A 43,420-nucleotide genomic window follows, 5' to 3' on the forward strand; every position below is an offset into this window, starting at 1 on the left:
GTTTCCAGCAGAGGTAAAAACTATTTTTACACCACTGCTCACAATAATTTCCATCAACTCATCAATATTGGGATACAACATTGGAACGTTTACCCCAAAAGGCTTGTCGGTAGCTTTTTGACATTTATCAATATGTTCTTTTAACACATCTGGGTACATGCTTCCGGCACCAAGTAATCCAAGGCCTCCTGAATTGGATACTGCGGATGCCAATCGCCAGCCACTAGCCCAAATCATTCCTCCTTGAACAATTGGATACTTAATTCCGAAAAGCTGCGTGATTCTATTTTGGTCCATACTTATGAAATGACTCCTGAGCCGATAAGTTCATCAGCAATATACCAAGCCACAAACTGACCTTCTGTAATAGCGGATTGTTTTTCTTTAAAATCTACATAAAGTCCACCATCTGTTTTGTACAGCGTAGCTTGTTGCAAGGGTTGTCTATATCGGATTCTTGCCATAACCTCCATGGTTTCATCAACACTTAAAGCTAGATTCTTTCTAACCCAATGTAATTCGTTATCATGTACAAAAAGTGTATGTCTTAATAAGCCGGGGTGTGATTTACCTTGACCGGTGTAGATAATGTTTTTATCAACATCGGTATCAATCACAAACAGGGGTTCTTTGGTTCCCCCAACATTCAACCCTTTACGTTGTCCAATAGTAAAATAATGAGCTCCTTGATGCTCCCCCACTACTTTTCCATCAGCTTCTGAATAAGATGGCTTTTCAGCATGAAAGGCAAGTTCCGCAGTTTTAGAATCGAACTTTGGGACACTCATATTAAACTGCTGGGCATCGTAAGGAACCTCAACAATTACACCTTTTTGGGGCTTTAATTTTTGTTGCAAGAATTCGGGCAAATGTACTTTTCCGATAAAGCATAGTCCTTGTGAATCTTTTTTATCCGCCGTTATCAAATCATTTTCTGTTGCAATCCTTCTTACCTCAGGTTTTGTGAGTTCACCAATTGGAAACAGCGTTTTTGAAAGCTGTTCTTGGGACAACTGGCACAGAAAATAAGATTGGTCTTTCTTACCATCTACTCCTGCTAAGAGTTGATATGTTTCAATACCATATTCATTTTGTATAATGCCCTTTCTGCAGTAGTGTCCGGTGGCAACATAATCTGCCCCCAACTGCAATGCAATTTTCATGAACACATCAAACTTTATCTCGCGATTGCAAAGTACATCTGGATTAGGTGTTCTTCCCCTTTCATACTCATTGAACATATAGTCTACTATACGTTCTTTATATTCAACGCTTAAATCTACCGTCTGAAATGGAATTCCCAATTTATCAGCAACGATCAGTGCATCATTACTATCTTCTACCCACGGGCATTCTTCTGAAATAATCACAGAATCATCATGCCAATTTTTCATAAACAACCCAATGACCTCGTACCCCTGCTCTTTTAATAGATAAGCAGAAACACTTGAATCCACACCCCCAGAAAGTCCAATGACAACTTTTTTCATCATGCTCATTTAGCCCTGCAAAAGTACAAAAAGGTCACGATTTATACTACCTGAGTCATAACCATATTATTTAGAATCACGCCGGTAAAATTCCAAGAAAAGATTAGCTCTAATCAATCTGAAAAAGCGACATAAGGCAGAAAAATACTTATTCATTTTGATTAAATAATTACGTGAAATATTAGACAAAGTAAAAAAGTTGTGAAAATTTACAAAAACGAATTCAAACTATAGATTGCTTTAAATCCAAAACTGTTTTAAAAGAAAATATGTATTGTGCAAAGCATATTTAAAGACTTTTTATGATTGATATTCATAAATAACATGTATTATCATCGATGATGAATGCTAAAATTGTTAAACTTTTTATAAAAAAAGTTAAACAGAAAGCAACCTATTTTGTTTAATAACATCTTTACAACATTAAACAACATAAAATCATTTATACCCATGAAAGCACTAATGAAATTATCCCGATTAACCTTATTGGTTTTCACCCTGATTCTTACATCCTGTTCGGATGATGACGACAATTCAACACCAGTTGTACCCTCAAGTAACATCGTAGAAGCTGCCATTGCTACTGCAGACTTAAGCAGCTTGGTAAGTGCCCTTCAAAAAGCTGATGAAAGCGCCGACAACGATTTAGTTAGTGCTTTAAGTGGTGATGGCCCTTTCACGGTCTTTGCACCTACCAACGCTGCATTTGCAGGTTTGTTTGCACAATTGGACGGATTTGATTCTTTGGATGATTTTAGCACCCAAGAACTTCAAAACCTATTGGCTACCATTCTAACATACCACGTTATTTCTGGTACAGGTGCGCTTTCTTCTGATTTAAGTGATGGTCAAACTTTGACAACACTTCAAGGAGGTACTCTAGATGTTTCCACGCAAGGTGGTGTCTTTATTGGTGATGCTACAGACGTAGATGCCGAAGTGACCACTGCAAATGTTGAAACCACAAACGGTGTGGTACACATTATTAACAAAGTACTGTTGCCACAGCCTATTTTGGATGAATTGGCCGACATCATTTTGATTCCTATAACAGATTTAGCCCTTGGAAATGAAAATCTTCAAAGTTTAGTAGCAGCTTTGACCGCAGCTAACGGAGACTTACCAACAGTACTAAGAGGTGATGGTCCTTTTACGGTATTGGCACCTTCAGATGATGCTTTTACAACTTTCTTGGATGGAGCTGAACTAGGCGATATTCCAGTTGATGTTTTAACCAATGTTTTACTAAATCACGTTATTAGTGGTGAGTTGATGGCTGCAGATTTAATTGCTTTAGGCTCTGGATATACCAATACGCTTGCAACAGGTGCAGGTGATGAAAACATTAGTATTTTCTTTGATACTGCTGATGGCGTTGTGTTCAATGCAGCATCAACGGTTGAAACTCCAAATGTAAAAGCATTAAATGGTGTAGTGCATGTAGTAGACGCAGTTATAGATATACCAAATATTGTGGATCATGCATTGGCCAATCCAGCCCTTACTTCTTTAGTAGCTGCACTTACTGATGGTGGAAATACTACTTTCACAGATCTATTATCCAATGATGAAGAGGTATTTACTGTCTTTGCGCCAGTAAATGATGCATTTGGTGCATTTACAAATCCAAATTCCAATGATATTAATGATATCCTTTCCAATCATGTAATTGTTGGCGCGGCGGCATTTTCATCAGGATTGACAAATTCTTATGTAAACACTGCTGCTGAATTTGCTACTGATGAAAATTTAAGTCTTTACATTAATACAGATGATGGCGTTACTTTAAATGGCATAAGTAACGTTGCCATTGCAGATATTGTAGCTTCCAACGGAGTTATTCATGCTGTAGATGTTGTAATCGATTTGCCAACAGTAGTTACTTTCGCAACAGCGAATCCAAACTTTGATTCTTTAGTAGCTGCTTTGACCACTGAAGGTCAACCCGATTTTGTTACAACATTGCAAGGTAATGGTCCATTTACTGTTTTCGCTCCAACTAATGATGCGTTCCAAGCACTTTTGGATAGCAATGATATGTGGAACGGATTACCCGATATCGACTCTGGTTTATTGACCAGTGTTTTACAACACCACGTGATTTCCGGAGCCAATATACGCTCGGGAGACTTAACTCCTAATGGCGATACTGTCACTCCTGCAACCTTGGAAGGAGATAGTTTTACCATAACATTACCTGGCACCGATGGCAATATTGCTAACGTTACCGATGGTGCTGGCAATATGGGTATTGGTATTGATGCCGTGGATGTTCAAGCCGTAAATGGTGTTATTCATGTATTGGATGCTGTATTACTTCCAGATACTACAAATTAATTATAAAAAGAGGGCCATTTTGAGAACAATGGCCCTCTTTTTTCACTTCAACAATTAACCCTTAACCCTTTTTGAAAATGAAAAAGACACTACAACTAAAGAGCTATTTTTTATTGATGGTTCTAACGATATTTACATTCTCATCATGCGATGACGAAGAAGACCAAACCGCATTCAACACACGCAACGATGTTCAAAGTAATATTGTACAAACTGCACAAGCTACTGATGCATTAAGTTCCCTTGTAGCTGCATTGACAAAAGCAGATGAAAATGAAGGATCAGATTTAATTGGAGCCTTAAGCGGCAATGGCCCTTTTACCGTATTTGCCCCTACAAATGATGCCTTTACAGCCTTATTATCTGGTTTAGATGGTTTTGAATCCTTAGAGGATTTTGACACTCCTGAAGAAAAAGCATTATTGGCTACGATCCTAAAATATCATGTTGTTTCTGGGGTTGCAGCGGCCTCAACCGACCTTAGCGATGGTCAAACCATTACTACTTTACAAGGAGAAAATGTTACTATAAGCCTAGATGGAGGAGTTTTTGTTTCGGATGTTACAGATACAGATGCTGAGGTAGTAATCCCCAATGTAAATGCTTCCAACGGAATAGTACATGTAATTAACAAAGTGCTATTGCCACAAGAAATTATTGATGCACTTAGTGGTGGTGGAGAAGAAGAAGAAGGGAAGACTTTGGTTGAAATTGTGGTTGAAACAGAAGCCTTATCACTTTTAGAAGTGGCTGTCATTAAAGCTGGCTTGGTTGATACACTAAACAGCGAAGGCCCCTTTACTGTATTTGCTCCAACAGATGATGCTTTTGTAGCGTTATTGGATATTTTAGGTGATGATTATACTTCATTAGAGGATTTTGATACCGATGAGGAGCTAGCGCTTCTTACAAATATATTACTGTATCATGTGGTTCCTGCCAAAGTTTTAGAAGCTGATTTGGCAGTTGGTGAAGTGCCCACTGCTTTTACGGGCAATTCAATAGCTGTTATTGAAAAAGATGGAGGTTTTGTTATCGGTGATGCTTCAGAAGTGGATGCTACCATTACAGGAACGGATATTATGGCCTCCAACGGAGTAGCGCATACCATAAACAAGGTATTACTTCCTCAAGCCGCTTTGGATTTTGTTGCACAACTACAATTAAAGAACATAGTAGAAATTGCAATAGAGACCAACGACCTAAGCCTATTGGTAAAGGCATTGCAAACAGCCAACGCTGGACTGGTAGAAACCTTGAGCGGAGTTGGGCCATTTACTGTTTTTGCCCCAACAAATGTAGCTTTTGAAGAGCTTTTGGATATTCTGGGAGATGACTTTCATAGCTTAGAAGATTTTGATACCCCTGAAGAGATTGATATTTTAGTAAAAGTGCTAACCTATCATGTAGTGGCAGGGACCGCGGCTTTCTCAACAGATTTGTCCAACGGGCAACAAATTGAAACTTTCCAAGGCGAAAATGTTGGAATCAATATAAAAAATGGAACTGTACATATTGAAGATGCCACAGATACTAATGCGACAGTTGTTTTGCCAGACGTAGAAGCAAGTAATGGTGTGGTACATATAATTAACAAAGTATTATTACCACAAGAAGTTTTGGATATCTTATTTCCTCCTACCCCTAATATTGTACAATTAGCACAATCTGTAGATGATCTTAGTTTATTGGTAGAGGCTTTAATCCAAGCCGATGCTGATCTTGTAGGAGTATTGAGTGGTGATGGTCCTTTTACCGTATTTGCTCCTACAAATAAAGCTTTTCAAAATTTATTGCATGCCTTAGGAAATCAATACAACAGTCTTGAAGACTTTGATACTGCACAGGAAAAAGCTTTATTGGCTAAAATATTGACCTATCATGTGGTGGCTGGAAGCGCAGTGGCTTCTTCTGATTTGTATAATCATCAAAGATTAAGAACTGTACAAGGTGAATCTTTATTTGCAATTATTAACCATGGAGTCTTTATAAGAGACAAAACCCATGTAGATGCCAAAGTAGTTGGCGCAGATAATGTTGCAAGCAATGGTATTGTACATATTGTAGATAAAGTTCTTTTACCTCAAGAAGTTTTGGATGCACTGCACTAATCTTAACAAATTAAATTTATAATTTTGTAGGCTTTTTATTACTAAAAACTCCTTTGATTTTAATCAAGGGAGTTTCTTTTTTTTATAGGGGTTTACCGTTCGTCGATGACACATCAAAAGAGGTCTCTTTACCATACAAAAACACCCCCTTTGACAACTATTAATTTTTTAGGCAAGTATTATGTCACATCTTTGAAGTCCCAAATCTTTCCAAACTATACCTAATCAGTGGTGAAAGCTCCCCCAAATTCTGGGGGAGTTTTTATTTTGTAGAAATGGATTTTAGCGTTTTCCTGTTTTCTTTTGTGCTTCGGCCTGCTCCATCATTTCACGCATCTTTTTCTGGAACTTGTTTTCCTTTTTAGGCTTTTTCTTGTTCTCCTGAATCTGGGCATGGATTTTATCCTCGTTCAAGATGTATTTTTTGATAGCTAACATAATAAAGATGGTAATCAAATTGGAGACGAAATAATACAAGCTCAAACCACTGGCGTAGTTGTTAAAGAAAAACAACATCATTACAGGAGAAAGGTACATGATAAACTTCATGTTAGGCATACCTGGTTGTTGTTGCATTTGCATACTCTGCCCTGTGGTCATCGTCATATAGAAGAAGATAGCTACCGATGCCAAAATTGGAAATAGACTTACGTGATCTCCATAAAACGGAATGGCAAACGGTAAATTGAAGATGGTATCATAAGAAGATAAATCTTCCGCCCACAAAAATGACTTTTGTCTTAACGCAAAGGACGTTGGAAAAAACATGAACAACGAGTAAAAAATGGGCAACTGTAATAATGCCGGTATACAACCACTCATAGGACTTACCCCTGCCTTATTGTACAGCTTCATGGTTTCTTGCTGCTTTTTCATGGCATTATCCTTCAATCGCTCATTAATCTCAGTAATCTCAGGCTTCAATACTTTCATCTTGGCTTGTGACAGATACGATTTATAAGTAACCGGAGATAAAGCCAAACGAACAATAATCGTCATTATAACAATGGCTATTCCATAAGGAAGAAATGAACTTAAAAAAGTATAGAAGGGTGTAAAAATGTATCGGTTAATCCAACCAAAAATTCCCCACCCAAAAGGAATGGATTCTACCAATCCCAAATCTTTGTACTCATCCAATACTTTTACATCTGTTGGCCCGTAGTACCAGTGCATATTTTGAGAAAGCTCTCCACCCTGCAATTCTAAAGCAGTTTTAGTAGTATATGCCTTTGTAAACAGTGTTTCTTTGCTCTCTTCCTCCACTAAGTTTGTAGAACTCAGTGCCGCACTCTTAAAGTGGGTGTCCGTTGCTAAAATAGAACTGAAAAAATGCTGGCGATAAGACAACCATTTTATATCCGTTTCCGTTTCTTCATCTAAATCACTGCTTTCCGAAAGTTTGCTGATTTTACCCCCATCATGATTATAGGTCAAACGCGTATAACGGTTTTCATAGAGAATACTTTTGTCATGTCTGATTCCTTTAAGATTCCATTCCAAATCAATAGGACGGGTTGAATTAAGAACTCCATTTAGCCCTTGCGATCTAATCGTAAAATCCACCAAATAATCATTAGGTTTCATCTCATACCTATACTCTAAAAATTGATTTTGCGAAATCTTGGCTTTCATGGAAAGCACTTGATTATCTCCGTTATTTGAAAATGAGGGTTCAAAAAACAAGTCCAAAGTGTTCAATACTCTATTATCAGATGTGGAAAAGTTTATTCCGAATTTGGCATTCCCATCTTTCACTAAATATATTGGAACAGAATCATGGTCAACAAAATTCTTCATTCTGGCCTCTATAATCTGGCCCCCTTTATTATCAATCTCTAAATAAAGTATCTCATTCTCCAATTTTGTAGTACCCGTTGAGGCATTAGTAAAACCAAAAGCCCCTACTGAAGTTTTATAACTTGCTACTGCAGTAGAATCTTGCAAGTTAATTGGAGTAGGGTCATTATCTACAACTGGTTCCGCGACAGCTTCCGTTTCCTTTGCTGCTGCTTCAACCTTTTCCTGTTCTGCTTTTTGGGCTTCTAATTCTTCTGGGGTGGGCTGATTTTGGTAAAACATAAAAATGAGTATCCCAAAAATCAATACAAAACCAATAATGGATTTGACGTCCAGTTTCTTTTCTTCCATGAAAGTTATTTAGTGAAAATCTTTATTTCAGGTGGCAAATATATGTCCAAAACTGGAGTTTATGCCAAACTGGCATTAGTTTGTTGCTGCTTTTGCACCAAAACTGCCTTTACAAAACCCACAAACAACGGATGGGGGTTTGCAACCGTACTCCTATATTCTGGATGATACTGTACTCCTACAAACCACGGATGCGACGGAATCTCAATCACCTCAACCAAGCCAGTTTTTGGATTTAGACCCGTGGCCAATAATCCAGCTTCTTCCATTTGAGCTTTATAGTCGTTATTGTATTCAAAACGATGTCTATGACGTTCGGTTATATCCGTTTTGGAATAGACTTTATTTACCAGACTACCTTCTTTGAGTTGGCAATCCCATGCTCCTAAACGCATTGTGCCGCCCATATCTGTAACCAATTTTTGCTCTTCCATTAGGCTAATAACAGGTTCTGGGGTATTCTCATCCATCTCTGTGGAATTAGCGTTTTCCAGACCTAAAACATTCCGTGCAAATTCAATTACTGCCATTTGCATACCTAAACATATCCCTAAAAATGGAACATCATTTTCACGAGCATATTTTACCGCTAAGATTTTGCCCTCAATACCTCTTTCTCCAAAACCAGGGGCTACCAAAATCCCATCCAATCCTTTTAATTTTTCATCAACTTCTGATGCTGTAATATGCTCAGAATGTATAGATCGTATGTCTACCTTTACTTCATTAGCTGCACCTGCATGAATGAAAGATTCTAAAATAGATTTGTAGGAATCTTGAAGTTCAACATATTTGCCAATGAGGCCAATAGTTACTTTATTCTTTGGGTTCTTATGCTTTTTTAAGAACTGCTTCCATTGCTCAAGGTTTGGTTCTGTTTCCTGAGGAAGTGCTAATTTTTCAAGTGTCACTTTGTCCAATCCCTCTTCTTGCATCAATACTGGAACATCATAAATGGTGGATGCATCTATAGATTGAATCACGGCTTCTTTCCTTACATTACAGAAAAGTGCCAGTTTTTCCTTGATGTCATCAGATATTTCGTGCTCAGTTCTACAAACCAGAATATCAGCTTTTATTCCACTCTCCATCAAGGTTTTTACGGAGTGTTGTGTGGGTTTGGTTTTCAGTTCACCTGCTGCAGAAAGAAATGGCACCAAAGTTAGATGTATTACCATCCCATTATTATCTCCCAATTCCCATAAAAGTTGTCTAACGGCTTCTATATATGGTAAAGATTCAATATCACCTACAGTACCTCCAATTTCTGTAATTACAATGTCATAATCCCCACTATTCCCTAAAATCTGAATGCGTTCTTTTATCTCATTGGTAATATGTGGAACAACTTGTACCGTTTTGCCCAAGAATTCACCCCTACGTTCCTTTTCAATAACGCTTTGGTAAATCCTGCCAGTGGTAACATTGTTAGCCTGTGAAGTGCGAACGTTTAGAAAGCGCTCATAATGCCCCAAATCCAGATCCGTCTCGGCCCCATCATCGGTAACATAGCATTCTCCATGCTCATAAGGATTTAATGTTCCTGGATCAACATTGATATAAGGATCTAGTTTTTGTATGGTAGTTCGGTAACCTCTAGCCTGTAGTAACTTGGCTAAAGATGCGGCGATAATTCCTTTACCTAAGGAAGAAGTAACGCCACCCGTAACGAAAATGTACTTGGTTTGTGACATATTGGGAACTCTATTACGGGGCGTAAAGTTACAAATTGCCAGCGAAAAATAAGATCATTACTTAGGAAATTCTTTTCTAATTTTCCTAATCATTGGTTCCAGACCATTGTCCTTTACATCTAACATGGTAATTAAATGTTCTCCAAGCTTTCCTCTTGGAAACCCTTTCTGTCTGAACCACACCAAATAAGCCAAGGGCAAATCTACCAAATAGCAATCTTTGTACTTACCAAAGGGCATTTTATAGTGGGCAAGTTCCAGTAACTTTTCTTTGTCAGGTTGAATTTCCATTTATACTTCTAAAATACTATCTTTCTTGGTATAAACGCCTAATCATGAAGAGAAGAAATTTCATAGCGGCAGCAGCAGTTGGGTCGGCGGGTATTGCAACCACCACATCCTTAGCTCAAAGCCAAAAAAAAAGTAAGGATTTTGATCTAAAAAACAACATTAATCATAGTGTATGTCAATGGTGTTTTGGCCATTTGCCTTTAGAAGAATTTCTTCAAATATTGAATGGGTTAGGGATAAAGGCGATTGATCTTATCGGTCCAAAAGATTGGCCACTTTTGAAAAAGTATGATATTCATTGTTCTATGTGCAATGGTGCAGAAATTAGCTTGACAGAAGGGTGGAACGACCCAAAATACCATGAAGAACTCATAAAGAACTATACAGAGATAATCCCTCAGGTAGCTGAAGCCGGATATACCAATCTCATCTGTTTTAGTGGCAACCGAAGGGGGATTAACGATTATGTAGGGCTACAAAATTGCGTGGACGGACTTTCCAAGATCATGCCTTTGGCAGAAAAACATGGTGTTGTAATTCAAATGGAATTGTTCAATCAGGTCAACCATCCAGATTATATGTGCGATAGCTCCATATGGGGCGTGGAACTCTGCAAACATCTGGGCAGTGACAACTTTAAACTCCTTTTTGATATCTACCATATGCAAATACAAGAAGGCGACATCATCAGAAGTATTCAAAATTATCATCCCTACTTTGGGCACTACCATACCGCGGGTGTACCAGGGCGGCATGAGATTGATGAAACCCAAGAATTGTATTACCCTGCCATCATAAAAGCAATTTTAGATACAGGTTTTACTGGCCACGTGGCACAAGAGTTTATCACAACTTGGGATGACAAGATTGAAGCTCTTAAAGATGCTTTTTTACGGTGCGATGTCTAATTAAATAAGGCTGGTACTATATAATTATTCATTAACTCGTTCGTATAACCATGGGCTTTTCTGTTTCCGTAGTTAGTGGTTGTAATTACAACTACAGCTTCCAATTCTGGAATTGCCAGAACTTTTTGCCCACCATTTCCGGACATATAATATGATCTGTACTTTTTATCACTTCCAAAAGACTTCAACCATAACAAATATCCGTAATCAGTTCCTTCTCTTGCATTTGCCTTAGGTGAAGTTGCTTTTTGAATCCATTCTTTTGAAAGAATTTGTTTTCCGTCCCATTCGCCATTTTGAAGAAACATTTGGATGATCTTTAAAAAATCACGGCTTCTGTATTCACTTCCGCCAGCTGTGTTTAAAACACTGGAAGGCGTATAGTGCAATTTATAATCCTTAATATTTAATGGGTCAAATAAGTTTTGTGCTACAAAACTGTCCAAAGGCATCTCTACAGCATTTTCAACAACTACAGCCATTGTCGCAGCTCCGGCAGAGCAATAGCTCATAGCCCTACCATAAGGGGAGTCTTTCGGTTTAGGCCCAAATGGAAACGAACGTATTGGAAGGTCTACAAAAAACTGAAGCCAATCTTCAACAATATACATGCGCTCTTCATTGCCTCTCGAAAACATATTATCATCATCACATTCAAGCATAGAGCTCATGGTCAACAAATCTTCAATAGTAATCTCTTGTTTTCTAGGATCTTGATTTTTTATGGGCAATTCTGGTTTCAAGTATTTAAAAATTTTTTCCTTTTCTGATTTTATATACCCTTTATCTATAGCAATTCCTGTGAGGATGGTAGCCATAGTTTTAGTTACAGATCGGGTGTTTCTTTTCGTGTTTATATCTGTTCCATTATAGTATTTTTCAAAAACCAGTTTTCCCTGCCTGGCGACCAAAACACTTGTAATCCTCTCATAATCTCCATTATCAATCTTTTTATCCATTTCTTTAAAGAGTGCATGGTCTATTCTGTTTTTCTCTGAAAAGTCCAATTGAGCGCTTAGAGAAGTTGGAATCACAATCATTAATACATACCAGATGAATTTGTTCATTTCTATTGTTTTTTGATTATTTCAACAAAGTAAATCAAGCATTTATGATAAAAATAGAATGATATTAACATGAAACAGGATTAGAGAAACTTTTGCCTAAAGGTTTTTGGGGTTTCTTGGAAACAATTTTTGAATGTTCGTGTAAAATGACTTTGATCAGAAAATCCGCAAGAGTGCGCTATCTCAGTAAGAGAGTAATTCTGATTTCCCAATAGATGAATAGCTTTTTTAATTTTATGGCTTCTAATGTAATCTCCCAATGTGGTATTGAGATATTTTGGGATACTTCGAGACAAGTGCACCGGGTGCACACCCAAAGTTTTGGAAAGTGAGGATAATGTTAAATCATTAGGGTCATCATATATCAATTGTCTTAATTTCTCTATCCATTCCGGTTCTGTTTTTATTGGAGTCAAATCCTCTCCCCATACTTCCTCACAAAGTTGCAAAACCAATACATCTAAAGATACAGTGGAATACTTATCGTTACATTTAAACTCATAGTAGATTTTTGCCAAGGTTTGGTGTAATCTTGGATCTTTCATAAGTCCGCTACCTTCCCAAAGGTTTTCGTTTAGGTTTTTCTTTCCGAAACAATTTCGATCTAATTCAATATGAAAACCTTTTGCTAAACGAGTTTCTTTAGTATTCATGTGCATTTCTTGCCAATTATGAAACAAAAAGCTGCCAGGAGGACACAGTGTAGTACCTCCCCTATTGATATCTTTAAGGTTTCCGTCCAAGACATACATGAAGTAGGGGTTTTCATGATAATGCCAATCTGTTTGCGGTAAATTATAATCATATTCGGAAAAAGAAACACCTACATTCTCTAATTCCAATTTACGGATGCCGTAATAGTTGCCCTTTTCTAGAATTTTCATACACTATAAAGAATACGAAATATGCCAAACGTTACAACCGACAATAAAATTTAGTTTTTATCCAAAGCCTTAGCTATCCTCTTGTTCCACTCCAATTGCTTTTCAGCGTTTCTGGAAAAGCTGGTTTCCCAGTCGTATAAATCTTGAAAATCTTCTAATTCCTTTAAAATTTCCTTGTAGATTTTCCGTATCTCGGCCTTTACGTTATCTGAAAAAGAAGTACGTTTCAGCTTATCCCTCATCTTACGAGCAAAGAGTTCAGAAATATCAAAATGGAGTTGCTCATGACTTAAGATTAGGTCATCGCAGATTTCTGGCTTGTACCAAGATTCATTTGGATAGAAAAAAGCATTTACTTCAAAATCCAGTTCTACCTCATGATGAATTAGATTTGCAGAGTATTTATAACTTATTCCACTTGCTGTAGTGGCTGCAGGTACGGCAGCTGGTGGGATTTTACCTCTAAAATCTGACCAAGTAAGTCGTTTACCGGAATCCCATAAAATGCCCTCTTCAATTTCTTGGGCGTATCCTAAGAAACAAAGAAATAAAAGGCATCCTATAGAAATTACTTTACCCAATGAAATTCAATTATTTTTTCAATATCAGGATGTAAGCTATAATGCACGGGACAGGTATTTGCAGTATTCTTTAAAATTTTCCTATGCTTTTCAGAAATATTGGCAGGGAGTTCCATTTTCACTTCAATTTTAGAAATGCGCCTAGGATTTGCAGCCATGTGTTTGGTAATTTCGGCAGTAGAACCAGATAGGTCTACTTCTAAGTCCCTAGCTTTAATACCCATCATTGTCAGCATGCAACTTCCTAGACCAGTAGCTACCGTATCTGTTGGTGAGAATGCTTGTCCCAATCCGTTGTTATCAACTGGAGCATCTGTAATAAATTCATTGTTAGACCTTAGATGCAAACATGTGGTCCGTAATTCTCCTGTATAAGTAACTTTAGAGGTCATCTAACTTTATTTCTTTAATTCGTAAACTATCATACTCCATTAAATAGCAGGCCGTGTTATAATATCCAGAAGACCTATTATTCAAATAGTTGAAACTGTTCCCTGTATATTCTGTAAGCCCAATAATTTTGGAGGTTTCAAAAAGGTTGTTTTTATGGGCCAGTTTCAGTAAAACATCAAAGGTCACATCAAAACCCCGCACTGCATAACGATCAGGTTTTAAACCTTTGTACCGCTTTCTATATGCTTTAGTAAAGGCATCAGTTCCCGCTTCTCTATAAAAAGAAGGGTAACTAAATTTTAAATTGGAAAGGTGGGTGCTGGATACTGCATCGCTTTCAAAGGCGCTATTAAAATTTGTAGTGAACATTCTTACGGGAGCCTCTTCAGAAATTGCTGAATTTAGAATAGAACTAACGCTAGAAACCATATTGGGTTGATCTGTTTCCACAAATACCCAGTTCTCCTTAGTTTCAGAAAGCATAATCAAAAACTCGTCTAAGTGCAATGACTTATTATCAATGATTTTTGCAATTTGAGCAGTAGGAAACTTGGATATAATAGAGTCATAGGCCACTTGATGAGTAGAATCGGCAATAATAACTACATTTTGATCTGTGTAGTTTTTTTCCATGTAGGAAAGCATTTTTTGTCGAAGAATATCATCTGTTGGAACTGAGAAATATACATTGCTATGACTCAATTGACTATCTGAAGCTATTGGAGAGATCACAGGAATATTTTTTGAAGCAGCCTGAACCGCCACCTCATTTAAAGCTCCTGAAGATACCGGACCGATAATGGCGTTTACCCCTAAAAGATTTTCCCTAAATAAAATTTCTTTGACCTTTGTTTGACTTAGCTCCGTATCAAAAGTTTTTACATCAACAGAGACACCCATTTTCTTAATAGAGTCCAAGGCGACCAATGCTCCCGAATAGAATCCAACACTTAAACTGATGTCTCTTCTTGTTTCTATTTGACTAATGGTCTTCTTTCTATCCTTAAAATCAACCCTATCCAATCTAAAAGGTAGCATAAAAACCAATTTTGGTCTGTTTAGAACATTGATGCTATCTATCAAACTAATTTTATCTAAGACAAGCGCATTTTTAACTTCTAGACCATTACCACTATCCTTAGGAAGTTTTAAAACCATACCAGCTTTAAGTCCATTTTCCAAATCTGGGTTCAATTGAAACAATTCATCCCTTGTAATCTTTAAGTTTTGGGTAAGTCTAAAGATATTTTGCTTAGGTTTTACTTCATAAAAAATGAAATTTTCTGTATTTACTTCTCCTGAGGTATCCTTTTTCTTGGGAAGACGAATAACCATTCCTTCCTTAAGGCCGCCAAGTTTCATAATTTCTGGATTCAGTTTTACAATGGAATCCGAAGGAATACCATACTCTTTTCCTAAACTGTATAGAGTTTGTTTGGGTGGCACTGTAAAAGAAGTATATAAATCTACTTGTTGATTTTCTAGGCTGTCACCTTTAGGTCTTGGTAAATTTAGTTCTTGGCCCACCGCCAAATAATCTGAGCTTTTACTTAGATCAGGATTTAGTATAACCAAGCTATCAACCGTAATTCCGTACTTATGGGCAATACTCCATCTAGTCTCTTTAGGTTGTACCGTATACGTTTCAAAATCAAGTGCACGTTCATCCTCTGGTGTAGGCTCTGGGAATTTCGGCACTTGTAATATCATACCCTTTTTTAGTGGTTCCGAATACAATTGTCTGTTGTACCGTTTCAACTGCTCTTCTGTGATTTTGTAGCGTTGTGTAAGTCCAAACAAGGTTTCTCTTTTCCTTACCCTATGTCTAGAAAAGCTCAAAGGTTTTTCTTGTTCCTCGGTCTTTTCCACTTTAGGTTTTTCCTCTTGGGTTATTACGGAACCATCTAATGGAATAATTAAGATTGTATTTGCTTTTACATCCGAAGCTGTTTTAATCTCCTTATTGGATTGTAAAATGGTGAAAGGGGTGACCCTATACTTTTGGGAGATACTTTGTAAAGTCTCCCCTTCTTTAACCGCATGAGTTGTATACTTCTGAGCAGAAACTTGAATTGAAGCCAAGAAAAAGACAACAATGCTAAGTCTTAAAATATGTTTTTTCATTCCCATTCTATAGTTGCAGGTGGCTTTGAGCTAATGTCATACACTACTCTATTAACGCCTTTGACCTTATTTATTATATCATTGGATGTCTTTTGTAGGAATTCATAGGGCAAATTGACCCAATCTGCAGTCATACCATCAGTGCTTTCTACAGCTCTTAAAGCTACACATTTTTCATATGTACGTTCGTCTCCCATTACTCCTACACTATTTACGGGTAAAAGCATAGCTCCGGCCTGCCATACCTTATCATATAATCCCCATTTTTTCAATCCATCAATAAAAATAGCATCCACTTCTTGCAAAATGGACACCTTTTCTTCTGTAATGTCACCTAAAATACGGATTCCCAAACCTGGGCCGGGAAAAGGATGGCGACCAAGAATCGTTGGGTCCATATCTAAATTTCTTCCAACCCTTCGTACCTCATCTTTAAATAACAATTGCAGCGGTTCCACAATTTTCAATTTCATATAATCAGGCAATCCGCCTACGTTGTGATGACTTTTAATAACTGCCGAAGGTCCTCCACTTGCTGAAACCGATTCAATCCGGTCAGGGTAAATAGTACCTTGGGCCAGCCATTTTGCGTTTTCTACCTGATGTGCCTCATCATCAAAAACTTCAATAAACACCCTGCCAATGATCTTTCTTTTTCCTTCAGGATCCGATTCTCCTTTCAGAGCATCCAAAAAACGTGCCGAAGCATCAACGCCCTTTACATTTAAGCCCATGTGCTTGTACTGATCCAGTACGCTTTCAAACTCATTTTTTCTAAGCAATCCATTGTTCACAAAGATGCAATGCAAATGTGGCCCAATAGCTTTATGCAATAACATGGCCGCCACACTTGAATCCACTCCTCCAGAAAGGCCTAGGATTACTTTATCATCTCCAATTTTTTCTTTGAGTTCTTCTACGGTGGTTTCCACAAAAGCATCCGGGGTCCAATCCTGTTGTAGACCTGCAATATTTACCAGAAAGTTTTCCAATAGCTTTTTTCCATCTTTAGTATGATATACCTCTGGATGGAACTGAATACCAAACGTTTTTTCATCCTCAATTCGAAAAGCAGCATTTTCTACATCCTGCGTGCTTGCTAAACGTGTTGCGCCGTCAGGCAATTCCTTTATGGTATCACTATGGCTCATCCAAACCTGGCTGTTTTCATCAATACCTTTTAAAAATTCCTCGTTTTCCTTTACATAGGATAGATTTGCCCTTCCATATTCTCGAGTGGCTGATGGTGCCACATTACCTCCGTGAAAGTGCGCCAAATATTGAGCTCCATAGCAAATGCCCAGCAAAGGTTTTTTTCCTTTTATCTCAGATAAATCTGGATGTGGGACATTATCTCCTCTAACAGAATGTGGAGACCCAGAGAGTATTACCGCTTTATAGGCTGATAAATCCTTGGGTGGATTGTTATAAGGTTTTATTTCTGAGTAAATGTTAAGCTCCCTAACGCGTCTTGCGATCAATTGTGTGTACTGGGAACCAAAATCTAGGATAAGTACGTTGTTATGCATGGGCAAAAATAGCAATTTGCTTCAGTAGAAAAAGTATCTTTTCAGGGATATTTATAACAACTTTTTTAAGGGTTTATCAACATAGCTTTATCGTCTCTGTTTTCTTGCTTTTATTGACTCTTTTTAGCCTAAAACGACTAGAATATAACGTTAAGTAGTTTTTTTCTTAACATTATTCATCATTTCTTTGCGTTTCCTAAACACACAAACCATGATTAAAGGATTTATCTTCGATTTAGACGGGGTCATTACCGATACGGCAGAATCTCATTACAAAGCATGGAAAAAACTATCTGATGACATGGGTTGGAATTTTGACCATGAGGTTAATGATAAACTCCGGGGTATTTCCCGCATGGATTCCATCCAAGTCATCTTAGACCATAACAATACTACTCTAGATGAGAAGACTTTAGCGACCCTTGCGACTAAAAAAAATGACATTTACGTTACCAGTCTTGAGACCATGACTCCTGATGATTACCTACCTGGGGCCAAAGAATTGTTGACCCATTTAAGAACAGAAGGATTTAGTGTAGCATTGGGAAGCGCCAGTAAAAATGCGATAAAAGTGCTACAACAGTTAAATGCATCTGGGTACTTTGATGTTATTGGCGACGGTAATAGTGTTTCCAAAAGCAAACCAGAACCAGATATTTTTCTATATGGTGCTGAAAAATTAAATCTACAGCCTGAAGAATGCATTGTTTTTGAAGATGCAGAAAGCGGTATTGATGCAGCTAAAGCTGGAGGCTTCCATAGTGTGGGCATTGGGCCTAAAGACAGAGTAGGTCATGCAGATTTACGTTTTGACACCATGGCCGAAGCTACATTATTCGAAATAAAATCATACTTTAAAGACTTATTTTAAAGGTCTTTAAAAATGAAAAATACATGCTGTGCTTTACTCACCCTTTTCATGGGTGTTTCTATTCTTGCTCAAGAAGATGGGTGGAGCATTTCCTCTAAAAAAGTAGAAAAATATACTGGAATTGTAACCGCAAATGGAAGAATAGGGATTTTACCCGAGGACAAACCTTTCCAAACCAAATCCATAATTCTCAATAATGTATATGACAAAGAATCTCCTTTGGGGGTAAGTCGTATTCTACTGGGAATGAACTTCGCAAATATGGAGATTGAAGTTGATGGCGAAAAAATCACTGAAAAAAATGTATCCAATTGGCAACAGACACTAAATATGAAGACTGCTGGTTTCACCACCAGTTTTATATTTAAAGACAAAGCAAAAGTTTCTTACACCATTTATGCATTACGCAATGTTCAGTATTCGGGTTATATAGATGTTCAAATAGAACCATTAAAAAAAATCGATGTAAAAGCAACTGGAATTATAAGCACTCCGGGCGAATATCATAGTCCTAACAGTACTTTTAGGGTGCTTCAAGATTTGGAAACCACAATGCCCATTCTGCAAACTGTTGCGGAAAGCCGTTTGGGTAAGCATATTGTAGGCACTTCGGCTACATTTATTTGGCATGCCATCAATTCAACACGAGAACATGAACGTCCAGAGCTTATTCATGAGCAAGTTTCCGCTTATGATAACCGTTTGTCATTTAAAAAGACCTTAAAAAAAGGAGATACTTTTCAATTTGCTTGGACCGGTGCAGAATGCTCTACCCAAGATTTTGATGATCCACAAACAGAGTCTGAACGATTTGTAATTTTCAATTTGTTGACTCCAAGGGCTGACTTATTGGGGCAACATAAAAAACTGTGGGAAGAATTGTGGGAGGGAGATATTATTATTGAGGGAAATTTACAAGATCAGTTAGATGTTCGTTTGGCCTTGTATCATTTGTATGCCTTTTCTAGAGGAGATTCTGATTTGAGCATAGCACCCATGGGACTATCCTCACAGAGTTACAACGGACATATTTTTTGGGATTCAGAGCTTTGGATGTTCCCACCCCTTCTCTTATTGAACCAAGACATTGCACGTTCCTTGGTCAATTATCGCTCAGACAGACTAGGCAAAGCCAAAGAAAAAGCAATCAATTTTGGATACAAAGGTGCTATGTTCCCATGGGAAAGTGATGATACGGGTGAGGAGGCTACTCCGGCATGGGCCTTGACAGGAACTTTTGAGCATCATATTACTGCAGATGTCTCCATTGCTTTTTGGAACTACTATCGCGTTTCTCAAAATTTAGAATGGTTAAAATCCAAAGGATATCCATTAATGAAGGAAGTTGCGGATTATTGGGTAAGCCGTGCCATAAAAAATGAAGATGGGACCTACAGCATTAAGAATGTAGTTGGTGCGAATGAATTTGCTCCCAATGTGGATGACAATGCCTTTACCAATGGCTCGGCCATAACAGCATTGCAATATGCCACAGAAGCTGCAAAAACAGTTGGAGAAACAGCGGACCCACTGTGGAATAAGGTTGCTTCCAAAATCAGGATATTAAAATTTGAAGATGGAACAACTAAGGAGCATGCCACTTACAATGGGGAACGCATAAAACAGGCAGATGTCAATCTATTGACCTATCCTTTGGATGTGGTAAACGATGAGGAAACGGTGTTGAAAGATTTGAAATACTACGAACCCAAATTGGCGGAAGAAGGCCCAGCCATGGGTCAATCCGTGTTTGCTGTTATTTATGCACGTTTGGGTAATGCCAAAGAAGCATACCGATTATTTAGGAGAAGTTATGAGCCTAACAAAAGACCTCCTTTTGGTGCTCTGGCTGAAGCCGCAACAAGCGATAATCCTTATTTTGCAACTGGCGCAGGCGGCATGCTACAAGTAGTCTTATTTGGTTTTGGTGGGTTGGACATTACTAATGAAGGAATTGTTCAAAAAAATCCTATTCTACCTAAAGAATGGAAATCATTAATCATAAAAGGAGTAGGGCCAGGTAAAGAAACGTTTAAACTAGAATAATCCGTAATAATCTATTTTCCAAAAAGTTGGGTGTAATTACCTATCTTTAAGGGGTAATCCAACCCTTATGAAAATCAAATCTAAAATTTTAGGATTATTATTTCTTGCTACGTTTTTTGCAGTATCAATTTCGTGTACAAAAGATGATATTGCAGAAGAAGAACTATCTATAGAAAATTTAAAAATTGAAACAGAAAATTCTGCTGAAACATCAGGTAGCAGCACTAGGCCTGAATCAATGCGTTCTTCGGCTAGTGGAGCTAATTGACTTATATCGCTTGACTAGGTTCTCAAAATTTAAATTGAAAAATTTTTAATTTTAAAAAGCTTGGTTTAAAATTCCTTATTTTTAGAAGATAAACCAACCCCTTTGAAAACCTCAATCTCCCTCCTTTTTGTATTTCTTGGTTTTTCCCTATTTATTTTTGGACAGGAAAATCAGAAATTGGATAGCATCTTAAAAGTATACCATTCCCAAGCCGATGGTATTGAAAAGGTAAAGACTTTGGATGAACTTTTTAAAGCTAAATTTGGCCTAGAAACTCCTGAAGAAGCATTGAGCTATGCAAAAGAACAATTAGAGTTATCCAAAAAAATAGATTACACTCAAGGAACAGCCAATGCTTACCTAAATATGGCTAGACACTTTGGAGCCCATAGAAATCTTGACTCTACAATCTATTATTCTAAGCTTGCAAAAGGTATTTACGAAGAACTAAAAGATTTGACAAATCAATATAACATTCTTTTAAACTGGGCTAAATTGGAAAACCTTGAAGGTAGTTTCGAAAAGGCTTTAAACCTCAACGACGAAACCATACTCATAGCAAAAAACCTAGGCGATGGAGAACTGACTTCTGATGCTTTTTCCCAGAAATCGACCACTTATGTTGATAAAGGAAACTATAAGAAAGCAGTCGAAAATTTATTGCTTTCACTGAGGGCATTGGACACTTTAACAATTCCAAAACCTATGAAGGTTGGAATTTTAAAGGCCAAGTATGGTAGAATTGAACTTCTTCGTCGCAACTATGGAGATGTACTTCAACCACTTTCCGAAAGTCTGGAAATTTTTAAAGAGCAAAATGATAAAATATGGCAAGCAAATGTTTATATGGAATTAGGCTCCCTATTTTATCATCTGAAAGAGTATGACAAGTCGTTGGAAAACTACCATAATAGTTTAGAAGTTAGTCATGCAATGAAAAGGGATGATTATGTTGCTGCCAATTTGGGAAACATTGGTGCAGTGTTTATGGAACAAAAAGAATATGACAAAGCATTGGAATATTTTTTCAAATCCATAGCAACCGCAAGCAAACGTGGTTCTGTAAATAATGAGATAATTGGATATAATGACATTACCAATGCCTACAGGGGTAAAAAGAATTATATAAAAGCACTGGAGTACAATTCCAAATCAATAAACCTAGCAGATTCTGTTGGATCACTGGTATATCTCAAAGATGCTTACCGAGATAGATCCATAATCCATGAAAAAATGGGGCTCTATAGCGAAGCTTTAAGCAATCGGAAAAAGTATGAAAGGTTAAATGACTCTATTTTTAATTCGAACAAGTTCAAACAAATTGAAGAATTAAAAACGCAGTATGAAACTGAAAAAAAAGAACAACAAATAGTTCTGCAAGAAAAGGAAATAACGGTTTTAGAACAGCAAGCATCAATCAGCAATCTTCAAAAGCTACTTTTGGGTATTGGTCTTTTACTCTCTTTAATTGGTTTTTACGCCATTCGCCAAAAATTAAAACGCAACAAGCTCGAAAAAGAAAAAGTAGATTCTGAATTGGCCTTTAAAAAGAAAGAACTGACCACCCATGCGTTGCACCTTGCCAAAAAGAACGAAGTTTTGGAAAGCCTAAAACAAAAGGCCCAGGAGCTCAAAGAAAATGAAGAGTCCAAAAAGGGCTATCAGCAATTGATTCGTACCATTAATTTTGACCTTCAGGACGACAATAATTGGGAAAATTTTGCGCGTTATTTTGAAGAAGTACACAAAGATTTCAATAGTAATGTAAAATCCAAATTTCCGGATGTCACCTCAAATGAACTTCGTTTAATGGCGCTTTTAAAAATGAATCTTTCCTCAAAAGAGATTGCCAATATCCTTAATATTTCACCCGAAGGGATAAAAAAAGCACGTTATCGACTACGTAAAAAACTGGATATCACCACAGAAGACTCTTTACAAGATTTAGTGCTAAGCCTTTAAAAATAGGTGCTAACAAAGAAGTCCACTCTTTGTCCTCATGCAAATTTTGGTGTGTCCACCCATTGTCCACCCCTCTTTTTTTATGCCTCAAAAACAGCGCTTTAGGTTTGTGGTGTCATGAGAATTCTATATGAACCCATGACAACAGTTTTGTGGTCTTGCTCGGCTAAGGGCTGCAGACCGTTTCCCGGGCAGGTCACACAAAACAACAAATCCAGTTTAACCCACAAAACAAAAAGTGATGAAAACAACAAATCTAGTATTCAATCGAATTTTTACACTACTCCTGCTTATTACTGTAGTAGCATGCAGCAAAGATGACCCTGGGACAACCATGCCACCTGGACTCAATTCGGAATTGGAAACTACCCAGTCCAATGTTGATACCGATGAATATGAAATAGACGAGGGGCAATTGGGCCTTAGCATTAGTGCAAGAAGTTTAAAACGAAAGGGATACGCTCCAACTAAGGCTATTATTACCCTATCCGAAGGAGAAAAAGCCGGTGATTATGATGTCAACATAGGCCAAGATACCTTTTTAGCCAGCTTTTCATTTGAAAATAAAGACCTATCGGAAACGGAAAGGAATGAGCTTGAAGATGGTGTGGCCATGAGTATCACTGTTGAAAATGCTCTTGGTGAAGTCCTAGCTGTGTTTACCAGCACTAAAAAGTCTTTCACCTCCAGTCCTTCGGAAACTGAGGTAGACGACCCGACCAAAATCGATATAAATCCCATAGTTTTAAACCCCGAAGTGGACTATTACCTACAAATTTTAGATGCCAGCATTACTTCGGTTTTTGGAGCACCCTCAGCAACTTTGCGCACATCCACAACTGATCTTGATACTGAAGTTAGGGTGCGTCGAGCTTCAGATTTGGACTATATAAACGATACACAACAGACTATTCCGTTTACCAAATTTAGATTTGAAACTATAGATGCCGAAAACAATATCTTCAACATTTTTAACCCCAACGGAAGTAAAAAACATTATCTGTACATGGATGCCAACAATAGATTAAACGTGCAATCTGAGGCGAACTATACCACAAATGGCGGCAACACTCCAGATGCTGCTTCACGGACCAACTATCAATTTAAGATACAAAAAATAGACACTGGCAAATTTTTTATCATTCCACAAACAACGAACATCCCCTTAATTGCTTCAGCAAGTTTGGAATCCATTACTTCCCAAACTGTGGAAACTCCCTCACATTTTAGAATTTTAAATTTTGAAATTGACTGGAACTTCGAATCACGTAACACCAGTTTTCTAGCTCCAATACTTCCTCCATCAAAAACTATCGCTGCTTACAATACAGCTCTTAAAAATTGTAGTAGCGGCCCATTGACCGATGAAGTTGGGGTAGTAAAAACTTTGACCAGAACAGACACCTACTCATGGTCTGAATCCATTCAGGTAGCGACTTCCGTGGAAGCGAGTTTGTCCACAACAATTTCTTCTACGGTAGAAACTAGCGTGAACACACAATTTTTTGGAGCCTCCAATTCAACGACGGCCTCTGTAACGGCAGGTTTAAGTGTGGGGCATACCACAACAGAAACTAGAACCGAAACTGCTGAGACCAGCACTTCAGAAACTTTAGAACTTTCATCTAAAAGAACCATTACTGTTCCGGCTGGTAGGGGAACCGCTGCAGCAGACATTTATCAAGAGTACGAAAACATTCGTGTACCCTATGTCCAAGAATATCGTATTCGTGGGGATTATCAAAATGGAAACTTTTTGACTGGACTAGAAATTATGTCTCAATTCAACTTTAATGGGTTTTCAGGTGTAATAAATGAGATTGGTTCTGACTTTATCGATATAACACTGAGAGGCACCACCGTAATAAGTCATTTAATATCAAAAGAAATAGTGACAAGGGATATTCCAGATGCCTGTACCAATTAAACATTCAGAGTTAAGTTAGTTAAAAACAAAAGCCCCGGGAACCACTCCGGGGCTTTTAAATAAAATCAAAACCAACCTAAACATATGAGTTAACCTACTCATATCTTTGAAAATTTCATAGCAATTTTCAGTAGTAAAACAACTACCTCAAAAAAAACCCTACTTTATTTTTAAACTTTTTTTGAAAAAAGTTACTTTCACGTATAATGACTACTCCTTTTTTTAAAGAATTATGCGAAGAACTTAAGTTGGGAGCCATTGAAAAAGGGCATCCTTTCAGGTATTTTGTGTTGGGAACCCTTGGGTTGGACAATTCTATTGGACAACGCATGCTTGTTTTACGACAGGTATCACCCGAATTACGATTAACATTTTATACAGATAATCGTTCCCCTAAAATAGCGCAGTTGCAGAATAACAATACGGTTAGTGGACTTTTTTATAATCCCACCAAAATGACACAGCTAAGAATTGAGGGGAAAGCTATCATTGAAACTAACAAGGAAGTATTAAAAGCGCACTGGGACAATGTTCCTGTAAAAGGACAAAAAGAGTACAACGCAATTAAGTCTCCAGGAGATTCCATAAACAATCATAACGAAATTGAATATCTAAGCAAAAAAAACCATTTTAGCATGGTGCATATTCTTCCAGATAAAATGGATTTTTTAAAACTGGGGAATCACTATCATACCCGCGTTCAATTTTCATTGGTAGATAACGAATGGAAAGGTAAATTTTCTGTTCCATAAACTTCAAAAAAATATAAGTCTTCCTTGTCTGGACCATATTGCAATAAACTATCTGTCGGTTTTAAACTTTCAGAAAGCCTATTCAAAGATGACAAGATTACATGAGGTCTATCATACTTTTTGGATTCTGAAATTGAAAAGTCGTCCAAAGTGAATAGTTCTTTTTCAGAGTTATGCAATTTAATTTGTCCTCCGTAAGTAACATTTGGTAACACCCAAACCGAATTTGAGTATTCTGTCTGCAATTTGTCTGACAAACCAGCATAATCAAAATGGGTATCCGAAGTAATACCAAGAAATCGTTCTGCAGGAGTACGGAATACTTGAAATACCAAAATAAATAGAAATAGTGGCATGCCCCATTTTCTAACTTTTTTATTATCTAAACCTAGGTTTCCTATCAAAAATATAAAGTAAGGTAACAGCAATGGAACCAACCAACGGACTTGCACTTCTTTTACATTCATAAATATAAAAAACAGGACTAGTACCGCTATTTGTATCACTCCCATGTTCCGTAGCCATTTTGGAACGTTTTTAGATTCCCACCTCACTTTTTTCAATACCAAAAACAATCCTACTACCAATAGTAATGGGAGCAATATTTCTAAAAGCGCTTTTATCAATTCCAAAATAGGGGTTAGAACAAAAACTCCAGGCCCTTCAGTCTCCAACTTTGTGCTAATACTTTTACCAATAAAGCTTAAATACTTCCCTTGTATCAACCAGTAAAAATGAGGAGAAAAGAGTAGAAAAGCGATTGTACAGGATAACAGAATCTTAGGGTTCCATACAATCCGTTTTAGCGAAGCATCAAAAAAAGAAGCTCCCAAAACCATCATTAAAAAAATTGAATAGTTGTATTTGCAAAGCATTCCTAAACCAAAACAAATTCCCAGCAAAAGATACTTACGTATAGATTTCCTTTCTATCAATTGCGCTATTACCTGAAGCGTTAATAGAACCATTAAACAAAGCAACAAAGTATGCGATAGCCTTCGGAAAGTAAAGTCAATAAAAACAGGAATTAAAGCTGAACTCAATACTACAATTTCAGCTCTAGCTTTATCATTTAAAACTCTTTTAGCGAGTCCATAAAAAGACAAGATTACAGCTCCAAAAAGTATTCCACGTAAAAAGGATAAGGAGAATTTAGTAACTCCAAAAATGCTATTAATGGCTTTTTGAATCCAAGTGAACAAAGGTGGTTGATCATCATACCCTAACCTCCACCATTGTGAATAATAGGCTTGTTCTGCATCTTCCAACTCCAAGGAAGTTTTTAAAAAACTAATGATGATAATGGAAACGAAAGATACGGATGCCAATAACCAAGCCAACGGTATCTTTTCCCTATTCTTTACCACCTAAGTTGTTTTGAGTAGTGTAAAGCTGTTTGAGAGTGGATCTAAACTATCCATTAACTCCGGGATAAGTTGATTACCTAATTCCAAGTACAATTCTGAAAAATTAAGTTGTCGCTCCTGTAATGATAAGTTTGGAAAAAGTTCGTTCTGCATATCCGTCATTCTAATAACATGGTCCTTCAATTTTCTCTTTTGTGCCTGCAATAATCTCTTTTCCAATGCATCCAGTCCCTTCTTTTGCTTTACCTCTTGGGCCTTTACTGCATTTACAAAAGTTTTATCTGTTTCTTCCGCAAGTTTATATAAGGCTTGGAACTGCTCTTCCAAATGTTTTTGTTGTGGCGAAAAATCGATATCAATATTGGAAATTTCTCTTATCCTCTTGTTGATGAAGCTATTTTGCTTTAAAAAAAGGTCTGAAATCTTCAAACTGAGTTTTTCCACTTTTTTTGCCTGCTTTTCGGTCATCACCAAGGCCGAATTTCGTAATAACAGCATGGGAAAAGTAACATCCATAGCTTCAAAATACGATTTTAGCTCTAGCCAATATGCCAGCTCCCCTCCTCCTCCAATATAACAGAGATTGGGAAGAATAACTTCTTGGTATAACGGACGGGCTATTACATTGGGGGAAAAACGTTCGGGACAATTCTCAAGTTCTGCTGCAAGTTCTTCCTTTGAAAATCTTATCTCTGTATTGTTAACGTGAAAATTTCCTTCCTTTTCCACGATTCGTTCCCTGATGTCATCCAAAAGATAGAAGTAATTTATCTCTCTTGGGTTTACTTGTATATTATAAGCAGGTGATACTTCTGCCAATGTATCAATAGATTCTGAAACCTTTTTAAATGCAAGATTTTCAAAAATATCCCGTTTGGCAAAAGGAATCAATAATTTCTTTAGCGCCACATCATCCCCATCAACAATCACCAAACCATATTCACCGAACAATTTATTTGCAAGAAAACGAGTGGCATCAGACAGGTTATCATGCTCTAAATAAGCACTTTTAAATAATGCTTTTAGCTCATTGGCATTTATAGTATTCCCTAATTCAGAAGAAAATGTATTAAAAACAGTATCTAATCCCTCTGTTTTTAAATTTCCAACTGCTCCAGAAGCTTCTCTGTTCCATTGAACTTTCTGTCCTTTAAAATTGAAATAGTTTATTTCATCAAAGTCATGGTCTTCTGTAGCCATCCAATATATGGGAACAAAGTCATAGTCAGGATATCGTTCCTTTAATTGCCTTGTTAGATTAATGGTGGAAATAATCTTGTATAAAAAATACAGTGGTCCAGTAAAAAGGTTTAGCTGGTGCCCCGTAACTATGGTAAAGGTATTTTCTCCTTTCAATAAAGAAATTTGATCTGCCGTAGCTTCTGAAACCGTAAAGTCTTCATATTGATGCTTAAGCGCATTAGAAAGAACAAGCCTATTTGAAGCAGGATAGTTGGCCTTCTTCTCTTTTAATTGGTCTTCAAAGCTTTCTAATAGGGGAAATCTGTTAAAAAACGGTTGCAAATTCTTGTTCTGGTCAAGATAATCGCAAATAAGTTTAGAAAAATAACCCGTTTCCTTAAAAGGTATACAATCTACTTCCATTAAAGTTTTAATATCATGCTAAAGATAATCCTCTTCTTTTTTTCAGTTCCTAAAAATACGTTAATTACGTTTTTAGTCAATTAACCGAGTACTACATAGGGTAAGAATGGTAATTATGGAATTTATCGTTAGATTTGATTTTGGCAAATTAACCTTTACATGACAAGATTTTTACTATTATTTTTTGCATTTGTTTCTTTTTCCATATCCGCCCAACAGCTGAAATCTCCTTCAGAATTTTTAGGGTATGAGCTTGGTACGGAATTTACCAGACACCATGAGGTAGTAGATTATTATGAATACTTGGCCAAAGAAGCTTCAGATAGAGTTAAACTAACCGTCTATGGACAAACCAATGAACGGAGACCTTTGCTATTGGCCTATGTATCTTCCGCAGCCAATATCACCAATCTGGAAAATATTAGGCAAGAGCATTTAAAGGATACCCAGGGCACTGGAAATACATCTAAGGCAATAGTTTGGTTGAGTTACAATGTTCACGGTAATGAAAGTGTTAGCACGGAGGCATCCATGCAGACCATTTATGAATTGCTGACCAATAAGAGTTCTTATCTGGAAAATGCAGTTGTCATTATGGATCCCTGCATAAATCCTGATGGCAGAGACCGTTACAGCAATTGGTACAATCAATATAAAAACTCTCCATATGAGGTAGATCCCAATAGTAAAGAACATCATGAAGGTTGGTGGAACGGTAGAAGTAATCACTATATGTTTGATCTAAATAGGGACTGGGCATGGTTGACACAGGTTGAAAGTCAACACCGAATAAAGGTATATAATAAATGGCTGCCCCACATACATGTAGATTTTCACGAGCAAGGGGTGGATAATCCATACTTTTTTGCTCCAGCAGCGGAGCCTTACCATGAAGTGGTCACTGATTTTCAAAGAGATTTTCAGGTTACTCTTGGAAAAAATCACGCAAAATATTTTGATGCAAATGGTTGGTTTTATTTTACCAAAGAAATGTTTGATCTTTTCTATCCCAGTTATGGAGATACCTACCCTACCTACAATGGTGCTATTGGAATGACCTATGAACAAGGAGGAAGCGGACGTGGAGGCCTTGGAGTGATTACAGGAATCGGAGACACTTTGACGCTAAAAGACCGTATAGCGCATCATTTTACTACTGGTCTTTCCACTATAGAAGTTTCTGCTAAAAATGCAGGTAAGCTGAATGCTGAGTTCAAGAAGTTCTATCAAAACAAAAACTTTAAATACAAAAGCTATGTGTTGAATGGAGATGAAGATAAAATTGATGCACTTAAAAATCTACTATCAAAACATAAGATTGAGTTTAGTAATGCCGACAAAGGGTCTTTTAAAGGATTTAATTATAGCACAGGGACTAATGGAAGTATAACTGGTTCAAAAAACAGTCTTGTAGTTTCAACAAATCAGACCAAAGGTACATTGGTAAAAGTTTTATTTGAACCCAATGCAAAACTAAGTGATTCCCTTACTTATGATATTACCGCGTGGTCATTGCCTTATGCATATGGTTTAGATGGAATCGCGTCTACCTCAATTGTTCCAAATGGGTCTGAGGAAGTGAATACTCAAATACCAAGTAGTCAATCCATAAATGCCAATACCTACGCCCACATTACGGACTGGAACAGTATGAAGGATGCTCGCTTCTTGGCTGAATTATTAAAGGAAGGAGTGCGTGTGCGAAAAACGGATCATCCATTTTCGCTACAAGGCAAGTCTTTTGCCCGAGGAAGCCTAATTATAACCAAATCGGACAATCAGAATAAGGCAGGCTTTATCGAAATTTTGAAAAAAACTTCGGATAAATTTAAAAAGGACATTACTCCTTCAAGCACTGGTTTTGTAGATTCTGGAAAAGATTTTGGGTCCTCATACGTGCAAATGATAACAAAACCAAAAATTGCAGTGTTATCGGGGAAACCAACATCAACCTATCGTTTTGGCGAAATCTGGCACTTTTTTGAACAGCAATTACATTATCCGCTAACAGTACTTGATAACGAATATTTCAATAAAGTTGATTTAAAGGATTATCATGTGCTGATTTTACCTAGCGGCCGTTATGGTGATTTTTTCAATGAAAAGCAGCTGAAAAAGCTCCAGGATTGGGTTAAAACAGGCGGTAAGATTATTGCAATGGGAGGAGCCATCAATGCCATTGATGGTGAAAAAGGGTTTAGTATCAAAAAGAAAGAAGTTGCAAAAGACTCAACAGACGTTAAACCAAAACCACATAAGAATACACAGAGAGAACGCATCAAAAATGCTATTACAGGAGCAATTTTTAAAACCAAGGTGGACAACACCCATCCACTAGCCTATGGTTATGGATCTAATTATTTCACTTTGAAACTAGGAAGTTCTAGCTATGAGTACCTTAAAAGTGGAAATGCAGTTTATCTAGAGAACAATACAAAACCTATTTCTGGTTTTGCAGGGAGCGATGCACAAAAAAACATTAGTAATTCTTTGGTTTTTGGAGCCGAGCGATACGGTAAAGGCCAAGTTATATACATGATAGACAATCCATTGTTTAGAGGTTTTTGGGAAAATGGGAAACTGTTTTTTGCCAACGCACTTTTTATGGTAGATTAATGTTTTTCTTTTTTAAGAATTGAATCCTAGCTTTGTTTTCCGCAAAGCTCTACAATTTCTTTATGTCGTTAAAAATCACTAATTTAGAGTGGTAGTTTTTTAACTAAAAAACACATTTGCTATGAACGAGAGATGTCAAAGAATTCAAAAAAAGACCCTAACTATAGTATTATCAGTATTATATGTTTTGGCATTTGGAACAACGAGCGTATTTGCGTTTCAACAAGAAGAAAAAACTGAAAATTTTAAGCAGTATAGAGGAGAGGTTGTTGATGGATCTTCAAAAAAAGCTTTAGTTTTTGCCACGCTTTCCGTAGAAGGCACTAATATTAGTACAATTACCAACACAGAAGGAAGCTTTCTTTTAAAAATTCCGGAAAGTATTACGGACGGAACAGTAGTCGTATCTTTCTTAGGGTACAAAAGCAAAAACATTCCGCTCTCCCAATTAAAATCTAATAAGAACAAGATTTCGCTTATTATTTCCGTAACCGAACTTTCTGAAGTTAATATAAATGCTCCAAAAGATGCTGCTGCTTTGGTAAGAGAAACCTTAGCAAGAAAGGGGGACAATTATTTTGACGACCCAACTTTGATGACTGCGTTTTATAGGGAAACCATAAAAAAGAGAAGAAAGAACGTATCCTTGTCAGAAGCGGTAGTCAATATCTATAAAACACCCTATAGCTCGCTTCGTAAAGACGCTGTTGAGCTTTATAAGGCTAGGAAAAGTACAGATTATAGCAGACTTGATACTGTGGCCCTTAAATTGCAAGGAGGGCCTTTCAATACTTTGTATGTTGATATCATAAAATATCCTGAGTATATTTTTGCAGAGGGAGCTATTACCGACTATAAATTCACATTTAGTCGTTCCACAAGAATAAATGATAAATTAATCTATGTTATCAAATTTGATCAGTTAGAGACCATTAGCGATCCTCTATATAAAGGTGAACTCTTCATTGATGTTGAAAATAGAACGTTGACCAGTGCCATTTATACCTTGAACATAACCGATAGAGAAAAGGCTGCTCGACTTTTTGTACGTAAAAAACCAGCAAAAGTAGATGTATGGCCAACTGAGGTTGCATACCGTGTTGATTACAGGGAAAAAGGCGGGAAATGGTACTACGGCTACAGTAATGTTCTATTAGAATTTAAAGTTGATTGGGAGGACAAACTATTCAATTCTGTATACAGTATGACAGCAGAAATGGCTGTTACTGATTGGGAAAAAAATATTACTGGCGAATTACCAAAGAATAGGGAGAGACTTAAAAAATCCATTATTTTAAGTGATGAAGCAATAGGGTTTTCCGATCCAGATTTTTGGGGTCAATACAATATCATAGAACCTGAAAAGTCCATAGAGTCGGCAATTAAGAAAATACAGCGCCAATTGCGCAGGTCAAAAGCAAAAGGTGGAGCCTCAGCTCCTTAATTAACTCAAATTTTAATATTAAAAAAGCCCCTTAAAGGGGCTTTTTTTTATTTTTCAAACTCTTGCAGTGTTTTTATAATGATGGAAACACAATCCAGTAATTGTTCTCGGTTCATTACCAAAGGCGGTGCAAAACGAATAATGTTACCATGGGTTGGTTTTGCCAAAAGACCATTTTCTTTCAGGGCCATACAAATATCCCATGCTGTTGAACTGTCTTCACTATCATTAATAACAATTGCATTGAGCAATCCTCTTCCTCTAACTTTTACTACGAGGTCACAAGTTGAGATGAATGTATTGAGTTCTTCTCTAAAGACTTCACCTAGCTCAAAAGCATTTTGCGCCAGTTCTTCATCCTTAACAACTTCTAATGCTGCAATACCTACAGCAGCAGCTACAGGGTTGCCTCCAAAAGTACTTCCATGACTACCTGGTGTAATTACATCCATAACATCATCATTTGCCAAAACTGCAGATATAGGATATGCTCCACCCGAAATTGCCTTGCCTAAAATTAAAACGTCTGGTTTTACATCTGGGGTCCCACTGCAATGCTTATCACTACAAGAGCAATTTCCACATGTGGCCAATAAACGTCCTGTGCGGGCAATACCTGTTTGTACTTCATCAGCAATAAAAAGTACATTGTGTTTTTCACAAAGTAACTTGGCAGCTTTTAAGTATCCTTCAGATGGTACATAAACCCCCGCTTCACCTTGAATGGGCTCAACTAAAAACCCTGCAACATTCGCATTGTTTTCCAATGTTTCCTCCAAGGCATTTAAATTATCATATTCAATTTGGATAAAGCCCTCTGTGTACGGACCATAATCTTCCCTTGCTACAGCATCATTGGAAAATGATATAATCGTTGTTGTTCTTCCATGAAAATTGTTCTTGCAAACAACAATCTTGGCTTGGTTTTCCGAGATTCCTTTTTTCTGATAAGCCCAACGTCTGCAGATTTTTAAAGCAGTTTCCACTGCTTCGGCACCAGTATTCATGGGCAAAACTTTATCAAACTTAAAAGTAGACGTAGCATACTTTTCATACTTTCCCAACATATCGTTGTAGAAAGCCCTTGACGTTAAGGTCAAAGTTTTTGCTTGTTCTGTCATTGCTCCTACAATTTTTGGATGACAATGTCCTTGGTTTACGGCAGAGTAAGCGGATAAGAAATCATAATACTTCTTGCCTTCTACATCCCATACAAAGACACCTTCTCCCCTGCTCAATACAACGGGAAGTGGGTGATAATTGTGGGCACCGTACTTGTTTTCTAAATCTATCGCTTGTTGCGATGTTAAATGTTCTAAAACAGCCATTTTAATTGTTTTTGAATTAATAAAATAACCATTCCTGCAATACCTTTATCCTTTCGAAGTCTCGAAAATTCAGCGTGGGAGAGAAATCATCCCTGAAGAGCTGCTAAAATATTAAATATTTATTCAAACTTAAAAGATTGTCTGTTTTAATCAGCCATTCTTTTAGTGGATAAGGTTGTTATTTGTAGTTCTAACCTCTTAAGTTCTCGCAGAATATCATTCTTATCCATTTGCATCCATACAAACAGTTTTATCATACCCATAAAAATCAAGCAAGCAAATATTCCGGTTCCCCATTTAATAAGTTCATTTGTGACCTCGGTATTTAAAAATTGAACAACACAAAATATGAGCAATCCAAAAATAACCAGGTTAAACAAATTCATGATAATAGCCAACCACCCTGTCTTTCCCTTAAATACACTACCAAATTTTTCAATAAGGTTTTGTTCCCCAAGTTCATCATAAAACTTTGCCTCTTCTTGGGTCAGTGCCTCCTTGATAAGTTCGTCTATTTTTTCAATGTCTTTTTTCATCTTTTTTTCTTTAAAATTCCTTTTAATTTTTCTCTAGCATGGAACAGCCTTGATTTTGTTGTTCCAACTGATATGCCAAGTATGCCGCTAATTTCTTTCAATGAATATTCTTCCAAATAAAATAGCTTCAATACCATCTGTTGATTTTCCGGTAATTCTTTGATTGCTAAAAGAAGTTTTCTTATTTCAGCTTCTTTATCATTAGCTACATCATTGGTTATTGAGTTGTTATAAATGCCCTCAATGTTCTTTTTACTTCTTTTTAATTTGTTCAAATGATCCAAGGACTTTCTTGTTACAATTTTTGTAGCCCAACTACTAAAAGAATTTGGGTCCTTTAGCGTATAAAGTTTACTAATTATGGTTTTCCAGGAATCCTGCACAATGTCTTTGGATGCCTCAAAGTCATAAGTGTACCTATACGAATGCTTGCACAGTCTAATATGATGTCTCTTTACCAATATGGATAACGATTTTTTATTACCAGATTGATATTCCAATACCACTAATCCATCAAAAACTTTTTCTGTTGTCTTCATATCATATACTACCCTATAGACAGCGAAATATTGGAAAGGTTCAAAAAAAAGAAAGATTTTTATCCTTTCATTTTCACAAGTTACTTGTTCTTAATAGAAACCTATTCTTACTTTTGCCACATGCGTAAAAAAAGAAGTCGACTAACGTTTGAAAATGTCGAAGTAATAGATGCAGGGGCAAAAGGAAAATCAGTTGGGAAAGCTCCTGATGGAAGAATCATATTTCTATCCAATGCGGTGCCTGGAGATGTCGTTGATGTAATGACCACCAAAAAGAGAAAGGCTTTTTTTGAAGGTGTAGCAACAAATTTTCATACCCTGTCCAAAAGAAGAACAACTCCCCAATGTGAGCATTTTGGTGTTTGTGGAGGGTGCAAGTGGCAGCACATGGCATATGAGCACCAGCTCCATTTTAAACAAAAGGAAGTTGAAAACAACCTAAAACGTATTGGAAATCTTGAACTGCCCGAAACAACGCCCATTCTTGGTTCTAAAGAACAATATTTTTATAGAAATAAAATGGAGTTTTCATTTTCTAGCAGTCGTTGGTTGACTCAAGAAGAGATTAGTTCCGAATCTCAAATTGAAGATAGAAATGCTTTAGGGTTTCATATTCCTGGTATGTGGGATAAAATTCTGGATATAAAAAAATGTCACTTGCAAGAAGACCCATCCAACGCTATAAGGCTGGAAATAAAAAAATTCGCGAGCAAGAATGGGCTTGCTTTTTTTAATCCTAGACAACAACAAGGATTATTGCGTACTATGATGTTGAGAACCGCTTCCACAGGTGAAATTATGCTGCTAATTCAGTTTTTTGAGGATGCTTTGGAAGAACGGGAGCTGCTATTGAACCACATAGAACAAACTTTCCCAGAAATTACGTCATTGCTTTACGTCATCAACCAAAAACAGAATGACACTATTTATGACCAAGAGGTAGTTTGTTTTGCTGGACGAGACCATATTTTTGAGGAAATGGAAGGATTGCGTTTCAAAATAAATGCCAAATCGTTTTATCAGACCAACTCAGAGCAGGCCTATGAACTTTACAAGGTAACACGTGATTTTGCAAATCTTACTGGAAACGAACTTGTCTATGACCTATATACCGGGACTGGAACCATTGCTCAATTTATATCTAAAAAAGCAAAGAAAGTAATAGGGGTGGAATCAGTACCGGAAGCAATTGAAGATGCCAAAAATAATGCCCTTCACAACAACATTTCCAATGTGGAATTTTTTGTGGGTGATATGAAAAAAGTCTTTAATAGTTCATTCATAGAGCAGCATGGACAACCAGATGTCATAATAACTGATCCTCCACGAGATGGTATGCACAAATTAGTGGTAGAACAACTTTTGCAAATAGCTCCTGAGAAAATAGTTTATGTAAGTTGCAACAGCGCAACCCAGGCAAGGGATTTAGCCATTTTAAATGAAAAATATCAGGTGACAAGAGTACAGCCTGTAGATATGTTTCCGCAAACACACCACGTAGAAAATGTTGTACTTTTGGAGAAACGGGTATAGTTTTTGATAAAATTTGTTTTTACTCTAGAATGAAAAAAATACTTCCCATCTTACTTATTGCCCTCTCACTTATTTATGTTTCTTCCTGTGAAAAAGATGACATCTGTGTTGACGGTGACACTCCTTTGATAGTAATCGGTTTTTATGATGCCACAGATACCACTGTGTTTAAATCCGTTCCTTCTATAAGAATTAAGGGCATTGATAACGACAGTATTTTAGAAACTGATTCGTTTAGTGACCGTTCAAGTTCACCAGATTCACTATCGATTCCGTTAAGAATTGATGGCACAAGTACCACTTATGAATTTATAACAGATTCAGATGATGATGAAACAAGCATGGAAGAAACTGGCAATAGGGATACCTTATCGTTTAGCTATACGGTTAGTGAGCAATTTACTTCAAAAGCTTGCGGTTTTGTTGCTAATTACAATACCGTCACCATAGGATTGACATCTGACGGCACCAACTGGATTCAAGATATTACTGTGATACAAGACACCATCGAAAACTCCAATAACATCCATGTTAAGATATTTCATTAGTATTATTTTTCTTTCGCTTTCGTTTTTGGCAAAAGGCCAAGATAAACCTGTGGACCTTCAACCAAAAGATACGGTGGAATACAAACAAGAGTACGGCTTGCGCATTGGTGCCGATATAAATAGATTGCTATTTTCTTTTATTGATGAAGATTATACAGGTTTTGAAATAGTTGGCGATTACAGAATAACCGAAAAGCTTTATCTGGCTGCAGAATTGGGTAATGAAGAAAAAACTCAAACCGAAGAATTGAGTAATACTCCATTGTACAACTATACCTCCTCTGGAAGCTATATAAAACTGGGAGTAGACCTAAATACATATGAAAACTGGTTTGGAATGAACAATGCTATTATTATTGGTGGCAGATATTCTGTTGCCAGTTTTAGCCAAACGTTAAATGAGTACAGCATTTTTGAAAGCAATCGATTCTTCAATCCAACTGAATTTTTACCAGGAGCGCAACCAGGAGAAGAGTTTAGTGGTCTTAGTGCCTCTTGGCTAGAGTTTGTTTTTGGTATAAAAGCAGAGCTTTTTGCCAATATCTATATTGGAATGAGCGCTCGTCTAGGTTTTTTGGTTACAAACAAAGAAGAGGAACGTTTTCCCAACCTCTGGATTCCTGGCTTTAATAGAGTAACTGATGGTAGTAATTTTGGAGTGAGTTATAATTATTCCATCTCCTATTTTATTCCCTTATACAAAAAAGCGAAAAAGAAAAAAGAGAAGTTACCAGAAACAGAATAAAAAATAAAATGGGCATGAAAAATACTCATATCAACTATATTGAATTCAAGGCAAAAGACTTAGAACAAATAAAACAGTTTTACAATGAATCCTTTGGATGGGTCTTTACAGATTATGGTCCAACGTATACTGCTTTTGAAGAAAGTGGTATTGAAGGGGGATTTGAGACAACAGGGGAAGAAATAATAAATGGAGCTCTTGTGGTGTTATACCACGAAAACCTTGACATTATAAAGGATAGTATTGAAACAGCAGGCGGAAAAATATCCAAGGCCATTTTTTCTTTTCCAGGAGGACGTAGGTTTCATTTTCTAGACCCTTCTGGAAACGAACTTGCAGTCTGGTCAGATAAATAAGGAAAAAGAGAAAACATTAAATTTCCCTCATTCCTTTAATGAAAATCCATTTCATTAATACTTTTTCACCATCATCCGTTTGAATAGCCCCAAACTTGGGAGCTAACACATTGGCAATAATAGCAGAAGTTACAGCCAAGAAAATTGGGTTTATGGGCAAATAGTATCCCAATACCATACGAGCTATTAAGAACAATGCCACAAAGGCGATAAAATTGAACAACAATGCTTTATGTTTTGGTTTCATATGGTATCCGTTTTATGCTTTGCTTTCTTACTACCCTCATACATTTCATATTTAACTAATCTGGATTCCAGTTTTCCATTGAACGCTTTAATTTTTCGAGAAGGTCTAAGACCAACATATTTCAATGCTTCAAGGTTGGAAGTAATCAACCAAGCATTTGTACCTGGGTAATGCTGTTTTAACGTGTCTCCAATTTTACTGTAAAAATCTTCAACATCAATTTGGAGCCGTTCTCCATAAGGCGGGTTAAAAACCATATGCAATCTCGCATCCAAAGGCTTTTCTGTTCTAAAAAAATCTTTTCGTTCTATAGTAACATATTCAGAAAGATTGGCGTTGTCTACATTTTCTTGGGCCTTCCGTGTTGCAGAAGGAGCTTTATCGTACCCAATAATCTTATGATGAAACTCTCTGGTCTTATTTAGACTTGCCGTCACAATTTTTTCATGAAGTTCAGCATCATAATCATTCCATTTCATAAATGCATATGTTTCCCTATTAATATTGGCTGGGATATTGCAAGCAATCATTCCTGCTTCAATTAAAAAAGTGCCACTACCACACATAGGGTCTAAAAAATCCAACTGTCCATCCCAACCGCTTAAAAGTAACAAACCAGCCGCCAGCACCTCATTGATAGGGGCAATATTGGTAGCAATGCGATAACCACGCTGGTGTAAAGAGTTTCCAGAGCTGTCCAAAGAAATTGTGCATGTATTGTTATACAAATGGATGTTGATACGCACATCTGGGTCTTGGGTATTTACGTTAGGGCGTTGCCTTACCACTGCCCTGAACTTATCGACCAAGGCATCTTTGGCCTTTTGCGAAACGTACATTGAATTATTGAATACCTCAGAATTCATTGTAGTATCAATAGCAAAAGTTTTATCATGCTCAAAATAATCCGTCCAATCAATAGCATATACCCTATCATACAATTCCTTTTCATTGAACACCTTAAACCGTTCAATGGGTTTCATAATTTTCAACGCTGTGCGTAGACAAAGGTTTGCTTTATACAAAAAGCCAGTATCCCCGTCAAAAGAAACATTCCGTACTCCTTCCTCCACGTTTCCTGCACCAAGGTTTCTCAACTCCTTGGCCAAAATGGGTTCAAAACCATATAAAGTTTTGGCCAACATTCTAAAATTTTCTGCCATTTTTTATAAAAAACTTTCGGTAAAAATAGGCTATTTTTATCCCTTCAACCTATCTGATGGATTTTCCCTTTTTAATGATATATGCAGTTCCCATATTGGCTGTATGGGCAAGTTTTGCTTTTGTATGGATTGCAAAGCCCAAAGACAAAAAAAACATAAAGCTTTTACTGGCTTTTAGCGGTGCATTTTTATTGGCACTGACTTTTTTTGAGTTGTTACCCGAAGTCTACGAAGACAACAGTCCTAAAACCATCGCAGTATTAATTTTAGCAGGAATATTGCTTCAGGTTTTTTTGGAATTCTTTTCTAAAGGAGCTGAACATGGTCATATGCACATTAATCTTCAAGAGAATAAATTTCCTTTACTTCTATTTCTGAGTTTAGCGGTACATGCTCTAATTGAAGGTGTTCCAGTAGATGGTAATAATTCCATTTTATATGGCATTGTTATCCATAAAATTCCTGTGGCCATTATTCTGAGTATCTTTTTGGTTAATTCAAAAATGAAAACAGGTTTGGTGATTTTATTTATAACTGCCTTTTCCATTATGACTCCCTTAGGAAGCTACATTGCAACACAATCACCTTGGATGGAAGTTAACGGACATTTAATGACTTCATTGGCCATTGGCGTGTTCCTTCATATTTCTACAGTAATTCTGTTTGAAAGTTCTCAGGGACACTCTTTTAATCTGCGTAAACTTATTGTCATTATACTAGGAATTGGTATTGCCTATCTAGTGTAGTTTTTATTATTTCTCTATAAAAACTTTGATATCGCCATACAATTAGGCGAATATTTCTTTTTGAATTAAAATCCAATGACAAATTGCTCCACCTAGCACAAAAAAATGCCAAATCAAGTGATTGTAGGGTATTTTTTTAAGCGCATAAAATAGAATTCCAATAGTATAAAAAGCACCTCCTAGGCCAAGAAAAAGCAATCCTTCCGTAGATATGTTTTCTGAAAGAAAAGGAACATCAATGACAATCAACCATCCCATTATTCCATAAAGCACTAACGAAAAAACTTCAAATCTTCCAGTAAAAAACAGTTTTAGAATAGTTCCGAAGAGTGCTATACTCCATACAAGATAAAAGAGCAACCATCCTTTTGAATCCGAAAGAACAGTTAAACAAACTGGGGTATACGTGCCCGCAATCAAATAATAGATGCTTATATGATCTAATGCTCGAAGTTTCTTCTTGAGTTTTGGATTCTGTACGGCATGATAAACCGTTGAAGCAGTAAAAAGAAGAATTAACGATAAACTATAAACCAGAATACTTCCAAAAAGAAATGGCTCTCTCGTCAAATCTTTCTGAAAGAAAAACACCATACCCAAAATAGAAAGTACAATGCCCAGAGCATGGGAATACGCATTCCATTTTTCTTCTATTAAAACAGATTTGGGGTCAGAAGTCAAGAAAACCTATTTGTAACGTTTACCATGTTTAATAACCATATCCACATCTTGAAGCAAACTAATGTAACGCAGTACATCTCCTTTTACTGCTATGATATCAGCATATTTCCCAGGTGTTATGGTACCAACTTCGTCAGCAACTCCCATCCAAAGTGCTGGCCAATATGTTGCTCCCCTAATGGCATACATAGGGTCTATACCAAATTCATTCACCCAAACATCCAACTCATGCCATGTAGATTGACTGTGGAATTTCATTGGAATGCCACTGTCTGTTCCAATCATCAAAACAACACCTGCATCCAACAATTGGTTGATTTTTGTTTCCAAAGTAGGCTTCCTTGAAGGCATCAATTGGAAATAAGGAAGTCTGTCAGGGTGTTGAACACTATTTTTGATATCCACAATAACACTATCTGGTAATCCCAAATGCCATGAATCATCATCAATAAACTCCAAGTTATCCCTATTGTATTCAAAATTGTATAGCACTTCAACCGTTGGGCACCAAAACAATGGTCCTTGACTCATATCTGCAGTACGCTCTTTTATCATCGTCATGACATCATCAGGGTATCTTGGCGCAGAAGATAATCCAGTATGTTCAAAACAATCAACTCCCACCTCTAGTCCTCTTCTAATTTCTTCAGGTCTGTGACTATGGGCTACAACTTTCAAATTGTTCTTATGAGCTTCATCTACAACTGCCCTGAGTTCATCCATAGTCATCTGATCATGGTCAATCAACTTGATGACATCCACTCCAGCAGTAGCTAATTTTTTAACCTTTCTTCTACCATCTTCAGGACTATTAACTCCCCATCTAGAATTTTCTGTGCCAGGATATGGTTTGTGCTGTATAAATGGTCCGGAAACATATAAGGTTGCACCAGGGATCTCACCATTATTAACGGCATCCCTCACAGCAATACTTTCTTCAAGCGGCGCACCCAAATCCCTAGCACTTGTAACTCCTGCCATCAACAATTGGTGCACGGAAGCTGGCATAATTACATCTTTCCATAGCGGTTGATATACTTTATCCCAATATCCATAATCAGAATGACCTGTCAATTTTGTATGGACATGCATATCCCAAAGACCAGGCAATACAGTCATACCCTCGGTAGAGATAATTTCAGCGTTGCTCGGTATTATGGTGTTCTCTATGTTCCCAACCGAAACTATTTTTTCTCCCTTAATAATAACAACGCTGTTTTTAATTGGATCCGATCCGAAACCATCGATTAATGTTCCTCCAACAAGCGCTTTTACATTGTTTTCTTGCGCAGTAATTAGTATAGAAAATAGTATAAATAGAATAGATAAAATTCGGTTAATCATATAATTTTTTTTAGAAATATTGAAAACGATGATTTTAAGGGAATTGTCCTATCAACCTACTTATATTGCTTTCCATGTTTTATTACCATATCCACATCTTGAAGAAGGCTGATATACCTTAAAACATCTCCATCCACAGCAATAATATCAGCATATTTACCAGGAGTAATGGTTCCCACTTCATCAGCAACTCCCATCCAAAGTGCTGGCCAATACGTGGCTCCTCGAATGGCATACATTGGATCAATGCCAAATTCATTCACCCAAACATCAAGTTCGTTCCAAGTGGACTGGCTATGGAACTTCATAGGAATACCACTATCTGTTCCTACCAATAAAACTACACCTGCATCCAATAACTGTTGGATTTTTGTTTTTAAAGTTGGCTTACGTGATGGTGTTAATTGGAAATAGGGAAGTCTGTCAGGATGTGCTATACTATTTTTTATATCTGTTATTACACTATCAGGTAGCCCTCTGTGCCATGAATCATTATCCAGTTTTTCACGATTATCGCGAACATACTCATAATTGTATAACCCCTCAACAGTTGGACACCAAAATAGAGGTCCTTGGCTCATATCTGCCGTACGCTCCTTTATCATGGTCATAACATCATCTGGATATCTAGGAGATGAAGAAAGTCCGGTATGCTCAAAACAATCGGCTCCAACAGTTAACCCTCTTCTAATTTCTTCAGGTCGATGTCCGTGTGCTACAACTTTTAAATTGTTCTTATGCGCTTCATCAACAATTGCTCGAAGCTCATCCATAGTCATCTGATCTTGATCAATCAACTTAATAACATCCACTCCAGCATTAGCCAATTTTTTAATCTTTCGTCTTCCATCGTCTGCACCATTTACTCCCCACCTAAAATCTTCCGTTCCCGGATAAGGTTTTTTTTGAATAAATGGACCAGAAACATATAGTGTTGCTCCTGGAATCTCTCCATTGTTGATAGCGTCCCTTACTGCAATACTTTCTTCCAAAGGAGCTCCCAAATCCCGAGCACTAGTAACTCCAGCCATAAGTAATTGATGTGCAGAAGATGGCATTATTACGTCTTTTAATAATGGTGGATACGTTTTGTCCCAATATGCATAATCTGCATGACCATTGATCATAGTATGTACGTGCATATCCCAAAGACCGGGCAAGACACTCATACCTTCAGTTGATATCACTTCTGCATTTGCAGGAACTTCTAATGTTTCTACTGTTCCCACTGCTTTA

At 37.1% G+C, this 43,420-nt stretch carries 37 protein-coding genes (2 of these 37 running past the window's edge); 16 read left to right on the forward strand and 21 right to left on the reverse strand.

The window, feature by feature from the left end; genetic code table 11:
* Nucleotides 1–297, reverse strand: the start of a protein-coding gene (locus tag SJY44_RS14390) for an NAD(P)H-dependent flavin oxidoreductase (RefSeq protein WP_396590261.1). It extends 648 nt beyond the left edge of the window; the window shows 297 of its 945 coding nt (coding positions 1–297); the start codon lies at nucleotides 295–297; the stop codon falls past the left edge of the window.
* A gap of 2 nt (nucleotides 298–299) precedes the next feature.
* On the reverse strand, nucleotides 300–1,490 hold the full coding sequence (gene mnmA, locus SJY44_RS14395; protein ID WP_396590262.1) for a tRNA 2-thiouridine(34) synthase MnmA: 1,191 nt from the start codon (nucleotides 1,488–1,490) through the stop codon (nucleotides 300–302).
* Nucleotides 1,491–1,940: 450 nt separating this feature from the next.
* Here mnmA and SJY44_RS14400 point away from each other — a divergent pair, with 450 nt between their 5' ends.
* Together SJY44_RS14400 and SJY44_RS14405 are read left to right on the forward strand one after the other, a co-directional pair.
* Complete coding sequence (locus SJY44_RS14400; protein WP_396590263.1) at nucleotides 1,941–3,827, forward strand: fasciclin domain-containing protein; 1,887 nt, start codon at nucleotides 1,941–1,943, stop codon at nucleotides 3,825–3,827.
* Nucleotides 3,828–3,904: 77 nt separating this feature from the next.
* Complete coding sequence (locus SJY44_RS14405) at nucleotides 3,905–5,938, forward strand: fasciclin domain-containing protein (RefSeq protein ID WP_396590264.1); 2,034 nt, start codon at nucleotides 3,905–3,907, stop codon at nucleotides 5,936–5,938.
* A gap of 282 nt (nucleotides 5,939–6,220) precedes the next feature.
* Here the strand turns inward: SJY44_RS14405 and yidC are convergent, their stop codons facing one another.
* The 3 genes from yidC to SJY44_RS14420 are packed head-to-tail and all read right to left on the reverse strand — an operon-like array spanning nucleotide 6,221 to nucleotide 10,074.
* Nucleotides 6,221–8,089: a membrane protein insertase YidC gene (gene yidC, locus SJY44_RS14410; protein WP_396590265.1), complete on the reverse strand. Its 1,869-nt coding sequence runs from the start codon at nucleotides 8,087–8,089 to the stop codon at nucleotides 6,221–6,223.
* Nucleotides 8,090–8,148: 59 nt separating this feature from the next.
* A complete protein-coding gene (locus tag SJY44_RS14415; protein ID WP_396590266.1) occupies nucleotides 8,149–9,783 on the reverse strand; it encodes a CTP synthase in 1,635 nt (544 codons plus the stop codon).
* 57 nt (nucleotides 9,784–9,840) lie between these two features.
* Nucleotides 9,841–10,074: a DUF3820 family protein gene (locus tag SJY44_RS14420; protein WP_396590267.1), complete on the reverse strand. Its 234-nt coding sequence runs from the start codon at nucleotides 10,072–10,074 to the stop codon at nucleotides 9,841–9,843.
* Between the two features lie 44 nt (nucleotides 10,075–10,118).
* On the opposite strand from SJY44_RS14420, the gene SJY44_RS14425 reads away from it, so the two are divergent.
* Entirely contained in the window at nucleotides 10,119–10,982 is an 864-nt protein-coding gene (locus SJY44_RS14425) for a hydroxypyruvate isomerase family protein (RefSeq protein WP_396590268.1), read from the forward strand.
* Here SJY44_RS14425 and SJY44_RS14430 read toward each other — a convergent pair.
* The 6 genes from SJY44_RS14430 to guaA form a co-directional block, all read right to left on the reverse strand.
* Entirely contained in the window at nucleotides 10,979–12,049 is a 1,071-nt protein-coding gene (locus tag SJY44_RS14430; protein ID WP_396590269.1) for a serine hydrolase domain-containing protein, read from the reverse strand. The two genes, SJY44_RS14425 and SJY44_RS14430, sit on opposite strands and share 4 nt — an antisense overlap.
* A gap of 80 nt (nucleotides 12,050–12,129) precedes the next feature.
* Entirely contained in the window at nucleotides 12,130–12,933 is an 804-nt protein-coding gene (locus SJY44_RS14435) for a helix-turn-helix transcriptional regulator (RefSeq protein ID WP_298927730.1), read from the reverse strand.
* A 50-nt stretch (nucleotides 12,934–12,983) separates the two neighbouring features.
* Nucleotides 12,984–13,514: a DUF922 domain-containing protein gene (locus SJY44_RS14440; protein ID WP_396590270.1), complete on the reverse strand. Its 531-nt coding sequence runs from the start codon at nucleotides 13,512–13,514 to the stop codon at nucleotides 12,984–12,986.
* Nucleotides 13,502–13,906, reverse strand: a complete 405-nt coding sequence (locus SJY44_RS14445) for an OsmC family protein (RefSeq protein WP_396590271.1) — start codon at nucleotides 13,904–13,906, stop codon at nucleotides 13,502–13,504. The genes SJY44_RS14440 and SJY44_RS14445 overlap by 13 nt, the downstream gene beginning before the upstream one ends.
* Entirely contained in the window at nucleotides 13,896–16,031 is a 2,136-nt protein-coding gene (locus SJY44_RS14450) for a LysM peptidoglycan-binding domain-containing protein (RefSeq protein ID WP_396590272.1), read from the reverse strand. Before SJY44_RS14450 ends, SJY44_RS14445 begins: the two co-directional genes overlap by 11 nt.
* On the reverse strand, nucleotides 16,028–17,560 hold the full coding sequence (gene guaA, locus SJY44_RS14455) for a glutamine-hydrolyzing GMP synthase (protein WP_396590273.1): 1,533 nt from the start codon (nucleotides 17,558–17,560) through the stop codon (nucleotides 16,028–16,030). The genes SJY44_RS14450 and guaA overlap by 4 nt, the downstream gene beginning before the upstream one ends.
* 211 nt (nucleotides 17,561–17,771) lie before the next feature.
* Here guaA and pgmB point away from each other — a divergent pair, with 211 nt between their 5' ends.
* The 6 genes from pgmB to SJY44_RS14485 all read left to right on the forward strand — a co-directional run bounded on the left by pgmB (nucleotide 17,772) and on the right by SJY44_RS14485 (nucleotide 25,386).
* The gene (gene pgmB / locus SJY44_RS14460) at nucleotides 17,772–18,431 is read left to right on the forward strand and encodes a beta-phosphoglucomutase (RefSeq protein WP_396590274.1); all 660 of its coding nucleotides are present in this window, start codon (nucleotides 17,772–17,774) and stop codon (nucleotides 18,429–18,431) included.
* A gap of 12 nt (nucleotides 18,432–18,443) precedes the next feature.
* Complete coding sequence (locus tag SJY44_RS14465; protein ID WP_396590275.1) at nucleotides 18,444–20,477, forward strand: glycosyl hydrolase family 95 catalytic domain-containing protein; 2,034 nt, start codon at nucleotides 18,444–18,446, stop codon at nucleotides 20,475–20,477.
* A gap of 67 nt (nucleotides 20,478–20,544) precedes the next feature.
* On the forward strand, nucleotides 20,545–20,745 hold the full coding sequence (locus SJY44_RS14470; protein WP_396590276.1) for a hypothetical protein: 201 nt from the start codon (nucleotides 20,545–20,547) through the stop codon (nucleotides 20,743–20,745).
* Nucleotides 20,746–20,847: 102 nt separating this feature from the next.
* On the forward strand, nucleotides 20,848–22,707 hold the full coding sequence (locus tag SJY44_RS14475) for a tetratricopeptide repeat protein (RefSeq protein ID WP_396590277.1): 1,860 nt from the start codon (nucleotides 20,848–20,850) through the stop codon (nucleotides 22,705–22,707).
* Between the two features lie 241 nt (nucleotides 22,708–22,948).
* Nucleotides 22,949–24,634, forward strand: a complete 1,686-nt coding sequence (locus SJY44_RS14480; protein ID WP_396590278.1) for a hypothetical protein — start codon at nucleotides 22,949–22,951, stop codon at nucleotides 24,632–24,634.
* Between the two features lie 206 nt (nucleotides 24,635–24,840).
* Nucleotides 24,841–25,386 (forward strand): pyridoxamine 5'-phosphate oxidase family protein, encoded by a 546-nt coding sequence (locus SJY44_RS14485; protein WP_396590279.1) that lies wholly within the window; start codon nucleotides 24,841–24,843, stop codon nucleotides 25,384–25,386.
* Here SJY44_RS14485 and SJY44_RS14490 read toward each other — a convergent pair.
* Entirely contained in the window at nucleotides 25,335–26,753 is a 1,419-nt protein-coding gene (locus SJY44_RS14490; RefSeq protein ID WP_396590280.1) for a glycosyltransferase family 39 protein, read from the reverse strand. The genes SJY44_RS14485 and SJY44_RS14490 overlap by 52 nt on opposite strands.
* Nucleotides 26,754–28,358 carry a bacillithiol biosynthesis cysteine-adding enzyme BshC gene (gene bshC, locus SJY44_RS14495; protein WP_396590281.1) on the reverse strand — a complete coding sequence of 535 codons (1,605 nt, stop codon included), beginning with the start codon at nucleotides 28,356–28,358 and terminating at the stop codon, nucleotides 26,754–26,756.
* A gap of 159 nt (nucleotides 28,359–28,517) precedes the next feature.
* Between bshC and SJY44_RS14500 the strand changes: the two genes are divergently transcribed.
* Nucleotides 28,518–30,974, forward strand: a complete 2,457-nt coding sequence (locus SJY44_RS14500; protein WP_396590282.1) for a M14 family metallopeptidase — start codon at nucleotides 28,518–28,520, stop codon at nucleotides 30,972–30,974.
* A gap of 121 nt (nucleotides 30,975–31,095) precedes the next feature.
* The gene (locus SJY44_RS14505; RefSeq protein WP_298927766.1) at nucleotides 31,096–32,418 is read left to right on the forward strand and encodes a carboxypeptidase-like regulatory domain-containing protein; all 1,323 of its coding nucleotides are present in this window, start codon (nucleotides 31,096–31,098) and stop codon (nucleotides 32,416–32,418) included.
* A gap of 47 nt (nucleotides 32,419–32,465) precedes the next feature.
* Here the strand turns inward: SJY44_RS14505 and rocD are convergent, their stop codons facing one another.
* The 3 genes from rocD to SJY44_RS14520 all read right to left on the reverse strand — a co-directional run bounded on the left by rocD (nucleotide 32,466) and on the right by SJY44_RS14520 (nucleotide 34,821).
* Nucleotides 32,466–33,746 (reverse strand): ornithine--oxo-acid transaminase, encoded by a 1,281-nt coding sequence (rocD, locus tag SJY44_RS14510; protein ID WP_396590283.1) that lies wholly within the window; start codon nucleotides 33,744–33,746, stop codon nucleotides 32,466–32,468.
* A gap of 146 nt (nucleotides 33,747–33,892) precedes the next feature.
* Nucleotides 33,893–34,282, reverse strand: coding sequence for a DUF6768 family protein (locus tag SJY44_RS14515; protein ID WP_298927771.1), 390 nt, complete (start codon nucleotides 34,280–34,282; stop codon nucleotides 33,893–33,895).
* A complete protein-coding gene (locus tag SJY44_RS14520; RefSeq protein WP_396590284.1) occupies nucleotides 34,279–34,821 on the reverse strand; it encodes an RNA polymerase sigma factor in 543 nt (180 codons plus the stop codon). Before SJY44_RS14520 ends, SJY44_RS14515 begins: the two co-directional genes overlap by 4 nt.
* 120 nt (nucleotides 34,822–34,941) lie before the next feature.
* Here SJY44_RS14520 and rlmD point away from each other — a divergent pair, with 120 nt between their 5' ends.
* From rlmD to SJY44_RS14540, 4 genes are read left to right on the forward strand one after another with little or no spacing between them, the layout of a single operon-like run.
* Nucleotides 34,942–36,354 (forward strand): 23S rRNA (uracil(1939)-C(5))-methyltransferase RlmD, encoded by a 1,413-nt coding sequence (gene rlmD, locus SJY44_RS14525; protein ID WP_396590285.1) that lies wholly within the window; start codon nucleotides 34,942–34,944, stop codon nucleotides 36,352–36,354.
* A 29-nt stretch (nucleotides 36,355–36,383) separates the two neighbouring features.
* Entirely contained in the window at nucleotides 36,384–36,902 is a 519-nt protein-coding gene (locus tag SJY44_RS14530) for a DUF6452 family protein (protein ID WP_396590286.1), read from the forward strand.
* Nucleotides 36,883–37,647, forward strand: coding sequence for a DUF6048 family protein (locus SJY44_RS14535; RefSeq protein ID WP_299167967.1), 765 nt, complete (start codon nucleotides 36,883–36,885; stop codon nucleotides 37,645–37,647). The genes SJY44_RS14530 and SJY44_RS14535 overlap by 20 nt, the downstream gene beginning before the upstream one ends.
* Nucleotides 37,648–37,661: 14 nt before the next feature.
* Nucleotides 37,662–38,003: a VOC family protein gene (locus SJY44_RS14540; protein ID WP_298927786.1), complete on the forward strand. Its 342-nt coding sequence runs from the start codon at nucleotides 37,662–37,664 to the stop codon at nucleotides 38,001–38,003.
* A 16-nt stretch (nucleotides 38,004–38,019) separates the two neighbouring features.
* Here the strand turns inward: SJY44_RS14540 and SJY44_RS14545 are convergent, their stop codons facing one another.
* Both SJY44_RS14545 and SJY44_RS14550 read right to left on the reverse strand, forming a co-directional pair.
* Nucleotides 38,020–38,250: a hypothetical protein gene (locus SJY44_RS14545; RefSeq protein ID WP_298927788.1), complete on the reverse strand. Its 231-nt coding sequence runs from the start codon at nucleotides 38,248–38,250 to the stop codon at nucleotides 38,020–38,022.
* The gene (locus SJY44_RS14550; protein WP_298927791.1) at nucleotides 38,247–39,413 is read right to left on the reverse strand and encodes a THUMP domain-containing protein; all 1,167 of its coding nucleotides are present in this window, start codon (nucleotides 39,411–39,413) and stop codon (nucleotides 38,247–38,249) included. The genes SJY44_RS14545 and SJY44_RS14550 overlap by 4 nt, the downstream gene beginning before the upstream one ends.
* Before the next feature lie 56 nt (nucleotides 39,414–39,469).
* On the opposite strand from SJY44_RS14550, the gene SJY44_RS14555 reads away from it, so the two are divergent.
* The gene (locus SJY44_RS14555) at nucleotides 39,470–40,159 is read left to right on the forward strand and encodes a ZIP family metal transporter (protein ID WP_396590287.1); all 690 of its coding nucleotides are present in this window, start codon (nucleotides 39,470–39,472) and stop codon (nucleotides 40,157–40,159) included.
* Between the two features lie 42 nt (nucleotides 40,160–40,201).
* On the opposite strand, the gene SJY44_RS14560 is transcribed toward SJY44_RS14555, so the two are convergent.
* The 3 genes in view from SJY44_RS14560 to SJY44_RS14570 are tightly spaced (at most 56 nt apart) and all read right to left on the reverse strand, a layout consistent with a single transcriptional unit that may run on beyond the window.
* Entirely contained in the window at nucleotides 40,202–40,840 is a 639-nt protein-coding gene (locus tag SJY44_RS14560; protein WP_396590288.1) for a hemolysin III family protein, read from the reverse strand.
* Nucleotides 40,841–40,846: 6 nt separating this feature from the next.
* Nucleotides 40,847–42,184 (reverse strand): amidohydrolase family protein, encoded by a 1,338-nt coding sequence (locus SJY44_RS14565; protein ID WP_396590289.1) that lies wholly within the window; start codon nucleotides 42,182–42,184, stop codon nucleotides 40,847–40,849.
* Nucleotides 42,185–42,240: 56 nt separating this feature from the next.
* Nucleotides 42,241–43,420, reverse strand: the 3' portion of a protein-coding gene (locus SJY44_RS14570) for an amidohydrolase family protein (RefSeq protein WP_299167980.1). 158 nt of this gene lie beyond the right edge of the window; the window shows 1,180 of its 1,338 coding nt (coding positions 159–1,338); its start codon lies beyond the right edge, outside the window — the gene reads right to left on this strand; the stop codon is at nucleotides 42,241–42,243.

The sequence above is a fragment of the Allomuricauda sp. R78024 genome (assembly GCF_044596045.1).
Lineage (GTDB): Bacteria > Bacteroidota > Bacteroidia > Flavobacteriales > Flavobacteriaceae > Flagellimonas.

What these genes read in the sequence shown, in the direction of transcription:
- mnmA (WP_396590262.1), bottom strand. Translation starts at nt 1,490, where the DNA reads ATGAAAAAAGTTGTCATTGGACTTTCTGGGGGTGTGGATTCAAGTGTT.
- SJY44_RS14400 (WP_396590263.1), top strand. Translation starts at nt 1,941, where the DNA reads ATGAAAGCACTAATGAAATTATCCCGATTAACCTTATTGGTTTTCACC.
- SJY44_RS14405 (WP_396590264.1), top strand. Translation starts at nt 3,905, where the DNA reads ATGAAAAAGACACTACAACTAAAGAGCTATTTTTTATTGATGGTTCTA.
- yidC (WP_396590265.1), bottom strand. Translation starts at nt 8,089, where the DNA reads ATGGAAGAAAAGAAACTGGACGTCAAATCCATTATTGGTTTTGTATTG.
- SJY44_RS14415 (WP_396590266.1), bottom strand. Translation starts at nt 9,783, where the DNA reads ATGTCACAAACCAAGTACATTTTCGTTACGGGTGGCGTTACTTCTTCC.
- SJY44_RS14420 (WP_396590267.1), bottom strand. Translation starts at nt 10,074, where the DNA reads ATGGAAATTCAACCTGACAAAGAAAAGTTACTGGAACTTGCCCACTAT.
- SJY44_RS14425 (WP_396590268.1), top strand. Translation starts at nt 10,119, where the DNA reads ATGAAGAGAAGAAATTTCATAGCGGCAGCAGCAGTTGGGTCGGCGGGT.
- SJY44_RS14430 (WP_396590269.1), bottom strand. Translation starts at nt 12,049, where the DNA reads ATGAACAAATTCATCTGGTATGTATTAATGATTGTGATTCCAACTTCT.
- SJY44_RS14435 (WP_298927730.1), bottom strand. Translation starts at nt 12,933, where the DNA reads ATGAAAATTCTAGAAAAGGGCAACTATTACGGCATCCGTAAATTGGAA.
- SJY44_RS14445 (WP_396590271.1), bottom strand. Translation starts at nt 13,906, where the DNA reads ATGACCTCTAAAGTTACTTATACAGGAGAATTACGGACCACATGTTTG.
- SJY44_RS14450 (WP_396590272.1), bottom strand. Translation starts at nt 16,031, where the DNA reads ATGAAAAAACATATTTTAAGACTTAGCATTGTTGTCTTTTTCTTGGCT.
- guaA (WP_396590273.1), bottom strand. Translation starts at nt 17,560, where the DNA reads ATGCATAACAACGTACTTATCCTAGATTTTGGTTCCCAGTACACACAA.
- pgmB (WP_396590274.1), top strand. Translation starts at nt 17,772, where the DNA reads ATGATTAAAGGATTTATCTTCGATTTAGACGGGGTCATTACCGATACG.
- SJY44_RS14465 (WP_396590275.1), top strand. Translation starts at nt 18,444, where the DNA reads ATGAAAAATACATGCTGTGCTTTACTCACCCTTTTCATGGGTGTTTCT.
- SJY44_RS14470 (WP_396590276.1), top strand. Translation starts at nt 20,545, where the DNA reads ATGAAAATCAAATCTAAAATTTTAGGATTATTATTTCTTGCTACGTTT.
- SJY44_RS14480 (WP_396590278.1), top strand. Translation starts at nt 22,949, where the DNA reads ATGAAAACAACAAATCTAGTATTCAATCGAATTTTTACACTACTCCTG.
- SJY44_RS14485 (WP_396590279.1), top strand. Translation starts at nt 24,841, where the DNA reads ATGACTACTCCTTTTTTTAAAGAATTATGCGAAGAACTTAAGTTGGGA.
- bshC (WP_396590281.1), bottom strand. Translation starts at nt 28,358, where the DNA reads ATGGAAGTAGATTGTATACCTTTTAAGGAAACGGGTTATTTTTCTAAA.
- SJY44_RS14500 (WP_396590282.1), top strand. Translation starts at nt 28,518, where the DNA reads ATGACAAGATTTTTACTATTATTTTTTGCATTTGTTTCTTTTTCCATA.
- SJY44_RS14505 (WP_298927766.1), top strand. Translation starts at nt 31,096, where the DNA reads ATGAACGAGAGATGTCAAAGAATTCAAAAAAAGACCCTAACTATAGTA.
- rocD (WP_396590283.1), bottom strand. Translation starts at nt 33,746, where the DNA reads ATGGCTGTTTTAGAACATTTAACATCGCAACAAGCGATAGATTTAGAA.
- SJY44_RS14515 (WP_298927771.1), bottom strand. Translation starts at nt 34,282, where the DNA reads ATGAAAAAAGACATTGAAAAAATAGACGAACTTATCAAGGAGGCACTG.
- SJY44_RS14520 (WP_396590284.1), bottom strand. Translation starts at nt 34,821, where the DNA reads ATGAAGACAACAGAAAAAGTTTTTGATGGATTAGTGGTATTGGAATAT.
- rlmD (WP_396590285.1), top strand. Translation starts at nt 34,942, where the DNA reads ATGCGTAAAAAAAGAAGTCGACTAACGTTTGAAAATGTCGAAGTAATA.
- SJY44_RS14530 (WP_396590286.1), top strand. Translation starts at nt 36,384, where the DNA reads ATGAAAAAAATACTTCCCATCTTACTTATTGCCCTCTCACTTATTTAT.
- SJY44_RS14535 (WP_299167967.1), top strand. Translation starts at nt 36,883, where the DNA reads ATGTTAAGATATTTCATTAGTATTATTTTTCTTTCGCTTTCGTTTTTG.
- SJY44_RS14540 (WP_298927786.1), top strand. Translation starts at nt 37,662, where the DNA reads ATGAAAAATACTCATATCAACTATATTGAATTCAAGGCAAAAGACTTA.
- SJY44_RS14545 (WP_298927788.1), bottom strand. Translation starts at nt 38,250, where the DNA reads ATGAAACCAAAACATAAAGCATTGTTGTTCAATTTTATCGCCTTTGTG.
- SJY44_RS14550 (WP_298927791.1), bottom strand. Translation starts at nt 39,413, where the DNA reads ATGGCAGAAAATTTTAGAATGTTGGCCAAAACTTTATATGGTTTTGAA.
- SJY44_RS14555 (WP_396590287.1), top strand. Translation starts at nt 39,470, where the DNA reads ATGGATTTTCCCTTTTTAATGATATATGCAGTTCCCATATTGGCTGTA.
- SJY44_RS14565 (WP_396590289.1), bottom strand. Translation starts at nt 42,184, where the DNA reads ATGATTAACCGAATTTTATCTATTCTATTTATACTATTTTCTATACTA.